Raw genomic sequence first — 57,671 nt, forward strand, 5'->3', positions numbered from 1 at the left:
TTCTAGCTGATATATCCCTGACATTGTTCATCCTTCATCTGGTTTATTCTTATTCTCTCATCTGTAGTCCAATTTTAGAGAATTGGTATTAGATGTTGAATTAGTGTGTTCCTGTACTGGTCATTCATTGGGTAGACCTTGGGCAACTTTCTTGATAGATGCTTATTCCAGAAGATTCTTAGCTGTTTATTTGACTTTTGACTCGGCTTCCTATCGCTCTTGCTTGATGGTGTAACGATTGTGCGTTCAACGCCACAACCGTTTACCACAGATAATTGTGGTAGATGTTACGAATTAGAGATATCTTTGGTAGAATTTCTTACTCCAAAAAATCTGATTACTAAATCTTTTACAAAAATCTCGCAGAAGTACCTCCAACTTTCTCGCACACCAAGGGTATCTCCAAAAATTTTCGACCAACATAAAGTAAGAGATGCTTTATTAGCAATACTTGCAGTTAATGAAGAACCACCACCAACAATGGAAGAAGTTGGAAAGCGTTTAGGTCTTCACAACAGAACTATTTCTAGACACTTTCCAGATTTGTGTAGTGCTATTTCTGCTAAATGTCGTAATTACAATAAAGCTTGCTGTCTCAAAAGCATAGAAAAATTTTGCAGCGAAGTTAGAGAGATTGTCCTTAGCCTTAATGCTTAAGGTGTGTATCCCATAGAAGGTCGCGTTTGTGAATTAATGCCAAATCCGGGGTGTTTTAGATATAAACAAGTCCGCGCTGCTTTTAATGATGCACGACGTAAGTTTGGTTTGTAAGCTGTTATAGGTAAAACTATAACAGCTTACAAAACTGGAACCATAACCTTGCCATCCTTCATTGGAAGCATAAGCTTGCTGTTACAGCAAAGTTATGGGTAAAGTCACAAAAAAGCCGCCATTTGGCGGCTTTTGAACGATGGGCAGTACCAGACTCGAACTGATGACATCCTGCTTGTAAGGCAGGCGCTCTACCAACTGAGCTAACCGCCCGTTAGACTAATCCTTAACCAATATAGCAAAACATTTCGCATTGGGCTAGTAGTTTTAAGAAAATCTTTTTTTCTCTTATACTGACTCAGTATTCAGTTACTCAGGATTTAGGATGCCCTCTGGTCGGACGCACGATCGCATTACTATGTATGCTCTGCCGTTCGTGGCGGGCGTTACTTTCTGGCAGACTCGCAGTAGCAATGCGACTTTGTTGATTGCAGGCGGGTTTCTCTTTGGCGGACTGATGTTTGGCCCTGATTTGGATATTTACTCTGTGCAATTCCAACGCTGGGGTTTCTTGCGCTGGATTTGGCTACCTTATCAAAAAAGTCTCCGCCATCGTTCTTTTTTATCCCATGGGCCGATTATCGGCACGATTCTGCGGATACTTTATCTGGGGTGTTTGCTGGCTATTTTGGCAATTTTCGTTTTGGTAATTGCCCAAAGGTTGTGGAATCTGAGTTTTAGTTGGCAAGATTTGGGACAAAATGTGGGGCGATCGCTTGTGCAATACGATACTGAATATCTAGCTCTGTTTTTAGGGTTGGAACTTGGTGCGATGAGTCATTCTCTGAGTGATTGGGGCGGTTCGGCATACAAGCGCTTGCGAAAACAGGGGGTTCGGGGGTTGTTTCCTAGTGGCAAAATTAAGAAGCGGAAAGTTACAAATCGCGGTAATCGTCGAGCTACAGTTACCAGAAAGAGCAACGGTAGAACGACAAAGGACAAATGACAAATGACAAATGACAAAGTTGAGAGTTTGGCGGCGTTGCAGGAGTTAATTGAGGTGGTGGCAAAGTTGCGATCGCCTGATGGTGGTTGTCCTTGGGATTTGGCTCAAACTGCCGAAACGCTGACTCCATTCGTGATTGAGGAAGCTTATGAGGTGGTGGACGCGATTAAGAGTGGGGATAAGAGTGCGATCACTGAGGAGTTAGGCGATTTATTATTACAGGTGGTATTACAAGCTCAAATCGCTAGCGAATCTGGGCAATTTTCTCTCAAGGAAATCACTCAGGGGATTTCCCAAAAGTTGATTCGTCGTCATCCTCATGTGTTTGGTGATGTGTCGGTAGCCAGTGTGGATGAGGTGCGGCAAAATTGGGAACAAATCAAAGCTGCGGAAAAGGGCGAAGCATCTCCAGAGGCGCAAAAATTTAGTGCTAAACTCGCTCGTTATGGACGCACCCTTCCCCCACTGACGGCAGCAATGAAGATTTCTCAAAAGGCTGCGGCGATCGGGTTTGAATGGGAAAATATTCAGGATGTCTGGGATAAGTTTCATGAGGAGTTGGGAGAGTTTCAGCAGGCTTTAGCTGAGGAAACACCCGAACGACAACAAGCAGAATTAGGCGATTTACTATTTGCAGTTATTCAGCTAGCACGTTGGCATAATCTTGACCCTAGCACCGCTTTGCAAGGTACAAATCAGCGCTTTGTCCAGCGATTAGAAAAAATGGAGGCGGTTGTTGACTGTCCCCTTTCTGATTACAGTTTGAATGAGTTAGAAACTCTCTGGCAACAGGCAAAAGCTCAACTTGCTCAAGAGGGGAGTGGGGAGTAAAGAGTAGGAAGTGGGGCACAGAGGCTTATACCAATTCAAAATTCAAAATGACGCTCTCTACGAGATGCTCTTGCTAGCTTGCAACTCTTACAGAGTACGCGGACTCGCTATAAGCGTTCGCGTAGCGTCTCCAAGAGTTGCCATGCCGTTGGCGTACCACTTCGTGAAAGCAAGCTAGCAAGAGCGTGTCGCAGACAAGCCTCTCGTTCGCTGTCTTCGTCTCTGAAAGAGAAGAGAAGGCTTTACGCTGCGCTAACAAAATTCATGCATTAAGAAAGCCAGACATAACAAAGGTATGTCCTGTATGTATCTGTCGCATTCTTTTTTCAAATTGGTATTAGAACTTAAAGCTTCAGGCTCAAAGGCTCAAGCTCCCCAATTCCCACTCCCCACTGCCCATTTTTTTCTTCAAGATTTTTCAGCATCAAACCACTTATCATATAGCGATTGATAAGTGCCATTTTCTTTAAGACTCAGCAAAGCCTGATTAATTGGTTTGCGGTAGGGACTGTTGTTAGGCAGAATGATGCCGTAGCTTTCTTCACGCAAGATACTGCCAACAATCTCTACCTTCCCTTTGCCTTCATTGGCAGCATAGAAGAGGAGTACAGGCGCATCAAACACCACAGCATCAGCTTTTTTTGTTTGCAGAGCATTGTAAGCTTGCTCAATCTTGGGGACTTCTAGAATTGAAATCTTATGTTCTCGCAGGTATGTGGCGGCTGTGCTACCCGCAGTTGTAGCCACTATCTTGCCGGGTAAATCGTCTATGCTCCTGATATCACCCTGAAGTTGTTGCACTGTCAATGAGGTAGTCACACTGGCTGTAAAGTAGGCGGCAAAAAGTACTCCGATGAACATCCAGACAATACCTACTAAGCGTCCTATTACTCCCTTGGGCATTTCGTCAGCTTGGGTTGCTAATGTGGCAGCTGCCCACCAACAAGCTTTGAAAATGCCAGGAAAGTATGATTTGGGAATCATCCCATCTTGATGATGGCGCTCTGATAACCAAATAATGTGGGCTGCTACGACAATTAACACTAAAGCAATGCCTATTACCTGCAATAGGGTAGCAGAGAAAAATAATTGCAAAATATTTGGGAAGGCACTGTTGTTGGTTTCTGAGTTTCGTACCATAATTTGCAGCCCCCCAGCCAAAATGGGTAATGAGAAATCAAAATTCTGCTGGCGTTCGGCTGTAATCGAGATAGCTGCAATTCCTAAGTTGGCTTTGTTGTCTTTAATAGCAGAAAGCAGTTCCGGCACAGAAGAATATTCAATAAATTTAGACTCTACACCTATTTGGTTAGTGATGCTGCGCCAGAGGTCGATACTGAATCCTGATAGCTCACCTTTGTCTGGAATCACAAAGGGCGGTATAACTCGTGTAGCTACCAATAACGGTTGTTGGGGTTGTGGTTTTTGCGCCACTCCTAGGGACGCGATTAATAACAATGCCAGAATTCCACCTACTAATCCTATGCAGGTATACAGTGCTAAAGAAAGCTTGATTTTATTTTTTGAGTCATATCTGCCAATTGGGCTGTTTTTCCCAGCCATAAGTTGGCGAAATCTACTAGCGATCGCATTCATCATCAGAATTTTCATAGGATTGTGTGCATAATCTATTTATCATGCCCACGTGTATCAAATATCATGTTTGTTACCCCCATAAAAGCACTTATTTTCAAGTTTAAGGGGATTGGAGAAAAGGGGTAATTAAGGAGATAGATTACTTTGCCTGTAGTAGGGTTGATTGTTTCACATTTGCGTAGGCGTAGCCCGTTGTAAACATCGCTTACAATACTTACCCACTCATTGTTACAGCTATTTTCAGGTAAATAGACCACGCGGTAGGGGCGCAGGTGACGGCGGTTAGCTCAGTAGGTGAAGCTCTGGAAGCATTAATTAGGACGATTAAAACCAGATGTTCTAGTCAGTGATATAGGAATGCCAGATGAGGATGGTTATTCCCTGATTCGGAAAGTGTGGGCGCAGGAAGCAGAGCAAGAAAAGAAGATTCTAGCTGTAGCACTAACGACATTTGCTAGATATGAAGAACACAAGCTAGCTCTGTAAGCTGGATTTCAAGTTCATCTATCCAAGCCAATCGAGCCAGAAGAGTTGGTGAAAGTGGTAACGAACCTTACCAAAGATAGCAAACAATGCCTCCTTCATAAAGTTGCATTAAAAAAAATGGAGGCAGTTACTAACTACCTCCTGACAAATTAAAGCTTGGATAGACTAAGAAATGCTTTGATAGCAAACAAGAAACTCAGCTAGCTGTGGCTCAAAAACATAGTCAAGACCACTCCCAGGATAATCGATCCACTGCCAAGGATGAATGACCAGAAGCGATGATAACTGTTAACAATAGTGCCATTTTTGCTCTGGAGTTGAATCAGATCCATCCAAGGCGCAACACCCCGACGGAACCAACCCACAGCCCCCACTTGTTCGCCAATCAAACTTTGGACTCGCTTCATCCCAAACAGGAAATTGCCGATAGGGCCAAAGCGGGAGGCGTAATGCAGGTAAAGCATTCCACTACGATCTTGAATTTTTAAATCGGAACCAAATTTATAACCAGCGTCGCCACGACCAATTAGTTGACCTTCCAGTTTTGCAGGTTGTCCGCGTAACGGACTGGCATAAGGGTCTGACATCAAGGTGAGAATATCGGTTTCTGGTGCTTGCTTGTAATCAGGAAACATCACCAAGGCTTTGATAAGAATTCCGATCCCTAAGCCAATTAGTGGCGCACCCAATACTAAACCTGTGTTTGGGGAACTCGACCACAGAATCACACCCATTACCAAGCCAACAAAGAAACCAATTGTTTCAGCACCATAAAGTACAACATCTAAAAAGAAGTTGCCGTAAAGCCTACTTTTATTCAGATTTTTACCTTCTCCAATAACTCGCCCCATATCAAACTCAGTCGGTAAACCCAATTGTTCGGCGTATGTACTTAACGCACGAACTCGTTTGCCTGTCAAGGGGTGAGTGGAATTTAACTCCATCCACCAACCCCAAGGGTTAAACATATCCCACAGAAAGACACGACCAACTTTTTGGGTATCAGATGCAATGCGGTAGGCGGTTCCTGTGGAAGCGGCGGCTTTATGGTCATAGATACCCAAGGCGCGAGTTCCTTCAATTAAACGGCTGGGTTCTTGTGTGCGCGAACCTTCTTCTAATATTCCATAAGCAATCTTCACTAAAGCGCGAGATAATCCATTAGGATTACCTGTACTTTCAGCTGCAAAGTGGTCAGCAAAGTATTCTCGTGTGCGAGAGAGGTACAGCAATAAATAAGTACCGATGATATAAAACACGTAGGCAACGAGAGCAGCAGTTTGCATCGCATTTTTGATTTTGTTATCGCCACCGCCGCGCCCAAATCTTCTAGCTGTGCTGTAAATCAAGTAACAAATTTGTACTAAGGTAGAAGCTACTGTCATCACTGCAAAGTCCCAGTGGACTATGTGCCCCAATTCGTGAGCGTAAACGGTAGCAATTTCATCGTCATCTAGGTATGTGAAAAGTCCTTGACTGACGATTAAACGGGCACTATTCGGCAATGAGCCATAAGTAAAAGCTGTGGGGTTTTGGTCGTTAATAATTCCCAAACGAGGCGTTTTCAGCTTTTTCTGCTCACAGACTTGGCGAATAACTTTAGCTGTCTCTGGACTGAGGGTTTCAACTTCTGCCAACTCTACCCAGCGAGTTTGGTAAAGCCAGCTTTGAGTTAAGTCCATAAGAAATGGAGACAAGAAAAAGGCGGCGATATTAAAAATTAGGGTAATACCAATAGCGATCGCTAGTCCTTGGAGTGGATTATCGCTACCCGAAATAAATACTAAGCTTAAACCTAAAGCCAACACCATGCCAAACAGCAAGGTGATGGTGACACCAGAAGCTAACGCCAAACTACCACCCACTCCCCCCATTGCTAATTTCATCCCAGTTGTAGCGGCGCGACTAGCTTTTTGGCTAACGTGAGATGGTGTTTGACGCAAGGATTGACTAGCCTTTTCTGCCCAACTGCGAGCCTGTGGATTTTCACTGATGATTAACTTTTGACACAGGCCCTTGGCTTTTTCAATTTCGCCTATGGCTTGATAAGCTTTGATCAGCCACATCTGTGCTGAAAGATAATCTGAAGAATTGTGTTCAGCGCAATCGCGGCAGAATTGTTCGAGTAATTCCACCGCTTCTTGATAACGTTTTTGGTTTAAGGCATCTAATGCAGATTGTAATGACATAGGATCTCCCTAGTGAAGGAGTGATATTTAATCTATCAATACTCAATAGATTCAGCGATCGTCACTACAATTTCGGAAAAATTTAATTAATGAGAGTATAAAATATTTATTTAAGTAAAAGACTAGAGAAACATACATTACTATGTCTCTCTAGCCTGGGGAACGCATAAATCATTTTTAAGATTTTCAAATAAATATGTAATAATGCTTAAACTTATTTTAAAATTGTAAACTTTTTATTCCTTAATCTATATTCGATAATCACAGAATAAATGTTTTGAACCAAGTCTTACTTCACCCGATCAGAGTAATTATTGATTACCCAAATGGTTCACCCGATTGGAGGAAGACGAATGATGAACATAACCTGAGATTGATAAAATGAAGAGAAAGTAAAGATTTGTACTATGACTATTCTTGATATTGCTTCTCCCTTAATTAAGATCGCAGGACAAACCCGCCAAGCTGCAAGTAAATTAGCAATTCTCTCTACTGAGGCAAAAAATCAAGCACTTGTGGCGATCGCTCAAGCTTTAGAATCAGCTAAAGATGAAATTTTACAAGCAAATGTTGCTGATTGTAAAGCTGCGACTGCTGAAGGGATTTCCCAACCACTTTATAAGCGCTTGCAGTTGGATGAACATAAATTAAGAGATGCGATCGCAGGGGTACGAGATGTTGGTAAGCTAGCCGATCCAATTGGTAAAGTCCAGATTCACCGCGAACTTGACACTGGGTTAGTTCTGAAGCGCATCACTTGTCCTTTAGGTGTTTTGGGGATTATTTTTGAAGCCCGTCCAGAAGCGGCGATTCAAATTGTTTCCTTAGCAATTAAATCGGGAAATGGTGTAATCCTCAAATGTGGAAAGGAAGCAGTGCGTTCTTGCGAAGCAATAGTTAAGGCAATTAAACAAGGATTATCTCAAACTGCTGTTAACCCAGATGCAGTACAGTTACTAACAACTAGAGAAGAAACTCTAGAACTTTTGAAGTTAGATAAATATGTAGATTTAATTATTCCTAGAGGTTCTAATTCCTTTGTCAGATTTGTACAGGAAAATACGCGCATTCCGGTACTAGGTCACGCCGACGGAATTTGTCATCTTTATATAGATAAAGCCGCCGATATTTCTAAAGCAGTTCCGATTACCGTTGATGCGAAAGCGCAATATCCGGCTGTTTGTAATGCAATTGAAACTTTGCTAGTTCACCAATCAAATGCTAGAGAATTTTTACCAAAAGTTGCTGAGGCTTTGCAACAACGTCATGTGGAATTAAGAGGTGATAAACGCACATTAGAAATTTTACCTGAGATTAAAACTGCAACAGAAACCGATTGGGAAACCGAATACAGCGATTTGATTTTGTCAATCAAGATTGTAGACTCTATAGAAGATGCGATCGCTCATATTAACGAATATGGTTCTCGTCATACCGATGCCATTATCTCTGAAGATCCAGCATCTGTTGAAACTTTCTTTGGACTGGTAAATTCAGCTAATATATTCCACAATTGTTCTACCCGCTTTGCTGATGGCTTCCGCTATGGTTTTGGCGCAGAAGTAGGAATTAGTACGCAACAAATGCCTCCCCGCGGCCCCGTTGGTCTAGAAGGATTAGTCACATACAAATATCAAATGACTGGTGATGGTCAGATTGTAGCTACTTACACCGGGGCGAATGCTAAAGCTTTTATTCATCGGGATTTAGTGTAAAAGATTGTCCCAATTATGAACTTTATTAACGTAAAAAATACACTTAGTAAATCGGTGTATTTTTTACGTTAATAGTTTTTCTGAGTTGTCAAAAATTTAAACAATATCTCATATCCTAATTGGGAAGGATTAGAATCGATGTCAAATGACAACGTTGATTATTCCGAATATTCCATTATCAAACGATGAGTTTTTCAAGAAGGCAATGTTGAGATTGCCAGAAATTCAAGCACAAAACTTAGTTCAGATTGAGCCAGAATGATAGCCTGGTTTCAATTCCAGAGTGTTGAACACAAAACACTCATCAAGTCTGTCTTGCGTCAACATTTTAAATCTTTAAGACGAAGCGATCGCTTTAAGAATCTTGACTCGAAAGGGTTAGTTCTGGAGTTAACATTAACTATGGGGTCAATTAGAAAAAAATAGATTTGGCATGAGTAGCAAAACATCCAAAATAGGTGTCATTGGTGCAGGAAATGTGGGTGCAGACGTAGCAAATGCTTTAGTGCTACTCGGTAAATGTGTAAAAGTCGTCCTTTTTGACCGAACCTTATCAAAAGCTGAGGGGCAAGCATGGGATATTGAAGACACCATTCCTCTACTTAAAGAGATGGAAATTATAGCAACAAATCAGTATGAAGATTTAGCGGATTCTGATATCATTGTCGTGACTGTTGGGGTGCAGAAAAAACAAGGACAGACTCGATTAGATATGTTGAGCGACAATGCAGAGATCATGCGTTCGACGATAAAAGAATTGGATCGAGTTGCACCGAATTCAATCGTACTTATTGTTAGCAATCCAGTGGATGTATTAACACGAATTGCGATCGCCAGTTCCACTAGAGCAGAAAACCTAATTTTCGGTTCAGGAACCGTTCTTGATACTGCTAGACTGAGATATCAACTTGGTAAGCGACTGAACGTTAGTAAACAAGACGTTCGTGTTTATGTGATTGGAGAGCATGGAGACAGTGAATTTGTCGTTTGGTCTAGTGCATTTATTGGAGTAATTGCATTAAATGAATTTCCGATCCCAAAAGGAGCAACGCTGGAAGAAATTCAGCAAGAGTACGCAGAGTTAACCCGTAAGCGAGGCTATAACATTTCTGAACGTAAAGGAAATACTAGCTATGGCATATCAATAGTAGTTTGTCAGTTAGTTGATACCATCCTGCGAGATGAAAAGCAGATATTTCCAGTATCGGCCAGAGCAGATTCTAACTATGGAATTGGCAGTGAAGTTGTTCTGGGACTTCCATGTATCATTAGTTCTCAAGGTATTGAGCGCCAACTGGTGTTACCAAGAAATGCTGATGAACAACGTTTATTAGAAGAGTCAGCCACCAAACTGAATGAAGCCTACAATTCTTTGGATAATTAAAATCAACTCAAATAGTCTGTTTAAAAACGTCCTTTTTTAAAGGTTAAACTAAGGCTTTAAGTAAAGCTTGAAGTTTCAGCTGCACCTCTGCAAACTCCTTGTCAGGATCGGAACCAGCCACGATACCAGCACCAGCATACAATCTCGCGCGATCGCCATCAATTAATGCTGAACGAATTCCCACAATAAACTCACAGTTCCCCTGAGAATCTATCCAACCTAAAGGTGCAGCATATAAACCCCTCTCAAAGCTTTCGTAACGACGAATTTCGGCACAAGCTACATCTTGGGCTGCACCTGCAACGGCTGGTGTAGGATGCAATTGTCCGACAATCTTTAATGGGTGTATGTTAGCAGGAACCATAGCACTGATTGGTGTCCATAAATGCTGGATATTCGATAATTGTCGTAGCCGTGGTGCTAATATTTGCGGTAATAAACCTAACTGGGATAGGCGTTGTGTAATGAAATCAAGCACTAGGGAATGTTCGTGCTTTTCTTTTTCACTATTTAGTAAGCGATTGGCATTAGCTGCATCTTCAGCAGGGGTTTTACCTCGTGGTGCAGAACCAGCTAAAGCATCAGTGATTAATTGTTGATTATTAATACTAATTAATCTTTCTGGACTTGCACCAATAAAGTTTTGTCCTTTGCCATTACTTGTAGAAAAAATATAACAATTAGGATGGTTTTGTCTAAGATTATTTAATGATTTAACTAAGTCAAAGTAGTTGCTTGACTTGACATCTAATATATCTGCTAAGACAATTTTGCTTAAATGACTAGACCGAATTTTTTCTAAAGCAGATACTACTGAACGTTTAAATTGAGTAGGATTAGTAACAGATTTATTATAGAAGTTTGCTGAGAAACAATCAATCTTAGCAGAGTAATATTCTAAAGATTGGATAAATTCAATTTTATTCTGCACATTCTCCAAAAATATTTCAATATTTACATTTGCATTGATAATTATATTTGTTACTAATATACAACGCTGATTCTTTACAGCTACTTGCCAACGTGGAAGAAAAATGGTAGCAGATGGAAATGGATAATCTACTTGGACATTTTTATCAAAAAAGCTGAAATAACAAAAAAAGTGAGGTCCAGAAAAAGGTTGGTTCGCGTTACCAAAATTAATTATATTTTTTAGACAAGATTTGATAAAATATTCTGCTTTACTAAAACGATTTGAGCCATCAATCTGTAATTTTGCTACAGTATCAATTGCTGCGATCGCTTCTCCTTTACCTCTATCCTCAAAGTAAAAATTTATTTCATTTGCTTGTGTAAGTTTATCCAATACAAGTAAAGGGTCAACTAAATCAATTTCTTGGGAGACACTGACAATTTGTCTGCAATTATTTTTGACGCACTTTTCTTGCACTGTTACCAGAAATTGATATAAATCTTTGTGCTTTACAAAGAAGTTGCTCTGACATGGTAAAACTGTCATGGATTTAACGATAGTAAATTTTTTTTAAGTTAACTTCCTAAAGTGTAATTAATCGTGGTCGTATTTTTACAGGTAACATATTAAGTTGCTATTTCACCAGCGTAGGGTTTGGCTTATTTGTGGTGTTCTCAGACTATGATAAGACAGTTTCAGCCTGAGACTGCAACGTGAGGGTGAGTGTTAACAACACAAAGTTAACAAGTCATAGTAAAAGTGACAGTTGTTTGTATATCCCCCATATCTAGCGTCTCTTGAAATCATGAAATCTCAAATGTGAGTAATATTCTGGTAATTTAATTAATCACAACTAATGACTACCAAGCAAATTTTCTATCCCAATACTAAGTTATGGATGGCAGCGATTAAACCGCCAATGTATAGCGTTGCGATTATGCCCATTTGGGTAGGAACAGCAGTAGCATTTTCCGAAACTAAAATTTTCAATGGTGTAGTATTTTCTACTTTTGTAGCTGCGGCAATCTTAATTCTTGCTTGGGAAAATATCAGTAATGATGTGTTTGATTCCGAAACTGGTATTGACCAAAATAAGCACCATTCTCTGGTGAATTTAACAGGCAATAAACCATTAATATTTTGGATAGGAAATTTGTGCTTAGGTTTGGGGTTGCTGGGCATACTAGCGATCGCCTTTTGGCAACAAGACCTAACTGTGATCGGTATAATACTGCTGTGCTGCGGTTTAGGCTATATGTACCAAGGGCCTCCCTTTCGCTTAGGATATCAGGGTTTAGGCGAGATTATTTGTTTTTTTGCCTTTGGGCCCTTAGCAGTGGAGGCAGCATATTATAGCCAAACCCAAACTTGGTCAATGACAAGTTTAGCAGCCTCAGTGATCGTCGGGATTGCCACAACCTTAATTTTGTTTTGCTCACACTTTCACCAAGTTAAGGATGACATAGCCGCAGGTAAGCGATCGCCTATTGTCCGTCTCGGAACCCAAAAAGGTGCTCAACTCCTAGTTTGGTTTACTGGTAGTATTTATCCTCTCACCTTGCTATTTGTGCTATTGGGGATTTCTCCGGCTTGGACATTGCTAAGTTGGGTAAGTTTACCCTTTGCTTTCAAATTATGCCGCCATGTCCAAGAAAATCACAACCAACCGGAGAAAGTTAGTAACTGTAAATTCATCGCTGTAGCCGTGCATTTCTGGGCTTGCTTGCTGTTCGGTTTGGGATTTCTGCTTTAGCAATACATTTGGGCATTGGGCATGGGGCATGGGGCATTGGAATAGAGAAAAAATAACTAATGACTCTTGATTAATGACTAATGACTACAGATTTGAATTTCGTCCATATCAGCGAAGATTTTTACGATCGCTTACCACTAATCACGGGAATTGGAATATTCGTGAAGGTATTATTCTCTGTCTTACCGATGAATCAGGTAAACTTGGCTGGGGAGAAATCGCCCCCATTAGCTGGTTCGGTTCGGAAACCCTAGAACAAGCCTTAGATTTTTGTCGCCAACTCCCAAAAGAAATCACAGACGAAATAATTTTCTCCATTCCAGATGAGTTACCAGCTTGTCAATTTGGCTTTGAATCAGCGTGGGAGAGTGAGTTCTTTTCAATGCCCAATGCCCCATGCCCCATGCCCCATGCCCAATGTTATAGTGCCTTACTACCATCTGGGGAAGCAGCTTTAAATCAATGGAAAACGTTGTGGCAGCAGGGATATCGCACGTTTAAGTGGAAAATTGGTGTATATGCGATCGCTGATGAACTAAAAATTTTTGAGTTACTGATATACACCTTACCAGCCTCTACGAAACTGCGATTAGATGCTAACGCTGGACTTAGCTATGAAGAAGCTAATTTATGGCTATGGACTTGCGACAATCTCAAAGCAAATGGAAAACTACCTCTAGAAATTGAATTTATAGAACAACCGCTACCTGTTGAGCAATTTCAGGGGATGTTGGAATTGAGTATGAGTTATGAAACTGCGATCGCCTTAGATGAATCTGTCGCCACACTTGGGCAACTTGCTGCTTGTCATCAACAAGGTTGGCGAGGGATTTTTGTCATCAAGCCTGGGATCGTTGGATCGCCATCTCGTCTAAGAAAGTTTTGTCACCAGCATGAAATTGATACTGTATTCTCATCAGTATTTGAAACTGCGATCGCAAGAGAAGCAGCACTTAAACTAGCAGCCGAATTATCCCAAAACAATAGGGCAGTTGGCTTTGGCATCGACCATTTTTTTGAACAAGAAGAAACGTGGTTTCAAAGTTTATGGAACGACCTTTAGACTATCTTAATAATCTGGATCGGGATGATTGGCTTATTGGTTATCACAGCTGTCAATTCAATCAAATAGCTCAAGAATTATATTTAGAACTAACACAACTATCAGCGTCTGGAACACCACCAAAAATTATCTTAGCCGAACGCGAACCATTACGATTTTTAGCAAGTTTTATTGCCGCTTGTGCAGCTAATTGTCCAATTTTCCTTTGTAACCCCGACTGGGGAACACAAGAATGGCAACAAGTCTTTGATTTAGTAAAACCAGATATTATTTTAGGAATGGCGCATGGAGCACAGGGAATGGGGAATGGGAATAATTACCAATGCCCAATGCCCAATGCCCAATGCCCAAAAATTATGATTCCCACAGGTGGTTCATCAGGGCAGATTAAATTTGCCATCCATACATGGGAAACTCTCACAGCATCAGTACAAGGATTTACAGAATACTTTCAACTAAAGCAAGTCAATTCATTTTGCATGTTGCCCTTATATCATGTTAGTGGTTTAATGCAATTTATGCGCTCATTCATTACCACAGGTCAACTATGTATTCAACCATTTAAAGCTGTAGAATCAGGTCAAATCTTAAATTTTAAACAATCAGAGTTTTTTATATCTTTAGTACCAACACAGTTACAACGTCTTCTGCAAAATCTAGAATTAACTGAATGGCTATCCCAATTTAATACCGTACTTTTGGGAGGTGCGCCAGCATGGAGCGAACTACTAGAAAAAGCCAGGTTTCATCGCATTCGGTTAGCACCAACCTATGGCATGACAGAAACCGCCTCTCAAATTGCTACCCTCAAACCAGATGATTTTCTTAGCGGTAAAATTAGCAGTGGTCAAATTCTTCCCCATGCAAAAATAACTATTTGCAATCAGCAAGGCGAGATTTTAAATTATAATCAAATCGGAAATATCACCATTTATGCTCAATCTCTAGCCCTTGGTTACTATCCTCAAACCAAAAAAAATCAAGCCGATTTCCAAGTAGATGATTTAGGCTTTTTAGATGACCAAGGTCATTTAAATATAGTCGGACGTAAAAGCGATAAAATTATTACAGGTGGAGAAAACATTTACCCCGCAGAGATTGAATCAGCTATACAAGCAACTCAAATGGTTGCTGATATTTGTGTCATTGGCATCCCAGATAAACACTGGGGACAAGTTTTAACAGCGATTTACATTCCCAAACAATCAGATACCTCTGCTTTAAAAATCCAAACTCTACTCAAAGACAAACTCAGTAAATTTAAAATCCCTAAATATTGGATTTCCCAACAAAACCTGCCCCGCAACTCCCAAGGTAAAATTAACCGTCAACAGTTACAGCAAATCGCCACAGAATTTCTCCACAATCCTATCACATAATCTCTCTCGACTTTCTTCTCTCTGCACCTTCTGCGTCTCTGCGGTTCATTTCCAACCATTGGATAATCTCTTCAGGTAATTCCTGCTTACTTCTACTACTCGCATCAATACAAACATGCCTAGTAATAGCTTTAGCAACTACCACCTCAGCCACTGTAATTTCATAAGTAATTTCAAACTTATCAACACTTATTTTTTGCGGAATTAAACTAATCAGCAACTTATCCCCTACAAACATAGGGCGCAAAAAATCCACACTAGTATGAACAATGGGAAAAGCCACAGATGGATTAATAAAAAAGTCTTTGAGATTAATACTTGATGCTTCTAAAGATTCTTCATAAGCTTCATGGCAAATACCCAAAACGTTAGCAAAATAAACTACCCCAGCAGCATCAGTATCTTGAAAGCGAACCGTGCGGTTATAAGTAAAAGGCATTTTTGACAATTAAATATTAAAAAACAGCAGATTTATCTCCTGCTTGACAAACTAATTTTATTGCAACTAAGTAAGTTGGTAATAAAAATTTAATTTCCCCAATTCTGAATTTATATCTAAAAATTTAGTCTCATTCAATGCTTCGAGGTTGAATATATGGTGAGGAAAGGCGATCGCTTCTACATTGACTCCAACGGCGGAACCTCGAAGTCATTAAACGAGCAAATATTGTAAGACGAAGCTGCTAGAGCTTTTACCAACTTCCCGTCCAGAGTCAACAAAGTAGCATTAACCTGCTGTGAAAGTGCAACATAAGAAGCATCGTAAGCGGAGATTCCAGATCGCAACTGCATCCGCCATCAAATCAGCCGTGGAGACAACACGCAACGGGAAAGCTTTAAGGGTGGCTAAATCTGTCTGAACCTCAGCAGCAGTGTACATCCTTGCACGGATATACTTCCATAAGGCGTTAGCGCACTCAATGTAAAAGAGGTCTGGGACAAATATTTCTGTCTGTGGATTGGCAAAATGGTCGAAAAGTTGATTAACTTTGGCACTTAGTGGGTCAGCAATAAAATACTTGATGCACACACTGGTATCTACCACGCATCTAAGAGGATTGCTCATCTATCGCGGTCTTCTCGAATTAGTTCAGTACTATCAGGTAATCCGAAGTCTGCTGGATTCAAGCAGCGGCGATCGCGACTTTCTTCTAGGACTTTAAGTACATTTTGTCGTTTCTGGTCTTCTATTTGCTGTGCTTTAGTTTTTAAAGCTTGTTCTAACAGAGTTATAACTTGGGCGTTAATTGAACGGTGCTGAGATGCGGCTAACTCTTGCAGCTTGGCATACAAATCATCAGGTAAATTTCTTACATAAAGCGTAGCCATCGCTTTACCTCAAAGTAGAATTTATTAAAATGATAGCACTATGCAAGCAAAAGGGGGGAGCGATCACTTGCTGTAAATTATCTACTTTTTTTTCGTTTTCCTTTAGGTTGATAGTCAACGCCTCGCAGAAAGTCACCTAAATTTGAATTCTTGCTAATATCGTAGTTACCTTCGCCAAATGTCTGCTTTAATTCCTGTTTATATTTATCGATTTCTTGGGGTACAGAACTATTAGATTTAATATATGCTTTTGCAATAAAGTTTAGTGATAGTTCAGACTGTTTAAAGGATTTTTTAAAATATGTATATGTAGTTATGACTTGCTCTGTAGCTGTTTTGACATCACCACCTTTCAATTCTACAAAGCAGATTATTCTTTTACTCTCTTTTGCATAGAATACAATTAGATCACAGATTTTCATACCTTCTTGCTCTAATCCTAATATTTGACGCAATTTACAATTAGGATTTGACTGATTGTCTATAAGAAAAAAGAGAATTGTTTCACCGCTAGATGGTTTTATATTTATCTCTACTCCATTTTCTGTATAACTTGTTTTTCCTGGTAGCAAACAACTTGATAACAATAAATTATTGAAAAGCATTCTTAAATCACTCCTTAGCTTAAGAGTGATTATGGGAATATATGGGAAATATCATCAGATACATCACCAAACGTACCCCAATCTATACGACCTTCTTGATTTAAGATATTCTTAGCTATACCATCCTCAAACAGATATACAGAAACTTTTTCTTGAGGGATAAAAGCTTCTGTTCGCTCTAAATAAAATTTATCTTTTATAGTTTCTTTATCTTTATATTTAGCAGCTTTCATCAAATTCGATAGATGATCCAAAATATAAGGACTATGAGTTATAATTAATACTTTTAGACCAGCTTGGACTAACATTGCTAAAAATTCAGTAATTGCTACTTGTACAGATGGGTGTAAATGTATTTCTGGTTCATCAATAATTAGCAACTCACCCGGTTCAGCCAGATAGCGTAAGCAAAGAAATAAAGGTGTTAGTCCTTGAACCAGAGATGAAGCAGCTGTTATTTCCAATTTGATTTTTTCTGATGGCTGAAAAAATATTTTATTTTCTAATCTAGGGTCATTAAAATCTATTTTACCTTGCAAAACTTGCTTCTCTAATAATTCTGCTAAATCAGCATAAATGGCAATTTCTGGTCTTTTTTTAATTTCTTTTTCTCTTTCTTCTGTTGTCTTTATACATGCATTAGCTAATATTTCTATTAAACTTTGTACTGGTTCACTTGTTTTTTTATTTTTTGGTTTATCCGAGTGTTCAAATATTATTTTAACATCTAAATCAATATTAGAGGTTTCATCAAAATTGACATTTTCAAATTCTAAACTTTCTTTTTCAAGAAAAAAAGGAAAAGTTATAAAAGTAGTTCTTTGTATAGGAAATCTATAAACATCAGAATAAAAAGAACTATGAAGTATCTGGAAAATCTCTTGAAGTAAAAGTTTTTTAAATAGCCTTATAGGAATTTTTTTAAAAAAATTATCTTTGGAAATTATGTTAAAATAAATATTTTTTTCACCAATTTCCTTGAATATATTTAAATATTCTTTACCTTGTGAACCAAAAGAAATTTGTTTTTCTAAACTATATTTTTTTACATTATCAAGGATTTCTTCTTTTACCGTAGCTAAATTAAAGCTTATCTTCCTTGATTGAAAATCCCTCTCTTCACTACTCAAAAATGTTTTCATCAAACTAAGAGATGACTGAGCAACATCATTAATATATGCTTCTGCATACTCCTCAGCAAAATTAATTAAGTCAATACTAATATTTCCTTCTTGAATAAATTGCTCAATAGCATTATCTATAATCGGATATTTCTGCTGAGTTTCGCCATCAATGTAACTTTTGAAATACCTATCCAATCCATGTTTACCAAATATAGATGCTAAAGTAGAAGCTGTCCAAGTTTTTCCAGTGCCATTTCTTCCAATAAAAACAGTAAGGGGTTTTAAGTCAATCTCAAGTTCTTTGATAACACCTAAGTTATGAATTTCTACTTTCATGGCATCATTTGATTTTAATTACTCAAGGTTAATTCTATATAATTTCAACTAAACCTACTACGCTTGTAAAGTCAGCAGATCATAATTTGTTGCTGAATGGCATATAGCAATCCTAATACCTTGAATGATAACAGGGCTATCTTTAGCCTTACTGTTATATGCAATATAACTTTGATTCACTCTGATGAACTTGAATCTGTTAGTCAGAGAGTTTATCTGTAATGTATCATGCAAAAATATTTCAACGGAGAGGGGGAGATTCGAACTCCCGGAGGTTTTAGCCTCATCCGATTTCAAGTCGGACGCAATCGACCACTCTGCCACCTCTCCAGTAAATCTGTCAAACTCGTGCCTACCCTACATTCAGACGTTATTTAGGCGCTTTTGTTGGTTAGCACTAAAGCTGACAGATCATACTATACCCTATCATCTACGCAGATTGCACTAGTAGATGCGAATGTCTAAGACATACTACGCGATCGCTCGTACAAAATTTCCTTCTTAGCCACCTGAAAGTCATTCCCCACCCAAACTAGGGAAACTTGCGAAACCATACCCGCTTCTAGAGTGACAATAGAAAAATTACGCAACTTCTCGCTGTCATTTTCCACAATCCGTGGCACACTTGCCGCATTCAAGTAAATTGTTCCCTCTGGACTTTTAAAGATAGATTTCCGCAGCACCTTAGTATGTCTGAGAGTATGGTGCATGTGACCAAATGTCACCAGAGGAATGGTTTTACCAGCAGTCAAGGCATGAGAAATCGCTTCACCAAAATCTGGATCGCCAAAGTCGCCGCCAATTGGGTGCCAGTCTTTGCCGCAGGGGTCTTCGGGGCGATCGCCTAACCCACTAGGCCCATTGTGACCCAAAAATATAATCGTTTCGTAAGCGGCGCTTTTAACTGCTTTAAAAATGCGATCAGCAGATTCTTCCAAACTCGTCACACCGTAACGTTCTTTACAGATTTCCGCGAATTTCCACTCTGAACCACCCCAAGTAAAGGGACGACCCCCCACTACAGTTAATTCCCAAGCGGGAAAATCCAGTTTACCGTAACCGACATGGGACGGGCCTAATAAATCGAGTTGTTCCTGTACCCAGTCTTCCTTAGAGCGGTCATAAGGAGCCTTCTTACGTCCCCATTCGGTGGCGGTATACCATGCATCGTGGTTGCCCATCACGGCTGCTTTGGGAATATCGAGGGAGGCGATCGCTCTGACCACTTCCACCGACTCGTTGCCAAAATCCCCAACAAACAGCACTAAGTCAACACCCAAATGCTTGAGTGCAACGCCATCTTCCACTTCCCATTGGTCGTGAATATCTCCAACTACAGCAATTTTGAGGTTTATCGATTGAGTTTTCTGACTGGTCATGCCACTTTCCTTGCCGTCTATCTCCAGGATATGAAACTCAGCCCGATTTTGACACAACCTCAAAATATCAACCGTCCACTATTTTTGGTAAAAACTACTATAATTGAATCCACAGGACATAAATTTGCAACATAAAGCACCCCTAAACTGTGTTTACCACTGCATTAGCTCAACGAGAAAAAACCCAACCGGGTGAACTACCACTAGATTTGTTTGCGGCGATTGAGAGTCTCAAAAAAGAACTCAACGCAGTTATCCTGGCACATTATTATCAAGAGCCAGATATTCAGGATATTGCCGACTTTATTGGGGATTCATTACAACTGGCAAGAGCCGCCGAAAAAACCAATGCGGATGCGATCATCTTTGCTGGTGTTCACTTCATGGCAGAAACAGCAAAGATACTTAATCCCGATAAATTAGTACTTTTACCAGATTTGGATGCTGGTTGTTCTTTAGCAGATAGTTGTCCACCAGATGAATTCGCCGCTTTTAAAGCAGCACATCCAGATCATCTAGTGGTATCTTACATCAACTGCTCTGCTGATATCAAGGCGATGAGCGATATTATTTGTACTAGTTCCAACGCTGTAAAAATTGTCCAGCAGATACCAAAGGAACAGCCGATTATTTTTGCCCCAGATCGGAATTTAGGGCGGTATGTCATGGAACAGACCAGACGAGATTTGGTACTGTGGCAAGGTAGCTGTGTTGTCCATGAAACCTTTTCAGAAAAGAAAATTGTCCAGTTAAAAATTGCCCATCCCGAAGCAGAAGCAATCGCACACCCGGAATGTGAAAGTAGTGTATTGCGTCACGCCAGCTTTATTGGCTCTACAGCAGCTTTACTCAAGTATTGTCAAAACAGCCCCACCAAAGAATTTATCGTTGCTACGGAGCCGGGAATCATTCATCAAATGCAAAAATTAGCTCCTGACAAGCATTTTATTCCTGCCCCACCGATGAATAACTGCGCTTGTAACGAATGTCCGTTTATGCGGTTAAACACCCTAGAAAAGCTCTACTGGGCAATGAAAAATCGTACTCCCGAAATTACCATGTCAGAAGATATTCGGCTTGCAGCACTGCGACCAATGCAACGAATGCTGGAGATGAGCGTGTAATTAGTATAGGTTTAGATAATTTGTAGAGACGTGACAAAACTGCGTCTCTACTCACAAGTTATTTATCTAACCATTTGCAATTTATAAAAGATAATGCTAATATTTTAAATCGTGAGACAAATTGGGTCGGTGTCCGAGTGGTTAATGGAGACGGACTGTAAATCCGTTGGCTAGCGCCTACGCTGGTTCAAATCCAGCCCGGCCCACCACTTACGAAGTTATAAGTTATAATGACTGGGTAAAGAGCAAAGCTCCCAGCATTTTAACTTACAACTGGAAAATCAAAATTATCTTTTGCCCGTGTGGCTCAGTGGTAGAGCACACCCTTGGTAAGGGTGAGGTCACGAGTTCAATCCTCGTCACGGGCTTTTTAAATAAATATAAATAGAAGAGAAGCATTAAATTTAAGTATTCTCAGAGACAATGCTGAAAATGCTACTTTTGTGGTTATAAGTAAGTTTTGTTTATCCTAATAGATTGGAGATTATCCCTCTTCTGTCACTCTCCGGAAACTTTTGCCATTTCTGAATTCTAGAACTTTTGTATAGCAGGCGTAGGCGTAGCCCGCCACAGGCATCGCGTGATTCTTTTCTAATAACAAATACAAGACCGATTTTTTTCTAATAGTATAGCTTGTATTGATTGCCTCATGAGGCTTCTAGCAATCGCCTTCCTGGAAATGATAGAAGAGGGATAATTTGTAATTACCATAGAAGTTTTAGGTGTTTCTAATCAGCAAATAGCTTCATATATTTAGCAGTATCACCCGTTTTTTTCCTAAATCCATTCACGCGGTAACTTATAAAGGTTTTTTACTGAAACTTGAAGTATTTATTTTTGCATTTACTCTTGAAAAAGCATTTCAGTAAAAGTCAATAGGTTGTGAGAGAGGTAATAGTATGTGGCTTAGTATTCAACTAAATTACCTGATTTAGGTACATTATTAGCTGTACTATCACTGAACAATTGCCTCAAAATTTTTAACAATACTCGGTAGTACACTTGGATCAAAGCTAAACCCAAACTCTAAAAGATGTTTACATCCTAATTTTGATTCAAATCGGGATAGCCGCCCAAACAAAGCCATATGACCAACACTGTCTATTGAACAAATCTTTAGCCAAAACTGATCATATGACATTGATGAAACTTCTGCTTTGCCCTGTCTTTGATTTTCCAATTTTTGCAAGTCTTCAACGAAACTTCTTAAGCTAAAACCATCAATCCACCTCCTAGCTTGACCTGTGAATCCGGATGATTGTACTCTAATCTTAAACTCCCAGTCTCTTGGTTCGATCAAGTTATCTGAGATACCTTCAGTCACAATCATCTCAAGAAAATTATCACCTTCACAAATTAATATAGATTTAACTTGTTGTTTATAAGTATGTTGATCCATCCAGTACCAGTCATCTGAGTCGTCAATCTTTTCCCGCTTTTCAGGACTATCAAATGTCCAATATCCGTTGTGGAAGTCCCACATCTTATAAACATAAATCATTTTTAATCATCCTTATTTTTACTTTGTTTCCGAATTTATTTCTTGATGCGAGTGTATTCTTATTCGTCAGTCACACTTTTAAGCTTTCTCAAATCTTTCATTAGTTTTGGTCTTTCCCACTGTCTAAGTTGTTCATAGAGTCTCATTACATCTTTACGATGTTTCGAGTTTACAAACTTACAACCTAACGGGGTAAAAGAATAGTACTTCTTACTTTCTGAAAGTTCGTCATCGTGATCGCTTTCGTTGCAGTAATATCGCCTTTGTTCTTAGTATGATGCAGCAATAACGAACCCTCAATCGAGGAAATCATCATATCACTTCATATTGCTTGAAGGTTCATATTGAGTTAAAACGAGCGCGGCAGGGTTCGAACCTGCGACCAACGGATTAGAAATCCGTGGCTCTATCCACTGAGCTACGCGCCCAAAACAAAATAATGGCTCGCTAAGGAGTCATCTACACTATTATATCGTCTTCACCTACCAAGAAGCAATCGAAAATTGCAGATTTACCACTAGCAAGGCTAAGATGCTAGTCGCTAGCTAGTCAATTTACATTAAAAACGAAACAGATGGAGTATTGGTTTAGATATATTGAGTCGTCAGTGGGTTATTTGCCTGTTAACGCCACCATACTGTGGGCGGCTACCTTCGGGAAGAATCTAGCGATCGCTAGGCTTATTTCCACAGTATGCTAGGTAATTTCAGCCTTGGCGATGCTGCCAAATGCCATTATATATTCCATATTAAGAGTGCCCCTGTGAGGAGTTATTTGCTAGTGCCATGTTTATTCTCAAACGGCAGGATGTTGAAATATCAAGCATTCAGCACCCAAAAAAGGATCAGCAGGTGCCGATCCTCAGTTATCAAGGGCAGACCTTTCGCTTGATTAGTGTCTTCAAAGCTAGTCAAGAGGAAGAAGCTAGAGCCTTATGGAGAGAATTAACGGATAACCGAGGTAAAGCCTGTGTTTTGCTGGAGGAACCGGAACGCTTTAGCGTTTGGGGTAAAATCCGTTTAGAGCAGCTGGATAGTGACACAGGTGGTCATGGCAAAACGGCGATTTTAATCCAAGCTAGTATTTTGCTGTTGCAAGGTGTTTCTATTGATATTGAAGAGTTTTTAGGTGCTAGGCAAGCTGCCTTATTTGAAAAAGATATTGCGGAGGTGTTCAAGCAGAAGCAATTTCCCCAAACATCCTCCCTAGAAGCAGTTAAATATTTGGTATCTACTAATCCTTTGCTGACAGCCAAAATACCTGATTGGCAAGAAAATCATGTAGTTATCCTGTTACAAGAACTGCATCGATTAGGAAAAGCTTATTTTGGCAACGCCAATTTTACCAAACAAGTGATTTATAAGCTAGAAGATATGCCAGAAGCCGAGCGATCGCTGTTTATCACTTGGCTAAATCAATCGCCACTGGGTAAACTATGGCAGTAGCATGGAAATTTTTTCACAAAATTCCTGCCACTGGCACTTGCTTTTGGTGTCCGATTGTGTCTTGTCTGACAGACATACCGCAAGATATACAGTCTTTTAACTCAAAATCCTGCCAGAGTGCATCTACATAGTCAAGTCCTATGAATAACTTTTACGAGAATTCGTTCCTTTCTAAATCTATTTTTACCACTCAGAACATTGTCTTAGCTAATATTGGCTGGGCCGTACTAGCACTGCTATACTTTTTGTTGTTTAGTGCCAAAGTTCCCGGAGCAGATGGCATAGAAAGCCGGGCCGAGTGGTATGTGATTGGTACAAATATTTTTGAAGCTTTAGCTTATTTGGGTGCCAGTATCTTATGCTTGAGGAATTGGCTGAGTCCACAAATCGTCAGTGGGCGAAATGTTTGGCTCTTAATTGGGTTAGGTATGCTTTCTTATTTCATTGGGGGGATAATTTTCGGCTATACGGAAATAGTTTTAAAAGATGAACCGGATGTATCTGTGGGCGACATATTTTTTGTACTGACTTATCTATTACTTGGCGCAGGCATGATTTTAGCTGTGGCTTCCAGGCGAATCAATCTGGAAAAATGGCAGTGGCTAATTGTGTTAGCAATTGCAGTGTTCGGTAGTTTGTTGGCATGGTGGATTTCTATGCAACAGGAAACACCCTCAGAACTGCTAGTCGCTATTTTAAATTGGTTTTACGTAGTTAGTGATGTGGTTTTGTTAATTATTGCTACCACTCTACTACTAGCATTTTGGGGGGGAAGAGTTTCCCAGTCTTGGCGAATGATTGCAGCGGCGGCCTTTTCGCTCTACATTGCAGATATGTGGTTTAAATATGCCCAAGGCCCCAATTATCAAAGTGGAGAGATATTAGAAGTGTTTTGGGTGTTTAGTGGAGTGTTATTTGGCATGGGCGCTGTCTTAGAATATGACGCATCACTAAGACGAACGCGGCGTACCAGCGGACGTAAACGAGCTTAGTAAAGATTTTTGGTATCTACCGTGAGAAAACTAACAGACTCTGACAAGCAAGAAATTCTTAAGTTATATCGAGAGACTGCCGAAACAACCTCAACTTTGGCAGACCGCTATGGTGTGAGTAACTCGACAATTAGTCGTCTGCTAAAAAGCACTTTGCCAGAGGATGAATATGAATACTTAGTCTCTTTAAAGCGGGCTGCGAGAACTCCTGAAGGAAGGGCACAGGTAAGCTACGAGCAGTTACCGCTGCTGAGTCAACCAGAACCAGAGCCGGAGATAGAAGTTCCACCCAGCGAAAGCCAATCCTTGGAAGTGCCAAAGGTTGAGCCACTACCACGTAAGATAATTCATGTAGAGCAAGAACTTTACTCAGAGGAAACGGCGGAGTCAATTGCTGCTAGTAGACGAGTGCGGCGACGCCCCTCGGCGATGGAGAAACCCAAACTCCGAGTCACAGAGAAATTAGAAACTCCAGAGCCAAAGCCGCCGGAAATAGTCAGCATCCCCATCCCACCGCTAAAGAATGAACATCCAGGAGCGGCTGTCATCGCGCAGATGCTGGGCGAAGATTTGCTCGACGAATCCGAGGATTTGGATGATTTAGAAGATGATGATTTAGAAGATGATGACTTTGAGGAAGAAGACTTTGATGATGATGACCTAGATGAGCAAAGACCTTTAGTTACAAGAAGAAGACCAGGTGAAGCATCAGTTGAAGTTTTACCACTGTCGGTAGCCAATTTGCCCAAAACTTGCTATTTGGTGATTGACCGTTCCTCAGAATTGATTACGCGACCTCTGAAGGACTTTGGTGACTTAGGACAAATTCCCAGCCTGGAAACCCAGCAAAGAACTCTGCCGGTGTTTGATAACCATCGCGTCGCCAAGCGTTTTTCTACTAAACGCGATCGCGTGATTAAAGTTCCAGATAGTAAAATGCTCCATAAAGCTCGTACTCATCTACAAGCTAAGGGCATCACGCGACTGCTGATCGATGGTCAAGTCTATTCGTTGTCTACGGTTTAGGAGTTAGCAGTTAAAGTAGAGCATCGATTCAGTAATTAGAAGCAGGACTGTTTCATCTTTGCATCCATGATTTTTCATCCCCTAGATGGTTGTAATTTTACATCTTTTAGGAAGTAAAACAGCCCTGCCCTACCACCTATGAGAGATTAGAGTGATTGCACATTTGTCAAGAGGGTATAGGAAAAGGAGACAAATCGAGCTTAGAGAAAGGTTTTCACAAGGCTTTGACTACACCTAAGTCTTGGTTTTGTTTTGCAGCAAAGTATTTAATAGGGTTAAGGACTTTGCCTTTATCATAGGCAAGGCTGAAATGATAAAGTCTTCGGTAAATCATTTCCAAAGAAATGTGGTCAAATGGTAAAGCATTAGTGACAAGTTAAAGTGATTAACAATTTGTCAGTAATAGTACTAAAGAGGCTAGTGCCGCAAGGCGGAAGTCAAAACTCAAGCAGGTATACAGCATAAACGTTTTATTGATTTGAAATGGTGAGGCAGTCGCTCAGAGGGGGTTCCCCCCATGAGGAACTGCCTATCTTCGCAGCCTTAGCGAGCCTGCGTACTCTGTAAGAGTTGCAAGCTAGCAAGAGCGTCTCGTAGAGAGCGTCACCCGTTCGCCCTTGGCGTTCCCCAAGGGTAGGGGTAGTTTATTTACGCGCCCATTGTACTAGCATCAATAGAGAAGACCGAACTGCCTCCTCTTGTGGGCGGTCTTTCACTTTAAGCCGACGCACTTGGAACTCAGCACTCTTGATAAAACTGATTTTGTCTTAAGCTTCTACGAATACTTAGGGAGTGTGGTGTAGTCCGCCAAGAATCATTTGGCAAAAAAATATTACTACAGAGCCATTTTATGGAGTTTAATCTCAATCATTATCCTTACCATTCCCACCGTCGAGTTATTTTAGGCAAAAAATATGCTGTTGCTACTAGTCAACATTTAGCAACCCTAGCAGGAATAGAAATGTTTTTAGCAGGAGGAAATGCAGTTGATGCCGCCGTTGCGACTGCGATTGCTTTAACCGTTGTTGAACCTACATCAAATGGAATTGGTTCAGATGCATTTGCAATTGTCTGGGATGGGAAATTACATGGTCTCAATGCTTCTGGAAGAAGTCCTCAACAGGTGAATTTAAAATCATACTTAGGTATGGAAAAAATTCCTCAATTAGGATGGTTATCTGTAACTGTTCCTGGAGCAGTTTCTGCTTGGTATCAATTATGGAATCGGTGGGGAAAATTACCGTTTGAACAATTATTTATTCCAGCAATCCGTTATGCAGAACAAGGGTTTTCTTTGTCTCCCATAACTGCACAACATTGGCAACGTCAAGAAAATATTTATCTGTCTCTAAATTCTCCAGAATTTCAGCCGTTCAAGCAAGTATTTTTTCCTAACACTTGTGCTCCTAAAACAGGATAAATATGGGGGAGTTTATGGTTTGCAGAAACATTAAAAGAAATTGCTAATAGCGGAGGAGAAAGCTTTTATCGAGGAAAATTAGCGGTGGCGATCGCTAATTTTTCTGCTGATACAGGAGGATATTTAACAAAAACTGATTTAGCTAATCATCAACCCATTTGGTGCGATCCAATCTCAACTCAATATAAGCAATTACAAGTGTGGGAAATCCCTCCCAATGGACAAGGAATTGCTGCATTGATGGCACTGAATATTTTAGAAGGCTTGAAAATTGAAAAATATGCTCGTGATTCAAGCGAAAGTTTCCACTATCAAATTGAAGCGATGAAACTTGCTTTCGCTGATGTGTATTCTCATGTTTGTGATCCAGATTTGATGAAGGTTTCTGTTAATCAGCTACTAGATAAAAATTATGCTATACAGCGTCAATCTTTAATTAAAGATACAGCAATTACTCTAGCTAATACAGGATTAACTCAAGGAGGAACTGTTTATTTATGTACTGCCGATCCAGATTTAATGGTATCCTTTATTCAATCTAACTATGAAGGATTTGGTACGGTATTCTAATACCTGAAACTGGAATTTCTTTACAATGTCGGGCAGCAGGATTTACTCTACAAGAGGGACATCCTAATCAAATTGCACCACAAAAACTTCCATTTCATACTATTATCCCCGGTTTTCTCACTCAAGACAATCAACCTTTAGGCCCTTTTGGAGTTATGGGTGCACCAATGCAACCACAAGGACACTTACAAATGGTAGTTAATTTATCTGACTATCAAATGAATCCTCAAGCTGCTTTAGATGCACCTAGATGGCGATTTTTAGAAGGTAATAAGATCCTTCTAGAAAAGGGTGTAAGTTCTGAAATTATTGCAGGCTTAAGAAAGCGAGGTCATAATCAAGAAATTGCTTCTGAAATAATGTTCGGTAAAGGTCAAATGATTCTGAGACATAATGGAGTGTTAGTTGCTGCTTCTGAATCTCGTTCTGATGGTTTAGCATTAGCATATTAAGCACTTGGATTTTTGATAAGATCGGGACTAGCTGTAAACAGACCTAGCAAAACGCTCTGCCAAGTAAATAATGTCTTGTCTACGAGCAATTTGGTTCATCCATTGTTTAGGAATATTTTCCACGCCGTAGTAAATTCCCGCTAATCCACCAGTAACGGCGGCGGTAGTATCGGTATCTCCGCCTAAGTTAACAGCTTTCAGTACTGCCTCAGAATAAGACGAGCTATTTAATAAACACCACAAGGATGACTCCAAGGTGTCAATTACATAGCCACCAGAATTAATCTCTTCTACTGGTATCTTGGCAATCTCACCACTCAAAACTCTGCCAAAATGCGGCTTCTCTAACAAAAATTCCCGCACCGAATAAATTGTTTGAATATCTTGCAATCCTTGTATATAAGCTGTTTGGGGGTCAGCCCCTTCCAAGAGCGCCACTGCAATACTAATATAAATGCCACAGGCCATTTGCGATCGCGCATGAGCATGAGTAATTGCCGAAACATCATGTACCCGCGCCAGCAATTCGCCTAAAGTTAAGCTTCTGTGACAATAAGCCATCGGCAAGATTCTCATTAAAGAACCATTGCCATTACTATTTTCAACCTTACCGCCCGCCTGATGGGGAACAACTCCCTGCTTCAGACGCATAATTGCTGTGTGGGTAGTTTGACCAATGTCAAAGACATCACCACGAGGAGTCCAGTAAGCTTCCTTGTACCACCGCCAGAAGGAATTGGCTATAGCATCCAAGGAATACCCCCGACAAAGGCATTCTGCCAAGCAAAAGCTTAAGGAACTATCATCTGACCAAGTTCCTGGTGGTTGATTCCATGTGCCATAACCCAACATTGTTGTCACTGGAGATTTCACTCGTTCAGCACGGCTAGTAAACTCCACTGGCACACCCAACGCATCACCGACACATAAACCCATCAAACCAGATAACGTTTTTGCAGCGGTTAGCATTATTCAATCTCCACAAGAATTGCTCAAAATTAACTTTATAGATTCCTTCTATAGCTTGTTGCAACAGATGTTACAGCCTATTTCATCATCTTTGAAAAGCTCGGCAAAATTATTAATTGGGTATTTTATTTACCATATTCTGACTTCGTTTTAGTTCCAAATGTTGTGCCACTTTTCAAAGCGTCTATTTTTGGAACAAATAACCCGGATAAAAAGACAGTGAAAGTAATTATAACAGCTTAACTATTATTTTCAGAAATAGTTTGCCTCTAAGGTTTAGGCATCAATAGCAACATTTATTTAATAAAATTTGGGAAACATTTGGAACATTCTCAATTTATTTTCGACCTGGAATATACAAGTAAAAAATACAAAATTTGGTAAAAATTATGAAACGCTTACTCAAGTCTTTCGTGACAATTTCTGCATTGTCTTCCTTAATAGTTGCTCCTTTTATTCTATCAGCTGGTCAAGCTTCTGCTGAAACTAAAAAGGGTACTGATGCTAGTTATGTTGGTGCTGGTGTTGCAGCTGGCGTTACCAGTGGCGGACAAGGTATCAATGATGATGCTACCTTTGGCGGTAATGTTACAGGTCGCGTGAAATTAGGAACTACGCCGTTTTCTGCACGTGGTAATGTCCTTTGGAGCGATAAAACAAGTGCCATCATCCCAGAACTTTCTGTGGATGTGCCTATTGCTAATAGAACTAATGCCTATTTAACTGGTGGTTATTCTTTTGTAGAAAAAGATGGTTCACCAACTCCTATAGGTAACAAAGATTCAGTAGTGGTAGGTGCTGGTGTTGAATCGGAAGTTGCTAACAATTTCCTTGTCTACACTAATGCTAAAGTTGGAGTTGGTGCCTACCAAAATAGCGATGCTTCTGCTGTTAGCATCAATGGTGGTATTGGCTATCGCTTCAAATAAAAAGTTATTGAGTCCTCAGTCAGTTTATACTTTACTTAGTACTCAGGACTCAGCACTAAAAACTCACTATTCCCAAAAGCTGGTTTTGTTAAGTATTACATCACTGACAAAGCCGGCTTTTGCCGTGGTAAAATTAAAATATTCCTCATTATTCCGGCCGGATTACCGGGGATAAAGTAGCCGAGGGTGCTGATTCGGCGTGTACTAATGCTTTATTGAGAACACTATACAAGTCTAATGGTTAATGCTCCTTCCCCCATCGCTAGCCGTAAGCCTTCCAAACTCGAAGGAATCAAGGAAAATAGTAATTTTTTGCGTGAACCTGTAGCAACTGAGATCCTTCAAGACACTACCCATTTTACTGAAAATGCGGTGCAGCTTTTGAAGTATCACGGTTCTTACCAGCAGGATAACCGCGACAACCGCACCAAGGGACAGGAAAAAGATTACCAGTTTATGCTGCGGACAAAAAATCCGGGTGGTTTAGTACCACCGCAGCTGTATCTGGCTTTAGATAAATTAGCTGATGAGTATGGCAACCACACGTTACGAGCAACTACCCGGCAAGGTTTCCAACTGCACGGTATTTTAAAGAAGAATCTTAAATCAGCGATCGCTACCATTGTCAACAACTTGGGTTCGACTTTGGGAGCTTGCGGTGACATCAACCGCAACGTGATGGCACCACCAGCCCCTTTTAAAAATCGCCCAGAGTATCAGTATGCTTGGGAATATGCCCAGAATATTGCTGACTTGTTATCAGCACAAACAGGCGCTTATTACGAAATTTGGTTAGATGGAGAAAAAGCAATTAGTGCTGAAGAGAACCCAGAGGTGAAGGCAGCACGAGGGCGCAATGGCAATGGCACAATTATCCATGACAGCGAAGAACCGATTTATGGCACTCACTATATGCCCCGCAAGTTTAAAATTTGCGTGACAGTGCCAGGGGATAATTCGGTGGATTTGTATTCTCAAGACCTGACGTTGGTAGTAATTACTAATAAGAAGAAACAGCTAGAAGGATTTAATATTTTTGCTGGTGGTGGTTTAGGTAGAACACACGGTAAAGAAGAAACTTTCGCTAGATTAGCAGACCCCATCGGTTATGTGACCAAGGATGACGTTTACGACATAGTGAAAGCGATTGTTGCTACCCAGAGAGATTATGGTGATCGCACCGACCGTCGTCATGCCAGATTAAAATATCTAATCAACGATTGGGGTGTAGATAAATTTCGCACCCAAGTTGAAGAATATTTTGGTAAAGCAGTTGAAGCTTTCAAACCACTGCCAGAGTTTAAATATCACGACTTCCTCGGCTGGAATGAACAAGGAGATGGCAAGCTATTTTTAGGAATTTCCATTGAAAATGGTCGAATTAAGGATGAAGATTCGTTTCAACTGAAAACTGCCTTGCGGGAAATTGTCGAGCAGTTCAACTTACCCATCCGCCTGACACCCAACCACAATCTGATTTTTTACGATATCGAACCAGATAACAAGGAAGCTATTCAAGACATTCTCAGCCGTCACGGTGTCGGAGACGACCCTAGCAAAATCGAACCTTTAGTACGCTATGCAATGGCTTGTCCGGCTTTGCCCACTTGCGGTTTGGCAATCACGGAATCAGAACGCGCAATACCAGGTATTCTGGAAAGAGTTCGCGCCCTTTTGGATAAATTAGGTTTACAAAAAGAACATTTTGTGGTAAGGATGACAGGATGCCCCAACGGTTGCGCTCGTCCGTACCTGGCAGAATTGGGCTTTGTCGGTAGCGCTCCAGAATCTTACCAATTATGGTTAGGAGGTTCGGTAAATCAGACTCGACTGGCACAATCTTACATAGAAAAGCTGCACCATAATGACTTGGAAACCTTCTTAGAGCCGATTTTTGTTTACTTCAAGAAATCTCGGAAATCGAAGGAAAAGTTTGGTGATTTTTGCGATCGCGTTGGTTTTGATGCCATCCGCGAATTTGCTGCCACATACGAACCCCAAACAGCCGATGGTGCAAATAAATCGCGCCATCGAGTCAATTTGAAAGAAGAGATTTATAGCAAGTTGAAGGAAGTAGCAGAAAGTCAAGGTAAGCCGATGACTCAGTTAGTTACTGAAGCTCTAGAGGCCTACTTTCAGAATCTTTCGTAAGCCGGAAAATTGAAGATAATAAAACTACAGATAGACACAGATAAATCCATCTGTGTCTATTTGGTGTAAATCCTAATACAGTTAGGTAACACATCCACAGGAAAACTGAACTATGGTAACAACAGCAAAATTCGCAGAGACTAGGGATGTGCTGCAAAACATCAGCTGGCAGACATTCAAAGCAACGGAAATGTGTTGAGAATCTACACCCTTAATATTGGACAATACTCCCAAAGCGATCGCAGTCCGACTTTTGCGCCTGTACTGGTGATGGAGATTTCCCGATTTATCCAAGAAAGCAAAAAAGTTGGACAAATATCAGCAACTCGTGCTTTCCGTACCTGGGTTAAACAGCAGATATCTATAGCAGGACAATAATTTATTCAGAAAAATGTCCCAACTGCAAAGAATTGCGATCGCATCCTCCCAACTCCAACAAGAGCAAATTTTACTCACAAAAGAACAACAACATTATTTGGGGCGTGTGTTGCGCTTGCATGAAGGCGATCGCTTTATTGCAATGGATGGTAAGGGAAAATGGTGGTTAGCGCAGTTAGCAGGGCAACAAGCACAGATTTTAGAATCGCTTTTGGTAGAAACAGAATTACCTGTATCGATTACGCTGATGGTGGCGTTGCCCAAAGGTAATGGATTTGATGAAGTAGTCCGGTGTTGTACAGAATTGGGAGTAGCTTGTATTGCACCAGTCTTGAGCGATCGCACTTTGCTTCATCCTAGTCCTCAAAAGCTCGAACGCTGGCGGCGCATCGCTGCGGAAGCCGCCGAGCAATCAGAGCGCTCATTTGTACCGACAATTTTAGAACCTGTTGCTTTTAATACTGCTGTCACCGCGAATCAGACAAGTCACCGTTACATTTGTGAGGCTCGTGGAGAGTATCCCCATTTAAGCAAGGTGCTGAGTAGCATTTCTGAGGAGCTTGTCATTGCTACTGGGCCAGAAGGGGGATGGACAACACAAGAAATTGAAAATGCGAAATCAGCAGGATTTCAACCTGTTTCCCTTGGTCGCCGCATCCTGAGAGCAATTACAGCCCCAGTAGTAGCATTATCCTTGATTACCGCGACTTGTGAAGTATAAATGATTTATAGCTCACGCAAAATTACTTTTGCGCGAGACATCACTCCAACGTGTATTTAAAGTAAGTGATGATTGAGCAAGTTGCGATCGCCTTTGAGCATAAAGATTATCAAACAGCAGCTAAATTACTCAAACAGCTGCAAAAAGAATCACCTGAAAATCCTTGGGTACAATATTATCTCGGTCGGCTACATGAAGTAACTCAAAAGCATCAAGATGCAGAAAAAATTTATCGGCAACTGCTGCGAGATACAAGGAATGTCAAAATAGTGACCCTCGCACGCCAAGGTTTGCGACGGCTACAAGAAATTGAGCTAGAAGAAAGACAAAGAGCTATTTCCCGAGCAAAATCTGAACCAAATAACACCGAACTTGGCGTACTAGTCTTAGAGCCACTCAGTAACGAACTGAAAACAGAAGTGTCTCGAAAATTTGCCCAAATTATGCAGCTAGACCCCTACACTGCACGACTGGTACTGCCAAGTCGTGGCTGGAAGTTGTACCGCACTGGCCAAGTAGGAGAACTAAAATTTTATGGCAAACAGCTACAGCAGGCTGGTATTCCTTGCTTTTGGGCAACAATAGTTCAAATTCAGCAAATTCAAGTTTATCAAGTCAAACATTTCCAAGCATCTACCCCACAAGCTACTGTTGTTTGTCGTAATGAGGTAAATCAACTCGGTTTTCTCACCTTTGACTGGTCAGAAGTCACAGCAAGAGTAGTAGGACTTTTGCCAATTTTTGAACAAGTTGTAGATGTTGATACCCGCCGTAAACTGGAATGGAAAACTCAAACACAAGACTATGCTCAGTTTTGTGATTTACACATACCTGGTAGACGCTGCATTCTCCGACTTTATGATAACGGCTATGAATTTCAGCAAGGTTTAGAAATTATTCCCCAAGCTAGCCAAAATACAATCAGAATTAATTGGAATAGTTTATCAAATTGGATTGATCAGCAACTTCCTCAAGTCAAAATCTGGTCAGATTTCACGTCTTTTGCAGATACAACATTAGATCAAACAGAAATGCTGAGTCATATCAAGTCTCACATTGGTCTATTTCGTAGAGAACAGACTAATTGGGATTCAGCTTTTCATTTATATAGTGGACTGGTGTTTGTTAAATAATTCGTAATTCGTATTACCTACCTGAATAACTAAGTTCACAAATCAAATCGGAGTGTTATATCAAATCTATGAATATAGTCAGTACTAAAAACCAACAGCTAGGGGGTTTGTACGTTCAATTCCCTCAAGGAGAGCAACTAGTTTTTCCGCTCAAGCATACGGAAGTTATAGCAAAAATTGCAGGTAACTTGTCACGAGTTGAGGTCATCCAAAGTTTTAAAAATCCCTTCACACAGCCTTTATAAGCAGTCTATATCTTTCCGTTACCTGATGAGGCAGCGGTGGATGATATGGAAATCAAAATAGGCAATTGCACAATCATAGGTAATATTAAAAAACGTGAAGAAGCTGTAGCTATCTACGAAAAGGTAAAACAAGAAGGACGTACAGTTGGACTTCTAGAACAGGAACGAGATAACATCTTTACCCAATCTCTGGCTAACATCAAACCTGGCGAACAAATTGATGTCACAATTCGTTACACAGAAAGCTTAAAATTTGAGGCGGGAAACTACGAATTTGTTTTCCCGATGGTGGTGGGGCCAAGATATATTCCAGGAACACCGATAGATGGTAGCGGTGATACAGACCAAGTTCCTGATGCTTCGCGCATTACACCACCTGTAGTCTTAGAAAAAAGGCGCTCACTTCACAATATTAATGTCACGGTAGAAATTGATGCGGGTTTACCAATTTATGAAGTGCGTTCTCCTTCTCATCAATTAAAAATTGAATACTCAGGTCAAATTGTGCGGATTCAATTAGCTGGAGAAGATACAATTCCCAACAAAGATTTAATTCTCCGCTATCAAGTTTCTGGTAAAAAAACTCAATCTACAGTATTAACCCAAGCCGACGATCGCGGCGGACATTTTGCCATATATCTAATTCCAGCTTTGGAATATTCCACTGATGAAATTGTCCCCAAAGATGTTGTATTTTTAGTGGATACTTCTGGTTCCCAATCTGGCGATCCGTTGCAAAAGTGCCAGGAATTGATGCGGCGATTTATCGATGGGTTAAATCCCAACGATACTTTCACAATTATCGATTTTTCCGATAGAGTCAGGCAGTTATCGCCAACACCTCTGCCGAATACATCAGAAAATCGTGCCCAAGCGATCGCTTACATTAACAATTTACAAGCTGATGGCAGCACAGAAATGCTCAGTGGCATTCGTACAGCCATAAATTTACCCAAAGGTAGCGCCTGATTTATTCAGCGAACAACCATTAGTTTTGTTTGGTCGCAAACAGGATAGAGCTAGCGGAAATCTTCAAATATCCGGCATTGCTGCGGGCGGTAAGCACTATGAAAAAACATTTAACCTGATATTTAAGGAAACAGGAAATCTTGCTGTAGCGCAGTTGTGGGGACGCGCTTGTATTAAAGACTTGATGAATCAAATGGTAAGTTTTGAAACCAAAGCTGGTGTAGAAGCAATTACAGAAATAGCCTTAACTTATCAACTACTTTCTCAATACACCGCTTTTGTGGCTGTCAGCGATGACGTGCAAGTTGAACCAGGAAGCGAATATATGTCTATGCAAATGCCAGTGGAAATGCCTGAAGCAGTTAGTTACCAAGGAGTGTTTGGCAATGCTTTGGCTGGTGGTTTTGCGCCTCAAAGGAAATTCTCAAAGTTATCAGCGCCAGCTTCAGCACAAGCTCCAGATTTTCTCCGGCAAAGGCGATCGCCACAATCTTCAGCAACCAAAGAAGTCGAGATATCTTTGAGCTTTGATTTTGAGGAGACGGAACAAGATGAAATATTAGACGCAGCTATCAACCATCAGTTAGAGGTGATCGGCGTTACTGGCTTGGATGACACAGAAATTGCTGACTTAACCCAACACCTTCAACAACTAAACTTTCCTTCCAGCTTCAGTGGTGAAATTGTCTTTGAGTTCACCGTCAACAAAGGTCGGGTAGAACAGGTAGTTTTGGATGAGGAAACTTCAACCCTAAAAGATGCGATTGTAGTGAAGAAAATTAAGCGATCGCTTTATACTTTGGAGAGTTCCCCCATCTACAACTGGCAAAGTTATCTTAACCTTGCATCTTCACGTTTAATCTATAGAGACCGTAAATTTACGGTCTCTATGAATTATTTAGGTGTTTTAATCTGACGTGCCATGTCTAGATAAGCACTCATATTCGCTCCTGGACGACGACGACCATTAGAGCTAGTAGCCGAAGGAGCAAGATATTTTGGTGCAAAGGTTGTTTCAGTTGGCTGCTCTTTAAGTACTTTGGCTGCTGCGGCTTTTTCTTTGTTGCCCGGTTCAATTTTAACACCTTCAGCAGTCTGGACTAGTTGAACGTCCGCTGGTTTGGGATTTTTAGCTGATTTTTCCTTAGCATTAGTTTTAGTAGCAGCAGTTTTTGTTCCATTCGACGAATCTGGCTTAGATGCAGTTGGTGCTTCTGATGAAATTGTCTCTGCTACTTTCTTCGCATTCGATGCAACTGTCGATGTAACTGTCTCTGCTACTTTCTTCGCGTTCGATGCTACCTCTTGAGCAGCATCTTTGGCGGCTTCTTTGGCTTCGTCCAATTCTAAAAAGTAGCCGTTGCTTTTCTTCCCTGGTAACAATCCGGTAATGAAACCCAGAATACCGCCAAAGAAACCCTGAATACCCGAAATTAACTTTTTGATAAAATCCATTACAATTACTCCTGCCTTTTAGCTTTTATATTTTGAATTCGACCGTAATTGTTAAAAATCACGACAAAATGTTACATTATCTACTTAGCGTCACCCCCTTCTGGTGACAACCCTTATAGCTTTGTGCTTAATTAACATTGTAGTAAAACCACAGGGCAAATGTTCTATTGCAAGCATTTGCAACCTGCACATACCGAGAACTAATTATTAAATTTTACTGTAGCTAAGAGCAAGATTCTGAAAGCAAGCTTTACAATAATTAACATTTCTTTGTTTGGTAAATATCCAATTGAAGTTAAACAGGCAGTTTACTCTCAACCAGTGGGAAGAGTGTCATAGCCGAATAGCAGATGGCTAGATTAATTTGTAAAACTTTATACAAATTATCTTTGAAAGCATTTCAGTTTTGTTTGCAACAATATCTTTTAAAGAATCCGAAAAGCAATAGCTTCAGTTTGTAGAGCAGTATGTATCTACAAAAGTAAAATACACTCCTTAATTCAGTTAGATTTTGTAAATAAATGAACATTGAAAATCAACAACGCAATCCCGTTTTGTTAATACACGGCATTGACGACACAGAAGCAGTTTTTCATAAAATGAGGGCATACCTTATACAACAGGGTTGGTCTGTATATAGCCTGAATCTAGTTCCTAATAATGGTGATGTGGGTCTTAATGAATTGGCAAAACAAGTAGCCGATTATGTTACAGTGACCTTTGCACCAGAACAACGTCTAGATTTAATCGGCTTCAGCATGGGAGGAATTGTCAGCCGTTACTATGTTCAGCGATTGGGAGGAATTAACCGCGTGCAGCGATTTATTACCATCTCTTCGCCCCATCGTGGAACTGTTGTGGCTTATGGTTCTCGCCGTCCTGGTTGCTTACAAATGCGCCCTGACAGCATTTTTCTCAAGGATTTAAATTCTGATGCTGTAATATTGGGGCAGCTAGATTTTACGTCTATCTGGACACCTTATGATTTAATGATTGTCCCAGCAAATAGTTCACAAATGCCTGTAGGAAGCCAAGTAATAGTACCAGTTACTCTACATCCTTGGATGTTGACAGATTCCAGGAGCTTAAAAGTAGTTACAGCAACTTTAGCAAAGGGTATTAAGCTACCTTTGCTGAATAAAAAATCCAGTCAATAGCCAGGATGCTTACCATACTGGCATTTTTTAATTTTTAATTTTTAATTTTTTAAGTCCTATCCCCAATTTGTGTATGTTCGTAATTTCCAAAAATCGCCTCTGGGTAACGATAATACTTGAATTCCATGAGGTTATAAAAAGGATCTTCTAAAAAGAAAGTGCGATGCTCAAGAGCAGAACCGACAAAGCGATTTTTAGTTTCTTCGCGAAAAAGTAGCTGTTGTTGGTGTGCCCTTTTTAATAAGTCTTGCCAGTCATGTTCTTGGGTAAAAATTAGCCCAAAGTGTCTGGGATAGATAGTGTGTTGTGGTGTCAAAGCTTCTTTAGTGACATGAGCCACTAATTGATGGCCGTAGAGATTGAGAATTAGAGCATGATGGTTTTCACGACCAGGAATGCACCCCAAACCATCTACATAATATGCTTTTGTTTGGGCAATGTCAGTCACAGGGAAAGCCAGATGGAATAAAGTTTGGCTCATAGCTTGTGTGAAAAAGACTAGTATTTTATGCTATCTACAATTTATGCTATTAAGTTTTGATTGTGGTTAACTCGAACACAGTTTTTATTGACATTAACTTATATCCTTTATCCTGATGACTAAGATTGGGGACTGAGCAATACTTTAGCCACTGTACTCTGCGGCTACAGACTTTGTTCTTTATCTACATAATTTACACTTAATTCTTTAGGTAACTGCTTTGGCTTATGCAGCTATATTAATTTAAGTTTGTATAAGGAGATATTTAGGAACGTAGATTTAATCACTTACAACTTTCATCGAGTGTATTGAGAACTTAACGCACCATAATAAAGTGCTTGGGTTGGATTACGCACTCCAAGAGTCCGCCTAACTCAAAGAAGTTTTGCATTTTGTTTAATCCACGTTCTTTAGTTAATATTGCAGTGTATCTCTAAGACATCGTTTATAATTTTACACTAAGCTTTCAGAGCAATGCCTACGCAATTTAGTCAATAATACAAACATATTATTTGAGCTAGAGAGGTTTCAAAAATAAAGCACCAAGCATGAAAAATTGGTTATTCTGTTGATATTAAGACAAAATTACTCATGATTAATTGCTGATGTCAACCTCAATTGATTCTGTAAATCCCTGGTTAGTAGCAGTAGTATTAAACACAATTTTATTGGGTTTAGCTTGGATTGCTCCGAAAAAGCTACTTACCCCTGCTGGATTATTTCACGCCTGGTTCTTAGCCATCTTAATTTGGGTAACATTAGGCTGGCAAGGATATGCAGTAGTAATGTTCTATTTTTTGGTTGGTTCTGGCGTTACCCGCATTGGTATGGCGCAGAAGGAGGCAGAAGGAATTGCCGAAAAGCGTTCTGGGGCTAGAGGTCCAGAAAATGTTTGGGGTTCGGCTTTGACTGGGGCGCTGTGTGCCTTGGGAGTAGGAATAATAAATTCGGGATTCCTCGTACCTACTTCCCAGTCTCTAATCCCCATTACCCCTTATCCCCAGGGGGGACTCCACCTTCCCCAGTCCCTATTATTGTTAGCCTATGTAGCAAGTTTTAGTACAAAGCTGGCTGACACCACTGCTAGTGAAGTTGGTAAAGCTTATGGTAAAAGCACCTTTTTGATTACCACACTCCAACCAGTACCTCGTGGTACAGAAGGAGCGGTAAGCTTGGAGGGAACTTTAGCTGGGATTGTGGCTTCTGTAGCGATCGCATTTGTGGGTTGGGGAATTGGTTTAATCGATCTATTGGGAGTAGCTTGGTGTGTGCTGGCAGCATTTATTGCCACCAGCTTAGAAAGTGTGATTGGGGCAACACTGCAATCTAAGTATACCTGGCTAACCAATGAAGTAGTAAATATTTTTAATACATTAATTGGTGCGATCGCATCTGTACTACTTGCTTGGACATGGATAACTTTCATTTAATTAGACCGAATAAAAACAATTACTCTGTTTAGGTGGGGCATTGGGCATTGGTAGAAAATAACTAATTTGCCTTGCTACTGCGCCACCACTAAGATTTTCAATCCTGATTTTGTTCTTGTTAGACTGTAAAAGTGATTGTGGCAAATTATTTTATTTACTAGCTATATAATTTTTTGACAATTTAGATGTAATTAATTCATGGAATCTTTATCATATTTATCCATTAATGACTAGATGATTTTTATATGATTTAATTTAAAAGTCCTATAAATGTTTAACTATTTTCACATAATTAGTTCATGGAATCTTTATCGTTTTTAACAATTAATGACCAAATAATTTCTATAGAGCAAGCAGTAAAGTACCTGCAAGCCTCTGGAAAATTAGGACAGTTCATTGGAGATATTCTCCGGCAGTACGTAATTGAGGAAGAAATCAGAACACGAGATGATATTGAAATTGGCACCGCAATAACTGAACAGGCAATTATTGACTTTCGGCTGAAAAATCAACTCACGGATCCCCAAAGTTTTCAAGAATGGTTAAAGACAAATAATACAGATTACGCTACTTTTCACACATCGGTTGCTTTTGGTTACAAGTTAGAAAAGCTGAAAGCCGTAGTGACAGAAACAAAACTTCCAGAATATTTTATTGAACGCAAAATTTTCTTGGATCGGGTAGTACTTTCCCGGATTGTTGTTGATAATCGAGAATTGGTAGACGAACTCCAAACCCAAATTGAAGAAGGAGGTAGTTTTGAGCAACTAGCTAAAGAGTATTCCCTTTCAGATGACCGAATTGTGAATGGCATGATGGGAATCGTCAGCCGAGGTAGTATGCCGGATATATTACGAGCAGCTATTGATGTGGCCAGTCCTGGACAATTGATAGGACCAATAGAAATCGTTGGCAAAGACTCTCCCCAAGGAGAAGGGCCTTATGGTTTGTTTCGAGTAGAACAATTTCTACCAGCGTCTTTAGAAGATATTCAACTACAGCAAGCACTACAAAATGAGTTGTTTGAAAAATGGCTAGCAGAGAAAATTCAAAAACTGACAGTCAAGTTACAAGTGAGTTAAAAATTCTGGATAATGAATCTTTACGATTAAAAGTGCTAGCTTCTTTGCCTTGGAATCAGCCACCGCTATGCTGGTTGACTCCCGAACAACAATCCCGATTGGAAAATGAGTGCCAAATACGCCAGTATCGTCTTGGAGAAAAAATCTGGTCAAACGATGTCGGTGGCTATCAATTTTTAATTGTGGCTGGGAAAGTCCGCTTACGAGAAGAAGGGATTGGCAAACCTTTAGCAGCCCTAGATGCAGGGGATTGGTTTGGTGAATTCCAAAAGCTGTCTGCGGATTTTAAAGCTGTAGCTGCTAGTAAAGAAGTGGTAGTAGTTTATTGGGATACTGCGCTGTGGGCAGAATTTTCTCACCCACAAATTCAAGAATTTTGGCAAGTGTTACCAGTGGACATGGAGGGACAAAAGGAGACATTTTCCTTTTCTACTACTCCTTCAGTAACATCAGCCTTAGACGGCACTTCCAGCCCCCACAGCCTCCAACCCCAAAGAGGACTCCCAGCCGCCAATCAAATCACTTCAATTTATCCGTTTGTCGCCAGCTGGAATACCGCTGCTGCCTGTTTGACAATGGTAGCGCAACAGTTAGAAAGTTCTGTGCAATTGGAATGGGTGCAGCGCCAACTTAGAGGACAACGCCCAAAACAGGTTGTGGAAGCAGCAGAAAAGTTAGGGTTAGTGATGCGGCGGTTACAAGTGAGTTGGAGTGAGTTGCGACAGTTGTCATTTCCAGCTTTACTGCTGTGGAATTCTGACTCACCCCAAAGTCCATCCTGGGTGGTAGCTTATGGAGTTAAAGGCGATCGCTTAATTATCGCTAACCCTCTAAATCCCGAACGGACTTGTGAAAGCTTGCCACAGTCGATAGTTGAGGCATCTTGGGATGGACGATTGTGGCAAGTAGAACTCATATCCCAGCAAGAAAAATTTAACCTGAGTTGGTTCACCCCAGCAGTTTGGAAGTATAAGGGATTGCTAACAGAAGTCTTGTTAGCATCTTTTACCTTGCAGCTTTTGGGGTTAACAACACCGCTAATTACCCAAGTCGTCATTGATAAAGTGATGGTGCAGGGGAGTTTGCCAACTCTCGATGTGATGGCATTTGCACTTTTATGCGTAGCCATATTTGAATCCATACTGGGTATTCTGCGCCTATTTATCTTTACCCATACAGCTCGTCGTCTGGATTTGAGTTTATCAGCACAGCTATTTCGCCATCTGATGCGTTTGCCTTTAGCTTATTTTGAGTCGCGACGCGTCGGAGACACAGTAGCAAGAGTCCAGGAACTCGAACAAATTCGTCAGTTTCTCACAGGTACAGCATTAACTGTAATTCTAGATAGCATCTTTGCTGTGGTGTACCTGGCATTGATGTTTTACTATAATATCCCACTCACCTTTGTCGCCTTAGCAGTACTGCCGCTATTTGCCACATTGACGATAGTTGCAACACCAATTCTGCGTAACTGGTTGAACGAAACTTTTAACCGCAGTGCTGATAGTCAATCGTTTCTAGTAGAGACAGTGACCGGGATTCACTCCGTTAAAGCCCATGCAGCCGAACCAATAGCCCGCGATCGCTGGGAAGGTTTATTTGCCCGCTTCATTCGCACAGGTTTTAAAGCTTCTACCACCTCTAATATCAGCAGCAACATTGGTGACTTTCTCACGAATTTTTCCACGATGCTGATTCTCTGGTATGGAGCCAAGTTAGTTATCGAACAAAAGCTCACAATCGGACAGCTTGTGGCATTTCAAATGCTATCTGGTAGAGTTACAGGCCCGCTTTTGCGCTTAGTACAATTGTGGCAAAACCTTCAACAAGTGCTACTTTCTGTAGATCGCATTGGTGATATTCTCAACGTCTCCCCAGAAGCTGAACTGGGAACTGGCTTAGTTTTGCCACCTCTGAAAGGACAAGTCACCTTCGAGCAAGTATTTTTCCGCTACCGATCCAACTTTGACGCAATTTTGCGGGGAATCTCTTTCAGTGCCGAACCAGGACAGTTTGTTGGCATTGTCGGACGTAGCGGTTCTGGAAAAAGTACCCTGTCTAAACTATTACAACGCCTCTATCAAATTGAATCAGGACGCATCCTGATTGATGGTTTTGATATAAAAAGTGCTGATTTAGCCTCACTCAGGCAACAAGTTAGTGTAGTTCTCCAAGAAGACTTTTTATTTAACGGTTCTATTTTGGAAAATATCACTCTCGGTAGTCCCGACATTACCGCAGAGCAAGTAGTAGAGGCGGCAAGATTAGCTGTGGCCCACGACTTCATTAGTCAATTACCCTACGGTTACGAAACCAATGTTGGCGAACGCGGTACAGCTTTATCTGGTGGACAGAGACAACGTATTGCCCTAGCAAGGCTATTTCTTTCCCAAGCGCCGATTTTAGTTTTGGATGAAGCTACTAGCGCCTTGGATAGTGAAACAGAACAACAAGTGCTGCAAAACCTGCAAAAAATTTCCGCTAACCGTACCGTGTTTCTGATTGCTCACCGCTTTGCACCCCTTAAACGTGCTGACTTGATTTTGGTATTGGAGCAAGGCGTGATTGCCGAACGTGGTACTCATTCACAATTGTTGCAACAAAAGGGTTTGTATTGGTCACTATATCAACGGCAGCAAGCAAACATTTAATAGATTTAACTAACTCAAAGTTTATAGCTATATAAAAGATAAACTTTTGTAAAGCAGCTTAAGGATAGCCTTTGGCGAATGGAGCATAACTTCATTCGCTATTTTAATTTTGCTGATTTTAATAATTATCCTTGCTCCAGAGGTAAGCAAACATTTTTATAGCTAGCGATCGCAGTAGTTTTAAGAGTGACAAAAATAGTTATAGCGCCCTGTGACCATTTTTAGATTAGTCACCAATAATACACCTCCAAAATTTAAGATTTACTCGATAAATTTACTCTTAATGAAAACTGTACTTATCAGAGTGTTTTTTGGTAATAGAATTAGCATTTTGTTATGAAATTTCATAGTAATTATTGACAATGAGGTTTATTCACATATTGATTGAAATCTTCTGATTGTCAAGGTTTCAAGGCTTAAAACTGTCAAAAATCGGTTGCTATCTTTGAGAAAAAACTTATGCACATTGATGATGTTAATAACAATATATTGTCAAATAAACGGCTTAATGTCACTTCAATCTCCTCATTAGATAGCTTTAATACGAAAGATGACTACGGCTTCAACTTCAGCAGACGTAGTAGCTATAAATCAGCCGATGCTGATATGCAGTTGCTAAATGATGAATCTGAAAATTTTAGCACTCAAAATTATAACCCCACTAATGGCTATGGCTTGATTAATGGAGCAGCAGCAGTGGCTAGAGCTATTAATCAGAAGACCTTTGCTGATGTTCCCGATCTTGGTGGTAATAATTGGGGAGCAGACCTGGTTAAAGCACCGGAAGTTTGGGCACATGGATATACAGGAAAAGGAGTTGTTGTCGCTGTTGTAGATACTGGAGTTGACTACAACCACGAGGATTTAAAAAATAATATCTGGACAAATACCAAGGAAATTGCGGGTAATGGTATAGATGATGATGGCAATGGCTATGTTGATGATAATTACGGTTGGAACTTTGCCGATCAAAACAATAACACCCTAGATGACAACGGTCATGGTACTCATGTTTCCGGCACGATCGCCGGAGAAAATAATAACTACGGTGTCACTGGTATTGCCTACGATGCCAAGATTATGCCTGTTAAAGCTTTAGATAGTTCTGGCTCTGGTTCACTTAGTTCCATATCTAAAGGTATTCGTTACGCTGTAGATAATGGAGCTAATGTGATTAACCTCAGTTTAGGAGGCTCATCTTCCAATCGCACTCTAGAGTCAGCTATTGACTATGCCAGCAGTAAAGGAGTGATTGTCGTCATGGCAGCAGGTAATGATGGTGGTTCATCACCAGAATATCCCGCCCGCTATGCATCCAAGTCGGGGATTGCCGTTGGGGCAGTAGATAAGAATAATAATTTGGCCGACTTCTCTAACCGCTCTGGAACAAATCAAATCGCTTACGTCACAGCTCCAGGAGTCAATATTTATTCATCAGTTCCGAATAATCAGTATGCAACTTATAGCGGTACATCTATGGCTGCTCCCCACGTTGCTGGTATCGTTGCCCTGATGCTTAGTGCTAACCCCAACCTGACTGATGCCCAAGTACGTCAGATTGTCACAGAAACCGCAGAAAATAGTACGCAAACTACAAACTCTAGTTTGAATCTTTCTAATGTCAGTTCTCTAGCAAGTCAGGTGATTGCAGACACAGCAGTAAATAAGACGCAAACTACAAGCTCTAGTTTTAATAGTTCCAATTTTGGTTCTCGAATCGATCAGGCAATTACAGAAACAGGAAAATCTCTAACACCAGAAACTACCACCAGTTGGAATAATTCTGATTTTAGCCCTGCGAGCGGTCAGGCCATGTCTAAAACAGGCTATACTTACGCAGAAACTACTAAATATCTGACATCAGCCGCAGATAATAATGGATTAACCAATACAGAACTATGGTCGCAATTCCAATATGAGAATAATTTGAGCAGCATCAACGTGAATAGCAATGAAGATGAGAATAATCTCGATTTTGGCAAACAACTAGAGGAAATACAAAAACAAATAGAGCAGTATAGAAAATTCTTGGGTATGACTTGAAAATTACAGCGATTAGCAGTTAATATTCCTTGGTTAAGAAAGTCAACCAACTCGCTCATCAGTCATGAATGAATATAGGGGTTTAGCAAGCTAAACCCCTACATTTTTGGGCGTGAGTTGTACGATACATAAGCTGGAATGAGGTTTTTGTAATAGAGCGGCGCTGCAAGCATTGCAACGAGTTTTTAACCAATTCCACATCAGATCTGCCAAAATCTAAAGACAATGTTAAACTTTATAAAACTTCATGAAATCTCAACTGAGCAGTTTATAGCTAGTTAATGCTAATCGTCAAGCAGGACTTTTCTCTTAATTGGAAACGTAATTAGTATGCTGAAGGACTACAACAATTGGCACCTTGAGACAGATAGAGGCTACCAACAGCAAAAAGCGCTTAAGCGATACAGATACCTTAAAACTTTGAAAAAGTCTGAACTGACCTTAGATAATGAAATGTTAATTGAAAATTTTAGTACTGCATTCCAATTGTGGTTTTTCCCCGGAACAGTGTGAACACTGGAGTGACTTGCTACCATTAATGACTTGGCAACTTTGGCTGAAGCCTGATATTGTGACTGAAAACCTTTTTTCCTGGCAAAAGTTAGAGGTTAAAATGACCCCAAGACGGGTTTCCCAGGCAATGGGTGTGTAGATTGTCAACTCAGTGCTACTGGGTCATTTGATCATGGATTAGTCTAAACTCCAGTTGTGAAGATGAAGGAGATAAGGGAGCGATCACCAATTTAGCAGACTTTCCTACCTAACGGAAAATGCTTCATTAAATCGGCGTGTTACAGGCTCAGTGATGAATGTCAAAATTGACTTTTTACGAGTGACGATTTCACCTGTAGCAGCCATCCCTGGTGTAAATTCTACTTCTTGACCGCGGACGTTTACTGAGTGTTTATTTAGCTTAATTCTCGTCGGAAAAACTAAACCCAATTCTTTATCAGCAATTGCATTTGGACTGACTTGCATAACTTCGCCATCCACAATGCCAAATTCTTGGAAGGGAAAAGTTGCCATTTTCACTTTTGCCTTCATTCCCTGACGAATAAATCCAATATCGCGGTTGAGAACTTTTACCTCTAGAAGCATTTCTTCGCCTTCCGGCAAAATTGACAGCAATTCTTCACCCGATTGTACTGGCCCCTTGGTGGCTTTAACTTTATAAATTGTACCGGCTACGGGAGCCTCAATCGTTTCTAAAGCTTGTTGCTTCCTCGCCTGTTCTAATTGACCTTGAACAGTTGTCAGTTCTTCTTTACGCTTATTATACTCCGTCAAAATTTCGCTTTGGCGTTCTGATGCTACACGCTGGGCTTGACTGCGTGCAGCGTTGTAAGCTTGTTCTGCTTGGCGAATTTCCTGGACTTGAGCAGCAATATCTTTTTCTAATGATGTGGCTTTATCTTGAGCCTCTGTGATTCTATTCTGGGCGTTGGTCACTTCATCTTGCGCTTTGGTGATTTCTGTCTTTGCACGAGTTAATCTTTCTTGAGCATCCAGGTAATCGACACGAGGTACAGCGCCAGGAGTAATTAGAGTGCGTAGGCTTTTTTCCCTTTCTTGAGCAAGGGCTAAATTACTTTCAATTTTAATTCTGATGCTATCTGCATTCACAAGGTTGGTTTGAGCATTCGCAAAGCTGCTTTTGGCATTAACCAAGTTATCTTGCAATCGAGTCAAGCGGACTTTGGCTTGATCGATGAGTGCTATTTGACGATTTGCTTCTGCTTCCGCCGCAGCTTGACGCGCTTGGTAATCTTGCAGGCGAGAATTTAAAAGTTCATCTTGCAGTTTCGTCCCAGTAGTTTTGCCTCCAACACGTTCTGCATCCAAACGTTGTAAATCATCTTGAATCAATCTACTAGATTTAGCTAGGCGGGAAACATCGGTTATTTGCAAGTCTGGATCTTTTTGAATCAGAACTTGACCTTTAGTAACGCGATCGCCTTCTTGAACTTTAACAGCAACAATTGACCCTCCACCTAAAGATGTCACCGGTCTTACCTGTGTAGAAGCGATTAATTCCCCTGGTGCTGTTGCGACTTCATCTATTTGTGAGAAGTACGCCCAAGCGATCGCCCCAAAGACGATGGCGCTCATTGTTCCCGCTAATAATCTAGTGTACAGGGGTGGCAATTCCTGTACTGCCTTCCCCAATTCATAAGTAAGTTGTTCCTCCGGTTGGGCGAATCGTTCTTTTGTCTGACGTGCTTGAGCAGCATTTACCATATATTTTTGTCCTTTATCATTTATCATTAGTCATTAGTCATTTGTCATTTGTCCTTAGTTATTCACGAATGACCAATGACCAATGACTAATGACTATTCAAACTGCTAAATAGCGCCGCAAAAAATTTTCTAATGTCTCTAATTGGAAGTGAAAAATTGCCTCTAAATTGACAATTTCATCTTTTGTGCAGAAAAATTCATTTGCTAGCAATGTACGAAAAGTTCCCAAAGCTTTTTGGGTTTGGGGATTAAATAAACCTAATGCGCTCTGTAACCCATCAATGAGAAATAAGGGTGAGTTAATTATTACTGGTTCTTTAGCGAAAATCCGACCAAAAATCCGGGGAATATCTTCTCTTAATAAAATCTCTGGCCCGCCGACGGGTAAAATCTGGTTACGAGCGCCTTCAACCGTCACAGAATCCACAACTATCCTTGCCAAATCATCGGTACTGACAATTGAGGTACGGTTTTTGCGATCGCCAACCAGCAAATACAATCCCGTTTCCCGAAATCGTTCTACCAGTGGCAGCAAGTTAGATGCTAATCCAGCTGGGCGCAAAATAGTGTAATTTAAGCCACTAGCTGCTAAATATCGCTCTACTGCTCGTTTGGCTTTGAAAACGGGAGCATCTTCATAACCGCGATCGGCTCCCAGTACAGAAATAAAGACAAAATGCTCTACGCCATTGGCTTTTGCCTGGTCGATGAGTTCAATATTCGCGCGGTAATCTAAAGATAAGGCATCGCTATCAGAACCGTGGGCGCTGATAATATACCGCACACCCTGACTAGCTTTTTGGATATCTTTTTCCTCTAGCAAGTCACCAATGAAAATTTCTGCACCCCGGTGTTCTAACTCGCTGTAGCGCGAATTAAGACGGACAAATGCCCGCACAGATTGTTCTCGTTGTCGTAGGAGTCGCACAACTCTGCGGCCAATTCCTCCGGTTGCACCAGTTACCAGAAACATATAAATACCTAAATTGAATAGTTACAGCGTTTATAGTTGTCAAAATGCTCGATATATGCCCAAAATTCATTGAGCAATACTTAAATAGAGATATGAGCATATTTTTATACTTGATTACCATGCTCAAGATATAGTCATACCTTATTTATTCTAATACTCTAAAAATGATCCCCTACATCCTTGTAGATGCAGGGGATAGAGTAATAGGATTAGTTTTACTGGCTCAACAAGCCAATAGCTTGTTCAAGCGACATCTTAGCCTTGTGCAAATTCAGCAGGTTTTCTTGGTCATATCGGTCAGGATAGTTCATTTTCCTGCCTTCAAGCGTTATCCGAATTAGTGCTGCTTGCTCATCTGTGGGTGAATTCATCTCATCTATAGCAGAACTGATAACTTGGATAGCGTTAAAGTTAGGGAATTTTAAGCCTTTACCTTGCTTCATTTGTTGCAGCGCTAAAAGTGGAAATGCCATCAGAGTTACGATGTACGAGGTTTTGTATCCTGGATTTCCAGTTGGTTTGATGCCATATCTACGACACAAGTCGCGTAATTCTTTAATAGTTTTGATCTCAAGTTCGGAACGCGTGAACATAAAATAGTAGTGTCCATTTTTGATATTGGATATTGGTGGTTGTACTTCCGGCAAGTTGTCGCAACCACCAAAAAACAATCTATTGTTTTGGCACCAAGTAAATCAAGCCTTGTTTATATTTCTCAATAATGCCTAATCCTAAAGGGAATCCACAAAATTTACAACCAATTAAATCAAATAGAGAAGAATCATTAACAGAAAGGATTAACCTACGCATTACCAAGACTATGAAGGAAGAACTATCTACCAAAGATGATCCTCCAGAATTTTGTCGTCGTGCAATCCAGGAAGCATTAGAGAAAGATAAAGAGAAGTAATTTTAAAGGGGTAATTGTCACGAGTGTGTGAATTACTGAAATGAGTCAGCAATATGCTTGATTGCTTGCGGAAAATACCGAAATGAGAAAGCAAACTGGAGTTTGAGAAAGTAAAAGCTTATTTTACTTGCGTAAAACACCGAAATGAGAAAGCAAAAGCAGCTTTTGAGAAAGCAAACACAGCTTTTGCTTGCGTAAAACACCGAAATGAGAAAGCAAAAGCAGCTTTTGAGAAAGTAAACACAGCTTTTGAGTAAGTCAAATGTCATTTTGCTTATTAAATTCGACTTTAGGACTCCCAAATAAAAAAATATTCAGTTTAGCCAAAAGCTGTTAACGGGACTTAAACATTTTTGAGGAATAAATAAGCCTTAAACCCTTGTGAGGTAAGGTAAATACACCAAATGCCCGAAAACGCCTGAAACCTAGATATATCATTAAACCAAGCAAAACGATGTCAAAATCCTTTGAGATATACGTTTGAGGTCATTTTATCGGTGTTTTTTGCCTAAGTCCCATTAGCCATAAATAATTCCTAATTAAAACTTTTCCCAATTTAAAATCCCCCGACATCTTTGTAGATGCAGGGGGAGTATTAACAATTCAAAATTCAAAATTCAAAATTTAAAATTGTTTCAGATGACGATTTAAACGCTTTGTGCAAACAGCCCACTTCAAAATTATTCAGAAGCTTTGTTATTAGCTCTATTCGCACGCGCCTCAGCTGAAGCCATCACCTCATCAAAATTCTCTAGCACTTCACCAGGGAAGTTTTCCAAAACTCTGGTAGAAAGAGCAACCCGCCCTTTACCCTCATCCAAGTCAATAATTACAGCTTTAATTGGCTGACCAACTTGAAATACCTTTTCTAAAGAATCAATAAATTTCTGGCTTACCTGCTTGATATGAAGCAAAGCCCCCATACCATTTAAATCGACAAATACACCAAAAGGTTTGATACCAGTAACTTTACCTTCCACCAATTGACCTAGTTCTAATAAGCTGAAGTTACTAGAACGAGTTGCTAAACGCTGGGAAAGGATGAGTTTGTTGGTGCTTTTATTAATTTCCAAAAAGCCCACAGTCAGATTTTGACCTTTGAGTGCTTCTAAATTATCACGCTCTGCCAGGTGCGATCGCGGGATAAATCCCCGCAAAGAAAGAATATCGACGGTTACACCACCTTTATTCACACCGATAACCCGTACTTGCACAGTCTGAGAATTTTCCTGCATTTCGGTCAGTCGTTCCCAGATGTGCTGAATTTCTAACTGCTTTCGAGAAAGAGTAACTTGCCCTTCTGCATCCTGCTCTCGGATAATCAAGAACTCCATTTCCTCTTGCAATAGCAGCACTTCCGATAAATCGGTAACTGCTCTCAAAGAAGCCTCATCGCGCGGCAGAAAAGCTGACGACTTGCCACCAATATCAACATAGGCTCCATCATGGTCAAGTTGGAACACTTTGCCGTGTACAACCTGTCCCTTTTGAAACTGGTAGTCGTGTTTTTCTAATGCTTTGGCAAAATCGTCCATCGTAAATGACGAATTGGCTGTTTGAGAAAGTTTCGATTCGGAATTCATGACTTTTGAAGATTAATTGTTATTTGAGATGGTGCAACTGAAGTTTAGATTGTCATTTGTCATTTGTCCTTTGTTATTCACCAATGACCAATGACTAATGACATTGGCTGCGTATGCTTCAGTTTAGTTGACCAAAGAGTTGTTTTACTTGCTCCCAAGCATCGGTCGCAGCTTTAGGATTATAACTGCCACGACGGTCACAGAAAAATCCGTGATCAGCTCCATCGTAGCGAAACACACGATGAGGAATTTTATATTTTTCTAACTCTGCTACAATCTCATCTACTTGTTCAGGTGGGATGCTAGTATCTTCCCTGCCAAAGAAGGCATAGAGAGTACCTGGAATCTCTTTAGTGCGGGTAACAGTAGGAGCACCACCTCCGGGCGTGCGGCTGGTAACTCCAGCACCATAGAAGGAAGCCGTAGCTTTAATATCTGGCAAGGTAGCTGCAAGATATGCGACATGACCGCCAAAGCAGAAGCCAATACAGCCAAAACTATCTTTTTTCACTTGAGGCAGATTTTTAAGATAGTCAATTGCTAATTGAATATCGCTCAATAACTCTGATGCTTGAGTTTGCATGGCGTAACTTCTGCCTATTTCAATATCTTCGGGTGTGTATCCAGTTTCAAAGCCAGGAGCAGTACGTTGAAAAAGTGCAGGTGCGATCGCTACATACCCAAGTTTGGCAATCCGTTCTGTAACATCCCGAATATGAACGTTGACACCAAAAATTTCCTGTAATACCACGACTCCTGGATAAGATCCAGGTTCTTTTGGCTCTGCCAGATAAGCAGACACTTGAATATTATCTTGCAAAAGATTAACTGTTGTGGTGATTATTGCTTGCTCTGTCATAATAATTCTTACCAGTGCGATGTGATTAGCCGTGTGTTTATTTGATATAACTATGCCAGTATGCCTAGCTTTTTTCTAATTAAATTATCAATAACCAATAGTGAGCACATTAAAAATTTGTATCAGAAAAACTTTATATGTAAATAAACATATTTGAGATGTAGCAAATGTAGCTGGTCACAAAAAAAGACTGAGTTAAAAGTGTTGAGTATAAAAGCAATACTTAATAGTCAAAACTCAGCACTCAGCATGGGCTAAACGCCCCACTTCCGCTAACAGAACTCAGCACTCATTAGCACTTAGTATTCAGGAGGTTTGCTGATGATTCAATTCCGTATTCAGCCAGACAGCGAAATTCCCGCATCAACCCAGCTGTTTAATCAAATCCGATTTGCGATCGCTTCTCGACAATATCCCCCGGCTTACAAATTACCAAGCACAAGAGCGTTGGCAATGCAAACGGGGTTACATCGTAATACCATAAGTAAGGTTTACCGTCAACTAGAGGAAGACGGATTTGTTGAAAGTATGGCTGGTTCGGGTATTTATGTTCGTGCCCAAGGTCATGAAGGCGGTAGTAGGCTGCAATCACCAATTCTTAAGCAAAATCCTCATGCCTATCAAGTTGTCCAGCAAGCACTTGACGAGTTGCTTTCTCAAGGATGTTCGCTAAATCAAGCCAGAGAGCTATTTTTAGCGGAAATTGACTGGCGCTTGCGTTGTAGTGCGCGGGTACTGGTTGCAGTTCCATCTTATGATATGGGTGCTGGTGAATTGATGGTGTATGAATTAGAGCGATCGCTAAAAATTCCAGTCCAGTTAGTAGCAATAGAAGAATTAACAGCTGTGTTAGATAAAACTACCTCTGCAACAGTAGTTACAAGTCGATATTTTATCAGTAATGTAGAAGCGATCGCAGCTCCAAAAGCTGCACGGGTAATTCCTCTCGATATCTACGACTACAGCAAAGAACTCAGCATATTGAAAACTTTACCAAAAGAAAACTGTGTAGGCATAGTTAGCCTTAGTTCCGGGATTGCACGAGCCGCAGAAGTGATCCTCCACGGTTTACGGGGTGATGAACTACTGGTGATGACTTCGCAACCAAAAGATGCCTATAAACTTCACGCTATGGTTAAGCGGGCTGAGGTGATCATCAGCGACCAAGCCAGTTATGCGGCAGTGCAAGCAGCCGTGCAAGCATCTGATGAAGATATTATTCGTCCACCAAAGCTGATTAAGGTGGAAAATTATATCGGCGCTAACTCGATTAACTTGCTAAAACGAGAACTGGGTTTAAGTTAATCTCAAGATTAATTCTACCAACATCTTTGAGAGCAACTGATACAGGAGGAATGGGATAGTGCAGATTGTGATTGTAGGTGCAGGCCCAACAGGTGTAACCCTTGCCCTGCTCCTTGTAAAACGTGGTATTACTGTGACGTTAATTGAAGCAACAAAAGACTTTCATCGTGTATTTCGCGGTGAAGGATTAATGCCCAGTGGGTTAGAAGCTTTAGAGGAAATGGGTGTATCGGCATTGTTGAAGGATATTCCCCATCGACAACTCGACGCCTGGGAATTCATTATCGGGAACAAGCAGTTGTTTCAAGTTGATGAACCAATGGGCGCAACCCAACCATGTACACTGGTTTCACAACCACTACTACTCAAAGCACTGATTTCCTCAGCTCAAACCAATGATGGGTTTGAATTTATCCAGGGTCTTCCTGTCAAGGATTTGCTGTGGAGTAATCAACGTGTCGCAGGTGTAACACTGAGCGATGGCAGAGAATTTGCTGCTGACTTAGTGATTGGAGCAGATGGTCGAAATTCCCTGGTGCGGCAACGTGTAGGATTGGAATTGGTACGCCAACCTAAAAATATTGATATTCTCTGGTTTAAACTTGCCGCCAGCCCTGAGTTTGCAGAGAATAATGTGTTTCGTACTATTTTAAATGGTGATCGCGCATTTACCATCTTTCACGGAGCAGAGTCAGGAAAACTGCATCTGGCTTGGATAATGTCCGCAACCGAAAACACTGACTCCAAACAAGCCAATTGGGCAGAGATTTTTGCCTCATTATCACCTTCATGGCTAGCAGAGTATTTCCGTAATCATGCAGACACTATCGAATCCCCCATTCGACTCTCTGTTGTAGTTGGTTATTGTCCCCAATGGCACGCACCAGGAGTATTGCTTCTGGGTGACGCTGCACACCCAATGTCTCCTGTCCGTGTTCAAGGAATTAATCTCGCATTCCGTGATGTGATTGTCGCTGCTAATCATCTTGTGCCGTTGTTGCACAAAAAAACTGGACACCAGGATATTGATATAGCACTATCGCGTATCCAAGCAGAACGTGAGCCAGAAATTATCCGCGCCCAGCAACTCCAGTTAGAAGAAGCTAAACAAGGTGAACTACTGCGAAAAAATGCACTGGTGCGATCGCTGTTGATTCAACTTGCTCCTTTGCTCCGTAAACCAATTAAAAAGTCTTGGTTAAAGCGACAATATAAAATGCGTCAAGGTATCACACAGGTACACTTAACTGTTTAAAAAACCGCTATCAGTTATCCGACTTGTGGTTGTGGGGTATTAATTTGCAAAAACTCTTGTACTAGTCGCAGGTAAGTTGGTACATCTTCCAACATTGGGAAATGCGCTGTGTTGGGAATCATCACAAATTCCACTTTGTCACTCAGTGCAGCTGCTTGACGCCCCATTTCAGCTGGAATAATCTTGTCATACTCCCCCGCTACAAGTAGAGTTGGCACTGTCAGCTTGGCAAACTCAAGGGGCATCACTTCAGATTGAGCCTTACTGACTGAAGTAAAAATTGTCCCTATCGCTGCATCGTAGTCTGCTTCCAGAAAATCTTCTAAAAAAGCTTGCCGCTCAGAATGTGGTATGGAACTATATAAAAATCTGGCCATAAACATCCGGTCAACAAATGGAATTTTGCTTAACCATTTGGGACGGAATTTCACTACATAGCCACCAAATTTATGAAAAGCACTAAATGATTTTTCATCGTACTCAAAAATACCGCTACAAGTTAAAATTCCTCGTTCTACTCGTTGGGGATAGCGGTTAAAAAATAAAGTGGCAACAGAAGCACCCATCGAATGAGCATTGATATAGACACGCCCAATATGTAACCCATCTAACAAAGCTGCCAAATCATCAGCGTATTCTTCTAATTCATAGGTTAGCTCTTTGATTGCCTCTGATTCTTCTTGTGGTGAGGAGGATTCAGCAACAGCTTCACTTGCTTGGGCAATAGTTGGCTTTCCACGAGAACGGCCAAATCCCCGCAAATCGTAGAGTAAACAATCAAATTGCTCTGATAAAGCATCAGCAGTATTTTGCCAATATCTAGCCGAACCAGCCCAACCGTGGATAAAAACCATCACTGGTTTTACCAAAGAACCGGATGATTTTTTCACCCATTCGTAGTAATGCTCAACGCCACGAACATTAATATAAGGCATTAGTCATTAATCCTCTCTTACAAAGTTCTTATCGGAGGAAACCTCCGCTCAGACTTTGCGCTTTGTCAGTTGTCATTAGTCATTTGTCCTTGGTACATAGTTATTATTCCTTAGTTTTTGCCCAATGACTAATGACCAACGACTAATGACTATCAAGCAGATTCTGGCTTCGGTAGTGAAGACGGATGTATTATCAATTCAGCAGTTGATCGCTTCTCGACCATTTCCCGTGTAACTGTACAGCGTGTCACATCCTTACGAGACGGTAACTCGTACATTACATCCAACATCAATTCTTCGACAATACCACGTAATGCTCTAGCACCAGTTTTACGGCGGTAAGCTTCTTGAGCGATCGCTCGTAAAGCATCTGCTTTAAAATCTAATTGGACATTATCCATCTTCAGCAGCTTTTGGTACTGCTTCACCAAAGCACTGCGTGGTTGGGTGAGAATCGCCATTAGCGCTTCTTCATCTAGCGGATCTACTACTGCTACCATTGGCATCCGCCCAATAAATTCTGGAATCAGGCCAAATTTTACTAAATCATCCGGTTCTAGATGGCGAAGAGTGTCTGCTGCTCGTTTCTCCTTCGATTGCCCTTCTCCCGGTTGCACAAAGCCGATTGCTTTTTTACCAACTCTCTGATCTACAATCTTTTCTAAGCCTACAAAAGCACCACCACAGACAAACAAAATATTACTTGTATCAATCTGGATGCAGTCTTGATAAGGATGCTTGCGCCCTCCTTGGGGTGGTACATTAGCGATCGTTCCTTCCAACATTTTCAGCAAGGCTTGCTGTACACCTTCGCCAGAAACATCGCGGGTAATTGACGTGTTTTCGCTCTTACGAGCAATTTTGTCAATTTCGTCAATGTAAATAATTCCCCGTTGCGCTTCCTCTATATCCAAATCTGCTACCTGTAACAGTCGCAGTAAGATATTTTCCACATCTTCTCCCACATACCCTGCTTCCGTTAGCGTCGTCGCATCGGCTACAGCAAAGGGTACATCCAGGATTTTCGCTAGAGTTTGCGCTAAGAGAGTTTTGCCACAACCAGTCGGGCCGATTAACAAAATGTTGGACTTTTGCAGTTCTATGGCATCATCCGCCCCAGGTTTGCCACTGGCTTTAGACTGAATGACTGCCAAGCGTTTGTAGTGATTGTAAACAGCTACTGACAGAACTTTCTTCGCTTCGTCTTGGCCAATGACGTGTTCGTCTAGATACTTTTTAATCTCTCTTGGCTTGGGTATTTGATTAAACGAAATACTAGCAGAGTGGGTACGCCGTTTTTCAGGTGGCTCTGCTCTTGGTGCTGGTTGTGCTGCCGCACCATTAGTATCGAGTAACTCCTCGTCTAGTATTTCATTACACAAGTCAACGCATTCATCGCAGATGTAGACTCCCGGGCCTGCGATTAATTTACGCACCTGCTCTTGGGACTTGCCACAAAATGAACATTTTAAATGGGAGTCGTACTTAGA

Annotated in this window: 50 protein-coding genes, 5 tRNA genes and 4 pseudogenes (1 of these 59 running past the window's edge); 35 read left to right on the forward strand and 24 right to left on the reverse strand. The window is 40.7% G+C overall.

Features of this window, described 5'->3' with window-relative positions:
* Positions 1–240 precede the first annotated feature (240 nt).
* Complete coding sequence (locus V7K89_RS06060) at positions 241–657, forward strand: hypothetical protein (RefSeq protein WP_335185288.1); 417 nt, start codon at positions 241–243, stop codon at positions 655–657.
* A 254-nt stretch (positions 658–911) separates the two neighbouring features.
* Here the strand turns inward: V7K89_RS06060 and V7K89_RS06065 are convergent.
* Positions 912–984 (reverse strand) — tRNA-Val (locus V7K89_RS06065).
* Positions 985–1,096: 112 nt separating this feature from the next.
* Between V7K89_RS06065 and V7K89_RS06070 the strand changes: the two genes are divergently transcribed.
* Together V7K89_RS06070 and mazG are read left to right on the forward strand one after the other, a co-directional pair.
* Positions 1,097–1,717, forward strand: coding sequence for a metal-binding protein (locus V7K89_RS06070; RefSeq protein WP_335185290.1), 621 nt, complete (start codon positions 1,097–1,099; stop codon positions 1,715–1,717).
* 3 nt (positions 1,718–1,720) lie between these two features.
* Positions 1,721–2,548 (forward strand): nucleoside triphosphate pyrophosphohydrolase, encoded by an 828-nt coding sequence (mazG, locus tag V7K89_RS06075; RefSeq protein WP_335185292.1) that lies wholly within the window; start codon positions 1,721–1,723, stop codon positions 2,546–2,548.
* Between the two features lie 408 nt (positions 2,549–2,956).
* Here mazG and V7K89_RS06080 read toward each other — a convergent pair whose 3' ends face one another.
* Positions 2,957–4,147, reverse strand: a complete 1,191-nt coding sequence (locus V7K89_RS06080) for a transporter substrate-binding domain-containing protein (RefSeq protein WP_335185461.1) — start codon at positions 4,145–4,147, stop codon at positions 2,957–2,959.
* 354 nt (positions 4,148–4,501) lie between these two features.
* Between V7K89_RS06080 and V7K89_RS06085 the strand changes: the two genes are divergently transcribed.
* Positions 4,502–4,630: a hypothetical protein gene (locus V7K89_RS06085; protein WP_335185294.1), complete on the forward strand. Its 129-nt coding sequence runs from the start codon at positions 4,502–4,504 to the stop codon at positions 4,628–4,630.
* A gap of 200 nt (positions 4,631–4,830) precedes the next feature.
* Here V7K89_RS06085 and V7K89_RS06090 read toward each other — a convergent pair whose 3' ends face one another.
* Positions 4,831–6,819 (reverse strand): zinc metalloprotease HtpX, encoded by a 1,989-nt coding sequence (locus V7K89_RS06090; protein WP_335185296.1) that lies wholly within the window; start codon positions 6,817–6,819, stop codon positions 4,831–4,833.
* A 407-nt stretch (positions 6,820–7,226) separates the two neighbouring features.
* Here V7K89_RS06090 and V7K89_RS06095 point away from each other — a divergent pair, with 407 nt between their 5' ends.
* Both V7K89_RS06095 and V7K89_RS06100 read left to right on the forward strand, forming a co-directional pair.
* A complete protein-coding gene (locus V7K89_RS06095) occupies positions 7,227–8,534 on the forward strand; it encodes a glutamate-5-semialdehyde dehydrogenase (protein WP_335185298.1) in 1,308 nt (435 codons plus the stop codon).
* 427 nt (positions 8,535–8,961) lie between these two features.
* Positions 8,962–9,918 (forward strand): annotated as a pseudogene (locus tag V7K89_RS06100) (L-lactate dehydrogenase); the annotation flags it as partial.
* 43 nt (positions 9,919–9,961) lie between these two features.
* Here the strand turns inward: V7K89_RS06100 and V7K89_RS06105 are convergent.
* A complete protein-coding gene (locus tag V7K89_RS06105; RefSeq protein WP_335185300.1) occupies positions 9,962–11,377 on the reverse strand; it encodes an isochorismate synthase in 1,416 nt (471 codons plus the stop codon).
* Between the two features lie 310 nt (positions 11,378–11,687).
* Here V7K89_RS06105 and menA point away from each other — a divergent pair, with 310 nt between their 5' ends.
* The 3 genes from menA (at position 11,688) to V7K89_RS06120 (ending at position 15,026) form a co-directional block, all read left to right on the forward strand.
* The gene (menA, locus tag V7K89_RS06110; RefSeq protein ID WP_335185302.1) at positions 11,688–12,584 is read left to right on the forward strand and encodes a 2-carboxy-1,4-naphthoquinone phytyltransferase; all 897 of its coding nucleotides are present in this window, start codon (positions 11,688–11,690) and stop codon (positions 12,582–12,584) included.
* Positions 12,585–12,657: 73 nt separating this feature from the next.
* Entirely contained in the window at positions 12,658–13,647 is a 990-nt protein-coding gene (locus tag V7K89_RS06115; RefSeq protein WP_335185304.1) for an o-succinylbenzoate synthase, read from the forward strand.
* Positions 13,632–15,026 carry a 2-succinylbenzoate--CoA ligase gene (locus tag V7K89_RS06120; RefSeq protein ID WP_335185306.1) on the forward strand — a complete coding sequence of 465 codons (1,395 nt, stop codon included), beginning with the start codon at positions 13,632–13,634 and terminating at the stop codon, positions 15,024–15,026. The genes V7K89_RS06115 and V7K89_RS06120 overlap by 16 nt, the downstream gene beginning before the upstream one ends.
* Here the strand turns inward: V7K89_RS06120 and V7K89_RS06125 are convergent.
* The 7 genes from V7K89_RS06125 to V7K89_RS06155 all read right to left on the reverse strand — a co-directional run bounded on the left by V7K89_RS06125 (position 15,019) and on the right by V7K89_RS06155 (position 19,799).
* Positions 15,019–15,465 (reverse strand): acyl-CoA thioesterase, encoded by a 447-nt coding sequence (locus V7K89_RS06125; protein WP_335185308.1) that lies wholly within the window; start codon positions 15,463–15,465, stop codon positions 15,019–15,021. The genes V7K89_RS06120 and V7K89_RS06125 overlap by 8 nt on opposite strands.
* A gap of 288 nt (positions 15,466–15,753) precedes the next feature.
* On the reverse strand, positions 15,754–16,092 hold the full coding sequence (locus V7K89_RS06130) for a type II toxin-antitoxin system VapC family toxin (RefSeq protein ID WP_335185310.1): 339 nt from the start codon (positions 16,090–16,092) through the stop codon (positions 15,754–15,756).
* Positions 16,089–16,355 carry a FitA-like ribbon-helix-helix domain-containing protein gene (locus V7K89_RS06135; protein ID WP_335185312.1) on the reverse strand — a complete coding sequence of 89 codons (267 nt, stop codon included), beginning with the start codon at positions 16,353–16,355 and terminating at the stop codon, positions 16,089–16,091. The genes V7K89_RS06130 and V7K89_RS06135 overlap by 4 nt, the downstream gene beginning before the upstream one ends.
* Positions 16,356–16,432: 77 nt before the next feature.
* On the reverse strand, positions 16,433–16,960 hold the full coding sequence (locus V7K89_RS06140) for a hypothetical protein (protein ID WP_335185314.1): 528 nt from the start codon (positions 16,958–16,960) through the stop codon (positions 16,433–16,435).
* A gap of 29 nt (positions 16,961–16,989) precedes the next feature.
* The gene (locus V7K89_RS06145; RefSeq protein ID WP_335185317.1) at positions 16,990–18,420 is read right to left on the reverse strand and encodes an AAA family ATPase; all 1,431 of its coding nucleotides are present in this window, start codon (positions 18,418–18,420) and stop codon (positions 16,990–16,992) included.
* A gap of 245 nt (positions 18,421–18,665) precedes the next feature.
* Positions 18,666–18,750 (reverse strand) — tRNA-Ser (locus tag V7K89_RS06150).
* A 131-nt stretch (positions 18,751–18,881) separates the two neighbouring features.
* Entirely contained in the window at positions 18,882–19,799 is a 918-nt protein-coding gene (locus tag V7K89_RS06155) for a TIGR04168 family protein (RefSeq protein ID WP_335185319.1), read from the reverse strand.
* Here V7K89_RS06155 and V7K89_RS06160 point away from each other — a divergent pair.
* The 5 genes and pseudogenes from V7K89_RS06160 to V7K89_RS35785 all read left to right on the forward strand — a co-directional run.
* A complete protein-coding gene (locus tag V7K89_RS06160; RefSeq protein WP_335185321.1) occupies positions 19,779–19,934 on the forward strand; it encodes a hypothetical protein in 156 nt (51 codons plus the stop codon). The genes V7K89_RS06155 and V7K89_RS06160 overlap by 21 nt on opposite strands.
* 14 nt (positions 19,935–19,948) lie before the next feature.
* Positions 19,949–20,923: a quinolinate synthase NadA gene (gene nadA, locus V7K89_RS06165; protein WP_335185323.1), complete on the forward strand. Its 975-nt coding sequence runs from the start codon at positions 19,949–19,951 to the stop codon at positions 20,921–20,923.
* A gap of 123 nt (positions 20,924–21,046) precedes the next feature.
* Positions 21,047–21,132 (forward strand) — tRNA-Tyr (locus tag V7K89_RS06170).
* A gap of 87 nt (positions 21,133–21,219) precedes the next feature.
* Positions 21,220–21,291 (forward strand) — tRNA-Thr (locus V7K89_RS06175).
* 381 nt (positions 21,292–21,672) lie between these two features.
* Positions 21,673–21,792, forward strand: a pseudogene (locus V7K89_RS35785) (IS982 family transposase); the annotation flags it as partial.
* An 86-nt stretch (positions 21,793–21,878) separates the two neighbouring features.
* On the opposite strand, the gene V7K89_RS06180 reads toward V7K89_RS35785, so the two are convergent.
* Both V7K89_RS06180 and V7K89_RS06185 read right to left on the reverse strand, forming a co-directional pair.
* Entirely contained in the window at positions 21,879–22,424 is a 546-nt protein-coding gene (locus tag V7K89_RS06180) for a WapI family immunity protein (RefSeq protein ID WP_335185325.1), read from the reverse strand.
* A 355-nt stretch (positions 22,425–22,779) separates the two neighbouring features.
* Positions 22,780–22,852 (reverse strand) — tRNA-Arg (locus tag V7K89_RS06185).
* A gap of 146 nt (positions 22,853–22,998) precedes the next feature.
* On the opposite strand from V7K89_RS06185, the gene V7K89_RS06190 reads away from it, so the two are divergent.
* The 4 genes from V7K89_RS06190 to V7K89_RS06205 all read left to right on the forward strand — a co-directional run bounded on the left by V7K89_RS06190 (position 22,999) and on the right by V7K89_RS06205 (position 25,887).
* On the forward strand, positions 22,999–23,124 hold the full coding sequence (locus tag V7K89_RS06190; protein ID WP_335185327.1) for a hypothetical protein: 126 nt from the start codon (positions 22,999–23,001) through the stop codon (positions 23,122–23,124).
* Positions 23,125–23,209: 85 nt separating this feature from the next.
* Positions 23,210–23,869, forward strand: coding sequence for an Npun_F0813 family protein (locus tag V7K89_RS06195; protein WP_335185329.1), 660 nt, complete (start codon positions 23,210–23,212; stop codon positions 23,867–23,869).
* Between the two features lie 140 nt (positions 23,870–24,009).
* Positions 24,010–24,861, forward strand: coding sequence for a hypothetical protein (locus V7K89_RS06200; protein WP_335185331.1), 852 nt, complete (start codon positions 24,010–24,012; stop codon positions 24,859–24,861).
* A gap of 21 nt (positions 24,862–24,882) precedes the next feature.
* Positions 24,883–25,887 carry a transposase gene (locus V7K89_RS06205; protein WP_335185333.1) on the forward strand — a complete coding sequence of 335 codons (1,005 nt, stop codon included), beginning with the start codon at positions 24,883–24,885 and terminating at the stop codon, positions 25,885–25,887.
* Between the two features lie 217 nt (positions 25,888–26,104).
* Here V7K89_RS06205 and V7K89_RS06210 read toward each other — a convergent pair.
* Positions 26,105–26,251, reverse strand: a pseudogene (locus tag V7K89_RS06210) (IS4 family transposase); the annotation flags it as partial.
* A 597-nt stretch (positions 26,252–26,848) separates the two neighbouring features.
* Between V7K89_RS06210 and V7K89_RS06215 the strand changes: the two are divergent.
* Positions 26,849–28,329 (forward strand): annotated as a pseudogene (locus tag V7K89_RS06215) (gamma-glutamyltransferase family protein).
* A gap of 27 nt (positions 28,330–28,356) precedes the next feature.
* Here V7K89_RS06215 and V7K89_RS06220 read toward each other — a convergent pair.
* On the reverse strand, positions 28,357–29,298 hold the full coding sequence (locus tag V7K89_RS06220) for an ADP-ribosylglycohydrolase family protein (protein ID WP_335185335.1): 942 nt from the start codon (positions 29,296–29,298) through the stop codon (positions 28,357–28,359).
* A gap of 389 nt (positions 29,299–29,687) precedes the next feature.
* Between V7K89_RS06220 and V7K89_RS06225 the strand changes: the two genes are divergently transcribed.
* The 8 genes from V7K89_RS06225 to V7K89_RS06260 all read left to right on the forward strand — a co-directional run bounded on the left by V7K89_RS06225 (position 29,688) and on the right by V7K89_RS06260 (position 36,740).
* Positions 29,688–30,227 carry a hypothetical protein gene (locus V7K89_RS06225; RefSeq protein ID WP_335185337.1) on the forward strand — a complete coding sequence of 180 codons (540 nt, stop codon included), beginning with the start codon at positions 29,688–29,690 and terminating at the stop codon, positions 30,225–30,227.
* Between the two features lie 237 nt (positions 30,228–30,464).
* A complete protein-coding gene (gene sir, locus V7K89_RS06230) occupies positions 30,465–32,378 on the forward strand; it encodes a sulfite reductase, ferredoxin dependent (RefSeq protein WP_335185339.1) in 1,914 nt (637 codons plus the stop codon).
* 192 nt (positions 32,379–32,570) lie between these two features.
* Positions 32,571–32,756: a hypothetical protein gene (locus V7K89_RS06235; protein ID WP_335185341.1), complete on the forward strand. Its 186-nt coding sequence runs from the start codon at positions 32,571–32,573 to the stop codon at positions 32,754–32,756.
* Between the two features lie 13 nt (positions 32,757–32,769).
* Positions 32,770–33,477 carry a 16S rRNA (uracil(1498)-N(3))-methyltransferase gene (locus tag V7K89_RS06240; protein ID WP_335185343.1) on the forward strand — a complete coding sequence of 236 codons (708 nt, stop codon included), beginning with the start codon at positions 32,770–32,772 and terminating at the stop codon, positions 33,475–33,477.
* 68 nt (positions 33,478–33,545) lie between these two features.
* Complete coding sequence (locus V7K89_RS06245) at positions 33,546–34,610, forward strand: tetratricopeptide repeat protein (RefSeq protein ID WP_335185345.1); 1,065 nt, start codon at positions 33,546–33,548, stop codon at positions 34,608–34,610.
* 68 nt (positions 34,611–34,678) lie between these two features.
* Complete coding sequence (locus V7K89_RS06250) at positions 34,679–34,855, forward strand: hypothetical protein (RefSeq protein ID WP_335185347.1); 177 nt, start codon at positions 34,679–34,681, stop codon at positions 34,853–34,855.
* A 45-nt stretch (positions 34,856–34,900) separates the two neighbouring features.
* Entirely contained in the window at positions 34,901–35,824 is a 924-nt protein-coding gene (locus V7K89_RS06255; protein ID WP_335185350.1) for a VIT and VWA domain-containing protein, read from the forward strand.
* 25 nt (positions 35,825–35,849) lie between these two features.
* On the forward strand, positions 35,850–36,740 hold the full coding sequence (locus V7K89_RS06260; RefSeq protein ID WP_335185352.1) for an after-VIT domain-containing protein: 891 nt from the start codon (positions 35,850–35,852) through the stop codon (positions 36,738–36,740).
* Here V7K89_RS06260 and V7K89_RS06265 read toward each other — a convergent pair.
* Positions 36,719–37,279: a hypothetical protein gene (locus V7K89_RS06265; protein ID WP_335185354.1), complete on the reverse strand. Its 561-nt coding sequence runs from the start codon at positions 37,277–37,279 to the stop codon at positions 36,719–36,721. The genes V7K89_RS06260 and V7K89_RS06265 overlap by 22 nt on opposite strands.
* A gap of 521 nt (positions 37,280–37,800) precedes the next feature.
* Here V7K89_RS06265 and V7K89_RS06270 point away from each other — a divergent pair.
* The gene (locus tag V7K89_RS06270) at positions 37,801–38,436 is read left to right on the forward strand and encodes an esterase/lipase family protein (protein ID WP_335185356.1); all 636 of its coding nucleotides are present in this window, start codon (positions 37,801–37,803) and stop codon (positions 38,434–38,436) included.
* A 49-nt stretch (positions 38,437–38,485) separates the two neighbouring features.
* Here the strand turns inward: V7K89_RS06270 and V7K89_RS06275 are convergent, their stop codons facing one another.
* Complete coding sequence (locus tag V7K89_RS06275; protein WP_335185358.1) at positions 38,486–38,917, reverse strand: VOC family protein; 432 nt, start codon at positions 38,915–38,917, stop codon at positions 38,486–38,488.
* Positions 38,918–39,522: 605 nt separating this feature from the next.
* On the opposite strand from V7K89_RS06275, the gene V7K89_RS06280 reads away from it, so the two are divergent.
* The 4 genes from V7K89_RS06280 to V7K89_RS06295 all read left to right on the forward strand — a co-directional run bounded on the left by V7K89_RS06280 (position 39,523) and on the right by V7K89_RS06295 (position 46,123).
* Positions 39,523–40,347, forward strand: a complete 825-nt coding sequence (locus V7K89_RS06280) for a TIGR00297 family protein (protein ID WP_335185360.1) — start codon at positions 39,523–39,525, stop codon at positions 40,345–40,347.
* Positions 40,348–40,646: 299 nt separating this feature from the next.
* Entirely contained in the window at positions 40,647–41,429 is a 783-nt protein-coding gene (locus tag V7K89_RS06285) for a peptidylprolyl isomerase (protein ID WP_335185364.1), read from the forward strand.
* The gene (locus V7K89_RS06290) at positions 41,378–44,080 is read left to right on the forward strand and encodes a type I secretion system permease/ATPase (RefSeq protein WP_335185366.1); all 2,703 of its coding nucleotides are present in this window, start codon (positions 41,378–41,380) and stop codon (positions 44,078–44,080) included. The genes V7K89_RS06285 and V7K89_RS06290 overlap by 52 nt, the downstream gene beginning before the upstream one ends.
* Before the next feature lie 459 nt (positions 44,081–44,539).
* Positions 44,540–46,123 carry a S8 family peptidase gene (locus V7K89_RS06295; RefSeq protein ID WP_335185368.1) on the forward strand — a complete coding sequence of 528 codons (1,584 nt, stop codon included), beginning with the start codon at positions 44,540–44,542 and terminating at the stop codon, positions 46,121–46,123.
* A 756-nt stretch (positions 46,124–46,879) separates the two neighbouring features.
* Here V7K89_RS06295 and V7K89_RS06300 read toward each other — a convergent pair.
* The 3 genes from V7K89_RS06300 to V7K89_RS06310 form a co-directional block, all read right to left on the reverse strand.
* Entirely contained in the window at positions 46,880–48,388 is a 1,509-nt protein-coding gene (locus tag V7K89_RS06300) for an HlyD family efflux transporter periplasmic adaptor subunit (protein WP_335185370.1), read from the reverse strand.
* Between the two features lie 70 nt (positions 48,389–48,458).
* Positions 48,459–49,334: an SDR family oxidoreductase gene (locus tag V7K89_RS06305; RefSeq protein ID WP_335185372.1), complete on the reverse strand. Its 876-nt coding sequence runs from the start codon at positions 49,332–49,334 to the stop codon at positions 48,459–48,461.
* A gap of 215 nt (positions 49,335–49,549) precedes the next feature.
* The gene (locus tag V7K89_RS06310) at positions 49,550–49,927 is read right to left on the reverse strand and encodes a hypothetical protein (RefSeq protein WP_335185374.1); all 378 of its coding nucleotides are present in this window, start codon (positions 49,925–49,927) and stop codon (positions 49,550–49,552) included.
* A gap of 128 nt (positions 49,928–50,055) precedes the next feature.
* Here V7K89_RS06310 and V7K89_RS06315 point away from each other — a divergent pair, with 128 nt between their 5' ends.
* Positions 50,056–50,244 carry a hypothetical protein gene (locus tag V7K89_RS06315; RefSeq protein WP_335185376.1) on the forward strand — a complete coding sequence of 63 codons (189 nt, stop codon included), beginning with the start codon at positions 50,056–50,058 and terminating at the stop codon, positions 50,242–50,244.
* Between the two features lie 680 nt (positions 50,245–50,924).
* Here the strand turns inward: V7K89_RS06315 and V7K89_RS06320 are convergent.
* Together V7K89_RS06320 and V7K89_RS06325 are read right to left on the reverse strand one after the other, a co-directional pair.
* Positions 50,925–51,827, reverse strand: a complete 903-nt coding sequence (locus V7K89_RS06320) for a S1 RNA-binding domain-containing protein (protein WP_335185379.1) — start codon at positions 51,825–51,827, stop codon at positions 50,925–50,927.
* Positions 51,828–51,945: 118 nt separating this feature from the next.
* Positions 51,946–52,686 carry a dienelactone hydrolase family protein gene (locus tag V7K89_RS06325; protein ID WP_335185382.1) on the reverse strand — a complete coding sequence of 247 codons (741 nt, stop codon included), beginning with the start codon at positions 52,684–52,686 and terminating at the stop codon, positions 51,946–51,948.
* Positions 52,687–53,007: 321 nt separating this feature from the next.
* Here V7K89_RS06325 and V7K89_RS06330 point away from each other — a divergent pair, with 321 nt between their 5' ends.
* Positions 53,008–53,991, forward strand: coding sequence for a GntR family transcriptional regulator (locus V7K89_RS06330; protein ID WP_335185384.1), 984 nt, complete (start codon positions 53,008–53,010; stop codon positions 53,989–53,991).
* Between the two features lie 55 nt (positions 53,992–54,046).
* Entirely contained in the window at positions 54,047–55,246 is a 1,200-nt protein-coding gene (locus tag V7K89_RS06335) for an FAD-dependent monooxygenase (protein WP_335185463.1), read from the forward strand.
* Positions 55,247–55,260: 14 nt separating this feature from the next.
* Here V7K89_RS06335 and V7K89_RS06340 read toward each other — a convergent pair whose 3' ends face one another.
* Positions 55,261–56,181 carry an alpha/beta fold hydrolase gene (locus tag V7K89_RS06340; protein WP_335185386.1) on the reverse strand — a complete coding sequence of 307 codons (921 nt, stop codon included), beginning with the start codon at positions 56,179–56,181 and terminating at the stop codon, positions 55,261–55,263.
* Positions 56,182–56,333: 152 nt separating this feature from the next.
* On the reverse strand, positions 56,334–57,671 hold the 3' portion of the coding sequence (clpX, locus tag V7K89_RS06345; protein WP_292775233.1) for an ATP-dependent protease ATP-binding subunit ClpX. 3 nt of this gene lie beyond the right edge of the window; the window shows 1,338 of its 1,341 coding nt (coding positions 4–1,341); the start codon falls outside the window, past its right edge — the gene reads right to left on this strand; the stop codon is at positions 56,334–56,336.

The organism is Nostoc sp., from assembly GCF_036917515.1.
Lineage (GTDB): Bacteria > Cyanobacteriota > Cyanobacteriia > Cyanobacteriales > Nostocaceae > Nostoc.

What these genes read in the sequence shown, in the direction of transcription:
- sir (WP_335185339.1), top strand. Translation starts at nt 30,465, where the DNA reads ATGGTTAATGCTCCTTCCCCCATCGCTAGCCGTAAGCCTTCCAAACTC.
- V7K89_RS06265 (WP_335185354.1), bottom strand. Translation starts at nt 37,279, where the DNA reads ATGGATTTTATCAAAAAGTTAATTTCGGGTATTCAGGGTTTCTTTGGC.
- V7K89_RS06145 (WP_335185317.1), bottom strand. Translation starts at nt 18,420, where the DNA reads ATGAAAGTAGAAATTCATAACTTAGGTGTTATCAAAGAACTTGAGATT.
- V7K89_RS06275 (WP_335185358.1), bottom strand. Translation starts at nt 38,917, where the DNA reads ATGAGCCAAACTTTATTCCATCTGGCTTTCCCTGTGACTGACATTGCC.
- V7K89_RS06120 (WP_335185306.1), top strand. Translation starts at nt 13,632, where the DNA reads ATGGAACGACCTTTAGACTATCTTAATAATCTGGATCGGGATGATTGG.
- V7K89_RS06240 (WP_335185343.1), top strand. Translation starts at nt 32,770, where the DNA reads ATGTCCCAACTGCAAAGAATTGCGATCGCATCCTCCCAACTCCAACAA.
- V7K89_RS06325 (WP_335185382.1), bottom strand. Translation starts at nt 52,686, where the DNA reads ATGACAGAGCAAGCAATAATCACCACAACAGTTAATCTTTTGCAAGAT.
- V7K89_RS06295 (WP_335185368.1), top strand. Translation starts at nt 44,540, where the DNA reads ATGCACATTGATGATGTTAATAACAATATATTGTCAAATAAACGGCTT.
- V7K89_RS06255 (WP_335185350.1), top strand. Translation starts at nt 34,901, where the DNA reads ATGGAAATCAAAATAGGCAATTGCACAATCATAGGTAATATTAAAAAA.
- V7K89_RS06285 (WP_335185364.1), top strand. Translation starts at nt 40,647, where the DNA reads ATGGAATCTTTATCGTTTTTAACAATTAATGACCAAATAATTTCTATA.
- V7K89_RS06090 (WP_335185296.1), bottom strand. Translation starts at nt 6,819, where the DNA reads ATGTCATTACAATCTGCATTAGATGCCTTAAACCAAAAACGTTATCAA.
- V7K89_RS06280 (WP_335185360.1), top strand. Translation starts at nt 39,523, where the DNA reads ATGTCAACCTCAATTGATTCTGTAAATCCCTGGTTAGTAGCAGTAGTA.
- V7K89_RS06245 (WP_335185345.1), top strand. Translation starts at nt 33,546, where the DNA reads ATGATTGAGCAAGTTGCGATCGCCTTTGAGCATAAAGATTATCAAACA.
- V7K89_RS06300 (WP_335185370.1), bottom strand. Translation starts at nt 48,388, where the DNA reads ATGATAAATGATAAAGGACAAAAATATATGGTAAATGCTGCTCAAGCA.
- V7K89_RS06115 (WP_335185304.1), top strand. Translation starts at nt 12,658, where the DNA reads ATGACTAATGACTACAGATTTGAATTTCGTCCATATCAGCGAAGATTT.
- V7K89_RS06095 (WP_335185298.1), top strand. Translation starts at nt 7,227, where the DNA reads ATGACTATTCTTGATATTGCTTCTCCCTTAATTAAGATCGCAGGACAA.
- mazG (WP_335185292.1), top strand. Translation starts at nt 1,721, where the DNA reads ATGACAAATGACAAAGTTGAGAGTTTGGCGGCGTTGCAGGAGTTAATT.
- V7K89_RS06290 (WP_335185366.1), top strand. Translation starts at nt 41,378, where the DNA reads ATGGCTAGCAGAGAAAATTCAAAAACTGACAGTCAAGTTACAAGTGAG.
- V7K89_RS06135 (WP_335185312.1), bottom strand. Translation starts at nt 16,355, where the DNA reads ATGGCTACGCTTTATGTAAGAAATTTACCTGATGATTTGTATGCCAAG.
- V7K89_RS06180 (WP_335185325.1), bottom strand. Translation starts at nt 22,424, where the DNA reads ATGATTTATGTTTATAAGATGTGGGACTTCCACAACGGATATTGGACA.
- V7K89_RS06195 (WP_335185329.1), top strand. Translation starts at nt 23,210, where the DNA reads ATGTTTATTCTCAAACGGCAGGATGTTGAAATATCAAGCATTCAGCAC.
- V7K89_RS06085 (WP_335185294.1), top strand. Translation starts at nt 4,502, where the DNA reads ATGCCAGATGAGGATGGTTATTCCCTGATTCGGAAAGTGTGGGCGCAG.
- V7K89_RS06310 (WP_335185374.1), bottom strand. Translation starts at nt 49,927, where the DNA reads ATGTTCACGCGTTCCGAACTTGAGATCAAAACTATTAAAGAATTACGC.
- V7K89_RS06220 (WP_335185335.1), bottom strand. Translation starts at nt 29,298, where the DNA reads ATGCTAACCGCTGCAAAAACGTTATCTGGTTTGATGGGTTTATGTGTC.
- V7K89_RS06305 (WP_335185372.1), bottom strand. Translation starts at nt 49,334, where the DNA reads ATGTTTCTGGTAACTGGTGCAACCGGAGGAATTGGCCGCAGAGTTGTG.
- menA (WP_335185302.1), top strand. Translation starts at nt 11,688, where the DNA reads ATGACTACCAAGCAAATTTTCTATCCCAATACTAAGTTATGGATGGCA.
- V7K89_RS06340 (WP_335185386.1), bottom strand. Translation starts at nt 56,181, where the DNA reads ATGCCTTATATTAATGTTCGTGGCGTTGAGCATTACTACGAATGGGTG.
- V7K89_RS06250 (WP_335185347.1), top strand. Translation starts at nt 34,679, where the DNA reads ATGAATATAGTCAGTACTAAAAACCAACAGCTAGGGGGTTTGTACGTT.
- V7K89_RS06140 (WP_335185314.1), bottom strand. Translation starts at nt 16,960, where the DNA reads ATGCTTTTCAATAATTTATTGTTATCAAGTTGTTTGCTACCAGGAAAA.
- V7K89_RS06105 (WP_335185300.1), bottom strand. Translation starts at nt 11,377, where the DNA reads ATGACAGTTTTACCATGTCAGAGCAACTTCTTTGTAAAGCACAAAGAT.
- V7K89_RS06200 (WP_335185331.1), top strand. Translation starts at nt 24,010, where the DNA reads ATGAATAACTTTTACGAGAATTCGTTCCTTTCTAAATCTATTTTTACC.
- V7K89_RS06190 (WP_335185327.1), top strand. Translation starts at nt 22,999, where the DNA reads ATGGAGTATTGGTTTAGATATATTGAGTCGTCAGTGGGTTATTTGCCT.
- V7K89_RS06270 (WP_335185356.1), top strand. Translation starts at nt 37,801, where the DNA reads ATGAACATTGAAAATCAACAACGCAATCCCGTTTTGTTAATACACGGC.
- V7K89_RS06315 (WP_335185376.1), top strand. Translation starts at nt 50,056, where the DNA reads ATGCCTAATCCTAAAGGGAATCCACAAAATTTACAACCAATTAAATCA.
- V7K89_RS06130 (WP_335185310.1), bottom strand. Translation starts at nt 16,092, where the DNA reads ATGAGCAATCCTCTTAGATGCGTGGTAGATACCAGTGTGTGCATCAAG.
- V7K89_RS06125 (WP_335185308.1), bottom strand. Translation starts at nt 15,465, where the DNA reads ATGCCTTTTACTTATAACCGCACGGTTCGCTTTCAAGATACTGATGCT.
- V7K89_RS06155 (WP_335185319.1), bottom strand. Translation starts at nt 19,799, where the DNA reads ATGACCAGTCAGAAAACTCAATCGATAAACCTCAAAATTGCTGTAGTT.
- V7K89_RS06080 (WP_335185461.1), bottom strand. Translation starts at nt 4,147, where the DNA reads ATGATGAATGCGATCGCTAGTAGATTTCGCCAACTTATGGCTGGGAAA.
- V7K89_RS06320 (WP_335185379.1), bottom strand. Translation starts at nt 51,827, where the DNA reads ATGAATTCCGAATCGAAACTTTCTCAAACAGCCAATTCGTCATTTACG.
- V7K89_RS06070 (WP_335185290.1), top strand. Translation starts at nt 1,097, where the DNA reads ATGCCCTCTGGTCGGACGCACGATCGCATTACTATGTATGCTCTGCCG.
- V7K89_RS06225 (WP_335185337.1), top strand. Translation starts at nt 29,688, where the DNA reads ATGAAACGCTTACTCAAGTCTTTCGTGACAATTTCTGCATTGTCTTCC.
- V7K89_RS06330 (WP_335185384.1), top strand. Translation starts at nt 53,008, where the DNA reads ATGATTCAATTCCGTATTCAGCCAGACAGCGAAATTCCCGCATCAACC.